The 56,541-nt window shown below is 71.7% G+C and carries 51 protein-coding genes, 1 tRNA gene and 1 pseudogene (2 of these 53 running past the window's edge); 19 read left to right on the forward strand and 34 right to left on the reverse strand.

The window, feature by feature from the left end:
• The 6 genes and pseudogenes from IEX31_RS02555 to IEX31_RS02580 all read right to left on the reverse strand — a co-directional run.
• Positions 1-281, reverse strand: the start of a protein-coding gene (locus tag IEX31_RS02555; protein WP_188741878.1) for an AAA family ATPase. It extends 691 nt beyond the left edge of the window; the window shows 281 of its 972 coding nt (coding positions 1-281); the start codon lies at positions 279-281; its stop codon lies off the left edge, out of view.
• A 13-nt stretch (positions 282-294) separates the two neighbouring features.
• The gene (locus IEX31_RS02560) at positions 295-6,159 is read right to left on the reverse strand and encodes an Ig-like domain-containing protein (protein WP_188741879.1); all 5,865 of its coding nucleotides are present in this window, start codon (positions 6,157-6,159) and stop codon (positions 295-297) included.
• Between the two features lie 5 nt (positions 6,160-6,164).
• On the reverse strand, positions 6,165-7,580 hold the full coding sequence (locus tag IEX31_RS02565) for a serine/threonine-protein kinase (RefSeq protein WP_188741880.1): 1,416 nt from the start codon (positions 7,578-7,580) through the stop codon (positions 6,165-6,167).
• 133 nt (positions 7,581-7,713) lie between these two features.
• Complete coding sequence (locus tag IEX31_RS02570) at positions 7,714-8,538, reverse strand: PP2C family protein-serine/threonine phosphatase (protein WP_188741881.1); 825 nt, start codon at positions 8,536-8,538, stop codon at positions 7,714-7,716.
• Positions 8,535-9,689, reverse strand: coding sequence for an FHA domain-containing protein (locus tag IEX31_RS02575; protein WP_188741882.1), 1,155 nt, complete (start codon positions 9,687-9,689; stop codon positions 8,535-8,537). The genes IEX31_RS02570 and IEX31_RS02575 overlap by 4 nt, the downstream gene beginning before the upstream one ends.
• 32 nt (positions 9,690-9,721) lie before the next feature.
• Positions 9,722-9,868, reverse strand: a pseudogene (locus IEX31_RS02580) (gamma-aminobutyraldehyde dehydrogenase); the annotation flags it as partial.
• 285 nt (positions 9,869-10,153) lie between these two features.
• Between IEX31_RS02580 and IEX31_RS02585 the strand changes: the two are divergent.
• From IEX31_RS02585 to IEX31_RS02595, 3 genes are read left to right on the forward strand one after another with little or no spacing between them, the layout of a single operon-like run.
• Positions 10,154-10,636, forward strand: a complete 483-nt coding sequence (locus IEX31_RS02585) for an Lrp/AsnC family transcriptional regulator (protein WP_188741883.1) — start codon at positions 10,154-10,156, stop codon at positions 10,634-10,636.
• A gap of 28 nt (positions 10,637-10,664) precedes the next feature.
• Complete coding sequence (locus tag IEX31_RS02590; RefSeq protein ID WP_188741884.1) at positions 10,665-12,137, forward strand: aspartate aminotransferase family protein; 1,473 nt, start codon at positions 10,665-10,667, stop codon at positions 12,135-12,137.
• An 8-nt stretch (positions 12,138-12,145) separates the two neighbouring features.
• Positions 12,146-13,588 carry an NAD(P)/FAD-dependent oxidoreductase gene (locus IEX31_RS02595; RefSeq protein ID WP_229662060.1) on the forward strand — a complete coding sequence of 481 codons (1,443 nt, stop codon included), beginning with the start codon at positions 12,146-12,148 and terminating at the stop codon, positions 13,586-13,588.
• Here IEX31_RS02595 and IEX31_RS02600 read toward each other — a convergent pair.
• Positions 13,575-14,804 (reverse strand): DUF4192 family protein, encoded by a 1,230-nt coding sequence (locus IEX31_RS02600; RefSeq protein ID WP_188741886.1) that lies wholly within the window; start codon positions 14,802-14,804, stop codon positions 13,575-13,577. The genes IEX31_RS02595 and IEX31_RS02600 overlap by 14 nt on opposite strands.
• A 96-nt stretch (positions 14,805-14,900) precedes the next feature.
• On the reverse strand, positions 14,901-15,869 hold the full coding sequence (locus IEX31_RS02605) for an aldo/keto reductase (protein ID WP_188741887.1): 969 nt from the start codon (positions 15,867-15,869) through the stop codon (positions 14,901-14,903).
• 142 nt (positions 15,870-16,011) lie between these two features.
• Between IEX31_RS02605 and IEX31_RS02610 the strand changes: the two genes are divergently transcribed.
• Both IEX31_RS02610 and IEX31_RS02615 read left to right on the forward strand, forming a co-directional pair.
• Complete coding sequence (locus IEX31_RS02610) at positions 16,012-16,503, forward strand: methylated-DNA--[protein]-cysteine S-methyltransferase (protein ID WP_188741888.1); 492 nt, start codon at positions 16,012-16,014, stop codon at positions 16,501-16,503.
• A gap of 5 nt (positions 16,504-16,508) precedes the next feature.
• The gene (locus tag IEX31_RS02615; protein WP_188742110.1) at positions 16,509-17,108 is read left to right on the forward strand and encodes a DNA-3-methyladenine glycosylase I; all 600 of its coding nucleotides are present in this window, start codon (positions 16,509-16,511) and stop codon (positions 17,106-17,108) included.
• 20 nt (positions 17,109-17,128) lie between these two features.
• Here the strand turns inward: IEX31_RS02615 and IEX31_RS02620 are convergent, their stop codons facing one another.
• The 13 genes from IEX31_RS02620 to IEX31_RS02680 all read right to left on the reverse strand — a co-directional run bounded on the left by IEX31_RS02620 (position 17,129) and on the right by IEX31_RS02680 (position 28,122).
• Positions 17,129-17,890, reverse strand: a complete 762-nt coding sequence (locus IEX31_RS02620; protein ID WP_188741889.1) for a YaaA family protein — start codon at positions 17,888-17,890, stop codon at positions 17,129-17,131.
• Positions 17,891-18,463 carry a P-loop nucleotide/nucleoside kinase family protein gene (locus IEX31_RS02625; RefSeq protein WP_188741890.1) on the reverse strand — a complete coding sequence of 191 codons (573 nt, stop codon included), beginning with the start codon at positions 18,461-18,463 and terminating at the stop codon, positions 17,891-17,893.
• 10 nt (positions 18,464-18,473) lie between these two features.
• On the reverse strand, positions 18,474-18,734 hold the full coding sequence (locus tag IEX31_RS02630) for a F0F1 ATP synthase subunit epsilon (protein ID WP_188741891.1): 261 nt from the start codon (positions 18,732-18,734) through the stop codon (positions 18,474-18,476).
• A gap of 2 nt (positions 18,735-18,736) precedes the next feature.
• Positions 18,737-20,197 (reverse strand): F0F1 ATP synthase subunit beta, encoded by a 1,461-nt coding sequence (gene atpD / locus IEX31_RS02635; RefSeq protein ID WP_188741892.1) that lies wholly within the window; start codon positions 20,195-20,197, stop codon positions 18,737-18,739.
• Between the two features lie 20 nt (positions 20,198-20,217).
• Positions 20,218-21,114 carry a F0F1 ATP synthase subunit gamma gene (locus IEX31_RS02640; RefSeq protein ID WP_188741893.1) on the reverse strand — a complete coding sequence of 299 codons (897 nt, stop codon included), beginning with the start codon at positions 21,112-21,114 and terminating at the stop codon, positions 20,218-20,220.
• Between the two features lie 42 nt (positions 21,115-21,156).
• A complete protein-coding gene (gene atpA, locus IEX31_RS02645) occupies positions 21,157-22,797 on the reverse strand; it encodes a F0F1 ATP synthase subunit alpha (protein WP_188741894.1) in 1,641 nt (546 codons plus the stop codon).
• A gap of 96 nt (positions 22,798-22,893) precedes the next feature.
• Positions 22,894-23,688 (reverse strand): F0F1 ATP synthase subunit delta, encoded by a 795-nt coding sequence (locus IEX31_RS02650; protein WP_188741895.1) that lies wholly within the window; start codon positions 23,686-23,688, stop codon positions 22,894-22,896.
• 3 nt (positions 23,689-23,691) lie between these two features.
• Positions 23,692-24,258 (reverse strand): F0F1 ATP synthase subunit B, encoded by a 567-nt coding sequence (locus IEX31_RS02655; protein ID WP_188741896.1) that lies wholly within the window; start codon positions 24,256-24,258, stop codon positions 23,692-23,694.
• A 29-nt stretch (positions 24,259-24,287) separates the two neighbouring features.
• Positions 24,288-24,524, reverse strand: coding sequence for an ATP synthase F0 subunit C (gene atpE, locus IEX31_RS02660; protein ID WP_092670904.1), 237 nt, complete (start codon positions 24,522-24,524; stop codon positions 24,288-24,290).
• A gap of 45 nt (positions 24,525-24,569) precedes the next feature.
• A complete protein-coding gene (gene atpB, locus IEX31_RS02665; RefSeq protein ID WP_229662061.1) occupies positions 24,570-25,349 on the reverse strand; it encodes a F0F1 ATP synthase subunit A in 780 nt (259 codons plus the stop codon).
• Between the two features lie 181 nt (positions 25,350-25,530).
• A complete protein-coding gene (locus IEX31_RS02670; RefSeq protein ID WP_188741898.1) occupies positions 25,531-26,007 on the reverse strand; it encodes a Cg1360 family ATP-synthase-associated protein in 477 nt (158 codons plus the stop codon).
• Positions 25,988-27,316: an MraY family glycosyltransferase gene (locus IEX31_RS02675; protein ID WP_188741899.1), complete on the reverse strand. Its 1,329-nt coding sequence runs from the start codon at positions 27,314-27,316 to the stop codon at positions 25,988-25,990. Before IEX31_RS02675 ends, IEX31_RS02670 begins: the two co-directional genes overlap by 20 nt.
• Positions 27,313-28,122, reverse strand: coding sequence for an L-threonylcarbamoyladenylate synthase (locus tag IEX31_RS02680; RefSeq protein ID WP_188741900.1), 810 nt, complete (start codon positions 28,120-28,122; stop codon positions 27,313-27,315). The genes IEX31_RS02675 and IEX31_RS02680 overlap by 4 nt, the downstream gene beginning before the upstream one ends.
• Before the next feature lie 42 nt (positions 28,123-28,164).
• Here IEX31_RS02680 and IEX31_RS02685 point away from each other — a divergent pair, with 42 nt between their 5' ends.
• Entirely contained in the window at positions 28,165-28,806 is a 642-nt protein-coding gene (locus IEX31_RS02685; protein ID WP_188741901.1) for an HAD-IA family hydrolase, read from the forward strand.
• A gap of 52 nt (positions 28,807-28,858) precedes the next feature.
• Here IEX31_RS02685 and IEX31_RS02690 read toward each other — a convergent pair whose 3' ends face one another.
• The 3 genes from IEX31_RS02690 to prmC are packed head-to-tail and all read right to left on the reverse strand — an operon-like array spanning position 28,859 to position 30,286.
• Positions 28,859-29,251 (reverse strand): ABC transporter permease, encoded by a 393-nt coding sequence (locus IEX31_RS02690; protein ID WP_229662062.1) that lies wholly within the window; start codon positions 29,249-29,251, stop codon positions 28,859-28,861.
• A complete protein-coding gene (locus IEX31_RS19215) occupies positions 29,248-29,379 on the reverse strand; it encodes a hypothetical protein (protein ID WP_268236942.1) in 132 nt (43 codons plus the stop codon). The genes IEX31_RS02690 and IEX31_RS19215 overlap by 4 nt, the downstream gene beginning before the upstream one ends.
• A gap of 34 nt (positions 29,380-29,413) precedes the next feature.
• Positions 29,414-30,286 (reverse strand): peptide chain release factor N(5)-glutamine methyltransferase, encoded by an 873-nt coding sequence (gene prmC, locus IEX31_RS02695; RefSeq protein ID WP_188742111.1) that lies wholly within the window; start codon positions 30,284-30,286, stop codon positions 29,414-29,416.
• Positions 30,287-30,390: 104 nt separating this feature from the next.
• Here prmC and cysK point away from each other — a divergent pair, with 104 nt between their 5' ends.
• Positions 30,391-31,326: a cysteine synthase A gene (gene cysK / locus IEX31_RS02700; RefSeq protein ID WP_188741902.1), complete on the forward strand. Its 936-nt coding sequence runs from the start codon at positions 30,391-30,393 to the stop codon at positions 31,324-31,326.
• A gap of 4 nt (positions 31,327-31,330) precedes the next feature.
• Positions 31,331-31,909, forward strand: a complete 579-nt coding sequence (gene epsC, locus IEX31_RS02705) for a serine O-acetyltransferase EpsC (protein WP_229662063.1) — start codon at positions 31,331-31,333, stop codon at positions 31,907-31,909.
• Positions 31,910-32,076: 167 nt separating this feature from the next.
• Here the strand turns inward: epsC and IEX31_RS02710 are convergent, their stop codons facing one another.
• The 9 genes from IEX31_RS02710 to IEX31_RS02750 all read right to left on the reverse strand — a co-directional run bounded on the left by IEX31_RS02710 (position 32,077) and on the right by IEX31_RS02750 (position 44,466).
• Positions 32,077-33,036 carry a hypothetical protein gene (locus tag IEX31_RS02710; protein ID WP_188741904.1) on the reverse strand — a complete coding sequence of 320 codons (960 nt, stop codon included), beginning with the start codon at positions 33,034-33,036 and terminating at the stop codon, positions 32,077-32,079.
• 190 nt (positions 33,037-33,226) lie between these two features.
• The gene (gene prfA / locus IEX31_RS02715; protein ID WP_188741905.1) at positions 33,227-34,303 is read right to left on the reverse strand and encodes a peptide chain release factor 1; all 1,077 of its coding nucleotides are present in this window, start codon (positions 34,301-34,303) and stop codon (positions 33,227-33,229) included.
• Positions 34,304-34,310: 7 nt separating this feature from the next.
• Entirely contained in the window at positions 34,311-36,548 is a 2,238-nt protein-coding gene (rho, locus tag IEX31_RS02720) for a transcription termination factor Rho (RefSeq protein ID WP_229662064.1), read from the reverse strand.
• Positions 36,549-36,814: 266 nt separating this feature from the next.
• Positions 36,815-37,774: a homoserine kinase gene (gene thrB / locus IEX31_RS02725; RefSeq protein WP_188741907.1), complete on the reverse strand. Its 960-nt coding sequence runs from the start codon at positions 37,772-37,774 to the stop codon at positions 36,815-36,817.
• Complete coding sequence (thrC, locus tag IEX31_RS02730; protein WP_188741908.1) at positions 37,771-38,868, reverse strand: threonine synthase; 1,098 nt, start codon at positions 38,866-38,868, stop codon at positions 37,771-37,773. Before thrC ends, thrB begins: the two co-directional genes overlap by 4 nt.
• Entirely contained in the window at positions 38,865-40,175 is a 1,311-nt protein-coding gene (locus IEX31_RS02735) for a homoserine dehydrogenase (RefSeq protein WP_188741909.1), read from the reverse strand. The genes thrC and IEX31_RS02735 overlap by 4 nt, the downstream gene beginning before the upstream one ends.
• Positions 40,172-41,635 carry a diaminopimelate decarboxylase gene (gene lysA / locus IEX31_RS02740; protein WP_188741910.1) on the reverse strand — a complete coding sequence of 488 codons (1,464 nt, stop codon included), beginning with the start codon at positions 41,633-41,635 and terminating at the stop codon, positions 40,172-40,174. Before lysA ends, IEX31_RS02735 begins: the two co-directional genes overlap by 4 nt.
• Positions 41,636-42,028: 393 nt before the next feature.
• Complete coding sequence (locus IEX31_RS02745) at positions 42,029-42,793, reverse strand: LmeA family phospholipid-binding protein (RefSeq protein WP_188741911.1); 765 nt, start codon at positions 42,791-42,793, stop codon at positions 42,029-42,031.
• On the reverse strand, positions 42,793-44,466 hold the full coding sequence (locus IEX31_RS02750; protein ID WP_188741912.1) for an arginine--tRNA ligase: 1,674 nt from the start codon (positions 44,464-44,466) through the stop codon (positions 42,793-42,795). The genes IEX31_RS02745 and IEX31_RS02750 overlap by 1 nt, the downstream gene beginning before the upstream one ends.
• Positions 44,467-44,505: 39 nt before the next feature.
• On the opposite strand from IEX31_RS02750, the gene IEX31_RS02755 reads away from it, so the two are divergent.
• The 10 genes from IEX31_RS02755 (at position 44,506) to IEX31_RS02800 (ending at position 54,176) form a co-directional block, all read left to right on the forward strand.
• Positions 44,506-45,123 carry an iron ABC transporter ATP-binding protein gene (locus tag IEX31_RS02755; protein ID WP_188741913.1) on the forward strand — a complete coding sequence of 206 codons (618 nt, stop codon included), beginning with the start codon at positions 44,506-44,508 and terminating at the stop codon, positions 45,121-45,123.
• 13 nt (positions 45,124-45,136) lie between these two features.
• A complete protein-coding gene (locus IEX31_RS02760) occupies positions 45,137-46,333 on the forward strand; it encodes an ROK family transcriptional regulator (RefSeq protein ID WP_188741914.1) in 1,197 nt (398 codons plus the stop codon).
• A 72-nt stretch (positions 46,334-46,405) separates the two neighbouring features.
• Positions 46,406-46,478, forward strand: a tRNA-Arg gene (locus tag IEX31_RS02765).
• Between the two features lie 257 nt (positions 46,479-46,735).
• Positions 46,736-47,269, forward strand: a complete 534-nt coding sequence (locus IEX31_RS02770; RefSeq protein WP_229662065.1) for a sigma-70 family RNA polymerase sigma factor — start codon at positions 46,736-46,738, stop codon at positions 47,267-47,269.
• Positions 47,256-48,059: a hypothetical protein gene (locus IEX31_RS02775; RefSeq protein ID WP_188741916.1), complete on the forward strand. Its 804-nt coding sequence runs from the start codon at positions 47,256-47,258 to the stop codon at positions 48,057-48,059. Before IEX31_RS02770 ends, IEX31_RS02775 begins: the two co-directional genes overlap by 14 nt.
• Positions 48,060-48,156: 97 nt before the next feature.
• A complete protein-coding gene (locus IEX31_RS19220) occupies positions 48,157-50,178 on the forward strand; it encodes a TPM domain-containing protein (RefSeq protein WP_188741917.1) in 2,022 nt (673 codons plus the stop codon).
• A gap of 58 nt (positions 50,179-50,236) precedes the next feature.
• Complete coding sequence (locus tag IEX31_RS02785; RefSeq protein WP_188741918.1) at positions 50,237-50,974, forward strand: PspA/IM30 family protein; 738 nt, start codon at positions 50,237-50,239, stop codon at positions 50,972-50,974.
• Positions 50,975-51,417: 443 nt separating this feature from the next.
• Entirely contained in the window at positions 51,418-52,299 is an 882-nt protein-coding gene (locus tag IEX31_RS02790) for an arginase family protein (RefSeq protein WP_188741919.1), read from the forward strand.
• A gap of 27 nt (positions 52,300-52,326) precedes the next feature.
• On the forward strand, positions 52,327-53,769 hold the full coding sequence (locus IEX31_RS02795) for a dihydrolipoyl dehydrogenase family protein (RefSeq protein WP_188741920.1): 1,443 nt from the start codon (positions 52,327-52,329) through the stop codon (positions 53,767-53,769).
• 8 nt (positions 53,770-53,777) lie between these two features.
• Positions 53,778-54,176 carry a Fe-S oxidoreductase gene (locus IEX31_RS02800; protein WP_188742112.1) on the forward strand — a complete coding sequence of 133 codons (399 nt, stop codon included), beginning with the start codon at positions 53,778-53,780 and terminating at the stop codon, positions 54,174-54,176.
• A 283-nt stretch (positions 54,177-54,459) separates the two neighbouring features.
• Here the strand turns inward: IEX31_RS02800 and IEX31_RS02805 are convergent, their stop codons facing one another.
• On the reverse strand, positions 54,460-55,884 hold the full coding sequence (locus tag IEX31_RS02805; RefSeq protein ID WP_188741921.1) for an amidase: 1,425 nt from the start codon (positions 55,882-55,884) through the stop codon (positions 54,460-54,462).
• Between the two features lie 117 nt (positions 55,885-56,001).
• On the opposite strand from IEX31_RS02805, the gene IEX31_RS02810 reads away from it, so the two are divergent.
• On the forward strand, positions 56,002-56,541 hold the 5' portion of the coding sequence (locus tag IEX31_RS02810; protein WP_188741922.1) for a hypothetical protein. The gene runs 66 nt beyond the window's last position; 540 of the gene's 606 nt are visible here — the first part of the coding sequence; its start codon is at positions 56,002-56,004; its stop codon lies off the right edge, out of view.

Here is a 56,541-nt window from a genome sequence, read left to right on the forward strand (position 1 = left end):
CGCTGGTCGTAGACGGTCACGCCCGTGATGTCGCCGGGCAGGAGATCGGGTGTGAACTGCACCCGGTTGCTCGTACCGTGCACCGATTGCGCCATCGCCCGCGCGAGCGACGTCTTGCCCGTGCCGGGGACGTCGTCGAGGAGCAGGTGGCCCTCGCTGAGGAACGCGGTGAACGCGAGCCGGACGACGCGGTTCTTGCCGAGCAGCACCTCCTCGACCGCGCCGACGAGCCGGTCCAGGTTCGCCGCGAAGCGCGTCGCCTCCTCGGGGGACATCGTCATGTCTGCTCCTCGCTCATCGGTTCCAGTACCTGGCTGTCACGCCGGCGATCTCAACATCCAACCAGACCCGATCGCCGGGCTTCGCCGCGGGAATCTGGCACGTCGTCGCGGACTGCGCGGCACGCCCGTTCTCGTCTCCGTCGACGCCGCACGTGAAGGCGACCGGCAGGCCGGAGTTCTCGGGTGCCGCCGTCCACGACCAGGTCTTACCGGCGTCGTTCCACACGCGGCTCGGCAGGGCGAAGGTCAGCGTCGGCTGCGGATCCGCGGGCAGCACCTGCGACCATGGCCCGCAGCTCCCCCACGCCGAGCACTCCCGCACCTGGAACCGCGTCGCCTCGCCGAACGGCCGGCCGAGCAGCGACCGCAGCCAGCCCGAACCCCTGAACTCGACGGGCGTGCCGAGCTGGACCCCGTTCGCGTCGACCGCGACGATCTGGAGACGCGGCCCGGCGTTCACGTCGGAGATGTAGCGATCCCACGTCTCCACGTTCATCCAGTCCATGGCGCTCGCGACGTCGGTGACGGTCCTCGGCGCCGGCCGCACGACGATGCCCGCGACCTCGGTGCTGACGCAGCCCGCGCGGTTGAAGCCCCAGACGACGAACGAGTAGCGGGTGGACTCGGTGGCCGTGCCCGTGAACTGCACGCTCGCGGCATCCGGCCCGACCTGCACGACCTCGGCGACCGTGCCGCCGCTCGCGGGCGCAACCACCTCGCCGGGTGCCGGGCGCGTGACCGAGCATGCCTGAGGGCCGGAAGGCACCGACGCCTGGCCGTCGGCGAGGCGCTGCACGAAGTATCCGCCGATCGCGTCGCCGTTGCCGGAGAACGGCGACCAGGACACCGTGACCGTGCCGGCGGCGGAGTCGCCCGCGACATCGATGCCGCCCGCGATCGGCGCGCCGAAGGGCACTCCGGTGCCGCCGGCCGACGTCCACACGGCGAGCGCGGGGTACGCCTCGTTGCGGCCGCTGACCGAGAACGGCACCTGGCTGCCGTTCGAAAGGCCGCCCACCTCGGTGGCGCATGTCGTCGCAGTGCACGCCGTCGCGGCATCCACCTCGCTCGAGACACCCTCGACCGTGACGACGTACGAGCTGACGGCGCTGCCGGAACCCGTGCCCACCGGCGCCCACTCGATGCGCAGGCCCCCGTCGAGCGGCAGCGCGCGGAGCCCGGTGGGCGGCGGCGGAATGACGTCCGACCAGACCGGCCCCGGTGCGTCGACGGGATCCGAGAGGCCGATGGCGTTGCGCGCCTGCACCCGCACGATGACCGCGTTCGCCTGTCCATTGCCCGGCGTCGGGACGGTGCAGGTCGTCGCGACGCACGTCGACGTGCCGACGACCTCGCCGCCGGGTGCGACCAGCGAGATGTCGTACCCGGTGATCGGCGAGTTGTTGAAGCCCCCGGCCCCGAATACGACGTCGAGCGTTCCGTCGCCGAACCCGGTCACCTGCGCGCCAGTCACCGGGTCGGGGCGATCCTGCACCGAGATGGTCACGGTGCCCCACGCGTACCGGCTCGGGTCGTCGGTGGCGTCGGCGACCTGGTACTGCAGCGTCGTGTTGACCGGCGCAGCTCCACTGGAGACGTCGACCGTGAGGGTCGAACGGTCCTCGCTCGGTTCGATGGAGACGCCCGCTGGCAGCCGGTCGCCGAGGCCGCGCACACCCACGACGCGCAGCGGCGTTCCGGGGAACGGGTTGGTCGAGCGGTCGTTCGCGAGCACGTCGATCGTGGTCGTGCGACCCCTGGCGGCGACCGCGAGGTCGGCGACGGGCTGCGCGAGCGGACGAGTCGACGGCACGACGCGCAGCTCGATGCGGCCGGGCTTGCCGTCGCCCCGATCGTCCGCGACGGCGATCGACACCGACTGCCGCGCGCCGGTGGGCGTCGACTCGGCCGTCGTGATCGTGAGCTCCTGGCCGTCGAGCGACATCCCGAAGCCTGCGGGTTCGGGCGGCAGTACCCGGAAGGCGAGCTCGTCGAGCGCATCGGGGTACGGGTAGTTGGTGAGCTTCACGAGGTCGATGGTCTTCGACCGGCCGGGCTCGAAGTCGATGATCCCGCCCGTGAAGGCCGGCGGCTGGTCCTCGGTCGGCTCGACCACGATCGGGATGACGATGGTGCCCGTGCGTGCGGTGGGATCGCCGGGCGATTCGCCGTCGGTGACTGTGAACGAGAGCGAGGCCGGGCCGAAGTAGCCGGGCTCGCTGCGGAATCGAATGGTGTCCTCGTCGACCACGAGGTCGGTGCCGTCGCTGTGCGAGGCCCGCACGGTCGCGGCGTCGGTGATCCGCACCGGCCGGCCCGACGCGGCGATGACGTACTCCTCGAGCTCGAGCACGACCTCCTCGCCGCTCTGCACGCGCACCTCGGGCGCGTCCCGTCGCAGCTGCGGGAGCGCGTCATCGCGGCCGGGCACCCAGATGAACGCGTACGCGGTGACCGCGGGGTCCTCGGGATGGCTGACCGAGAACGGGACGATGCGCCGCTCGTCCTCGACCTCGACGCGGATGGAGCCGTCGCGGCGCACCTGTGCGCCGTCGTCGTAGCCGTCGACGAGCCCGACGTCGAGGTCGGCCGCATCGCCATCGGCGAGGAAGACGTTGCGCAGCACCGCCACGTCCACGGACTCCTCGCCGAGGATGTCGCTGAGGGTGAGCACGGTGTCGCCCGCCTCCGGTCGGGCGAGGGGCGCATCGGTGCGCGCCTCCACCCGGAGGAAGTTCGATGCGGCGCCGAGGCGCTCGTTCTCGATCGTGTAGATGAAGGCGTAGTCGCCCTCGCCCTCCGGCACCTCGACCCGGATCGTCTCGCCGTCGATGCGCGCGGTCGCCCCCGGCGTGTTGGGTTCGACGGATCGGAGCACGAGCGCTCCCCCATCGGGATCGGAGTCGTTCTCGAGCACGCGCACGGCGATGGTGCGACCGGGACGCACCGTGATGACGTCCTCGACCGCGATCGGGGCACGGGCGCCGTCGAGGCGCGGGGCGACGCCCACCCGGATCGAGCCGGTCGCGCGCGCGCCCAGCGCATCGACCACGGCGTACTGGAACGTGTCGGTGCCCGCCGAGTACTCGCCCGCCTCGTACTCGAGCCAGTCGCCGCCGCGCGCGACGACCGCGCCGCGATCGGGGTTGGACTCCTGCCCGAGCAGCTGCACCGAGTCGCCGTCGGGATCTGCGCCGCCGAGGGGGATCCGGATGCGCACGGTGTCACCCGCGAGCACGCGTGCGGTCACCGTTCGCGGCACCGGTGGCGTGTTCGTCTCGGGGTCGGCCTCTCGCACCGAGATGTGCACGGTCGCCGTCGCGAACTGGCCGTCGGGCCCGTCGACGCGGTACGTCGCCTCGAACTCGCCGGGCTCGTCGGGCGCGAAGTAGCGCAGTCGATCGCCCGCCGTGAACAGCAACCCGGCCTCGGGCAGCTCGATGAGATCGGATGCGAGCGAGATGGGCAGCGAATCGGGGTGCTCGTCGTTGTCCAGCACGGCGATGTCGACGACGTCGCCCGTGCGCGCCGAGATCGTGTCGGGCGCCGCGACCGGCGGCTGGGTACGGCTCGGGTCGGGCACCTCGACGAGCGTGACCTCGCCCTCAGCCTCGGCCAGGCCGTTGCTCACTCGGTAGCCGAACGTCGTCGACCCCGTGGCGAGCGGTTGCGTGAGCGTGACACGGAGGATGCGGTGGTCGATGACCTCCACGCGGACGCCCTCGGCCTCCGCCTCGCTGTCGGCGGTGAGGCCGGTGACGATGAGCACGCCGCCCGTGGGGTCGATGTCGGTCGCGAGCACGTCGACGTCGACGGGCTGGTCGAGCCTGAGGAACGCGGAGTGCGGCACGGTGATAGGTGTCGTGTCGCGGTCGGGCGGCGCCGAGACGTCCACGCGGACGAGGCCCGTCGCCGTGGCAGCGCCGTCGCTCACCGTGTACTCGAGGTAGTGCGTGCGCACGGCGACGCTCGTGAACCAGAAGCTGCCGCCGTCGAAGTCGGGCGCGATCTCCACGTCGGGCTTGGCAGGCACCGCGCTCAGGCGTGCGTGACCTGAACCGCCGCGCACGTGTCGCAGCGGGTCGACGCGGATCTCCTCGCCCGCCGTCGCGAGCGCCACGAACGGCTCGGCGACGAGCGGGACGTCGCCGGGGGCGCGCACCGAAACGGTGAGCACGCCCGCACCGTCGTCACGCCCGTCCGAGACCACGAGGGAGACGCCGCGGGCGGCGCCCGCTCCGCCCTTCTCGTCGAAGACGACGACGCCGTCCGCGGTCGATGAGACGGCGTCGGGCTCCCCGACGGCCGCCTCGCGGAGGAAGAACGGGTCGCCGTCGGGGTCGACCCAGTCGCCGAGAACCGCCGTGGTGAGTCGCCCGCCGCTCTCGACCGATGCCTTCGTCTCGCGCTGCTGCACCGGCGGCGCGTTCTCGTCGGGGTCGCGCACAGCCACGGTCACGGTGGCCTGGGCCGTGCCGCCGCGTCCGTCTCCGACGGTGTAGGCGAACGACACGGTTCCGGATGCCTCGTCGCCGAGCGTGAGCTGCAGCTGCTGGTTGTCCGACACGGTGTCGAGCCGCGCACCCTCCGGCAGGTCGCCGTCGACGCCGTCGACGACGAGCACGTCGCCGTTCGCGTCGTAGTCGTTGAGGAGCACCGGCAGCAGCGTTGACCGTCCGGGCCGCGCCCCGAACTCGTCGGGCATCGCGACCGGCGGCACCTGGCTCTTCTCGATCGTGGGCTTCTGGTCGGGGTCGTTCTGCTCGATCGTCTCCTCGTTGCGATCGTCCTGCATGAGGGCGTCCCAGTTGTCGATGAGCCCGTAGTCGCCCGAGGCCGCCCACGACCTCCCGCTCGCGCGGTCGTTGAGCACGAGCGCCTCGCCGTTCGAGAGGAACACGAATGTCCCGGCGCCCGACGCCCGATCGAGATCGACCTCTCGCGGCCGCGACCCGGGGCAGAAGCGCCGCGCCTCGCCTCGGGCCCACGCCGCGTGCAGGCATCCGCCGTGGATGACCGGCGCGGCCGGCGAGCCCACGACATCGTCGACGAGCACCTGAGGCTCACCGCCGTCGAGGCGCACCGTCACGAGCCCCCTGCGATGCGCGATCGCGACCGACTCGCCGTCGACCGCCGGCGCCTGCAGCACCGGATCGGACGACGACTCCAGGACACCGGTCAGGTCGACCTCCCGGCCGTCGAGCCAGAGCGTGCGGGCCGTCACGTCGAGCACGGCCCAGCGGCCGTCGACCGACGTGATCTGCACCTCGGGATCGCCGCCGGCGGGCGGCACCTGCCACCTGGCCGCGACGGTCTCGGCCTCGGCGGCGTCGACCCGCGCGATCGCCCCCGTCGACGGCGTGTACGCGAACATGACGCCCGCCGGATCGACGCTCGTCACGGCGCCAGCGCCGAAGGTGAGGACCGGGTCGGCCTCGCTGTCGAAGTCGGCGAACTCCGCGACCGGCACCGACCAGACGCCGCCGTCCGCCGAGACGACCACGCGCGAGCCTGCGAGCGCGACGGCGGTGGTCTCGGGCGGCACCGCGATCGTGTCGATGACCGACGAGGTCGTCGCGTCGACGACGCCGACGCTCGCCCGGTCGGGATCGAAGAGGAGCACGGTGGACCCGCGCTGCACGACCTCCGTCGCCGATCCCCCCGTCTCGACGACCGAGTTCAACTCGTGGATCGCGGTGTTCGCGCGGCCCACGGCCTGCAACCCGTCGTTCACGACCCAGACGGCGGCGTCGCCGAGGTCGATCCGCTGTGCCGCGTAGCCGCCGGATGCCACGGCGACGCCCGCCACGATGCCGACGATCGCGGTGACGGCGCCCGCCGTCGCAAGCGCCGACCGGTGGGCCGTGAGCCGCCGCATCCGCATCAGCCGACCTCCGCCTCGACGTCGACGCAGCGCTCGGCGCTCGGGCTGCCCGATTTGCCGTCCCGCGTGACGGTGACGCTCGCGCACACGCGGTCGCCGCCGTCGACCGCGACGTCGACCCGTGCCGCACGCTGCATGGGCCAGGGCTCGCCGTCGACCGTGACGACGTACGCGTCGCCGCCTTCGATGCCCGGATCGTCCCACGTGAACACCACGGCGGCGCCGTCGACCTCGCCCCGCACGTCCGTGACGACGGGAATCGTCCTCGACCCCTGCACGACCGTGAGGATGCCTGCGCCGACGACCGCGACGAGCAACGCCGCGGCCAGCGAGATGCCCCACGCGAGGCGCCTCGTGGTCGGCGGCGCGGTGCGTCCGCGACCGGTCGACCCCTCGCGCAGGTGCGAGTCGGCACCCAGCCCCGAGCCGGACCGGTGCAACGTGGACCGCCGGGTGCGCCGACGCGGGCCGCGACTGTCGAGTGCGTGCTGCCCGTTGATGTGGGTCCGCTCGTCGAGGTCGACCGCGGTGGCCAGAGCCCAGTCGTCCATCGCCACCTCGAGCGGCGTCTGCGGAAGGCCGAGCTCCTCCTCGACCGCCTGCAGGTCGCGGATGAACTCGAGCGCGGTCGCCTGGCGGCACTTCGGCCGGCGCGACATCGCGCGCGCCAGCACGCGCTCGAGGCTCGCGGGCACATCGACGCGCCCGGTCGGCGCGGGCCTGGCCTTCTCGATTCGAGACATCAGCGTGATCGAGGAGTTGTCGCCCCCTGGCACCTCGAACGGGCTGCGCCCCGCGACGAGCGAGTACACGGTCGCGCCGAGCGACCACACCTCGCTGGCGACGGTGCCCGACACGTCGTCGTGCAGCACCTCGGGCGCCGACCAGGGGATGGACAGGCCGACGGTATCGCTCTTCTCCGCCTCGCCGAGCGTGGCGGCGATGCCGAAGTCGCTGAGCACGGGGTGCCCGTAGGCCGTCGTCAGGATGTTCGACGGCTTGATGTCGCGGTGCAGCACGCCCTGTCGGTGCGCGGTCTCGACCGCGCTCGCGATGCGCACCCCGATCGAGAGCGCCTCGGCGAGCGGCAGCTGCACGGCACGATAGCGCTGCCCCAGCGCGGCGGAGCAGTACTCCATGACGAGGTACGGGCGACCGTCGGCCGCGACGGATGCCTGGTAGACGGTGAGGATCGACGGGTGCGAGGAGAGCTGGGCCATGATGTTCGCCTCGGCCTGGAACATCTGGCGCATCTCGTCGTTCACGACCTCTGCGAGGAGCACCTTCACGGCGACGAGCCGCCGCGGCATGTTCTGCTCGTAGAGGAACACGTCGGCGAACCCGCCGGAACCGAGCACGCGGATGAACGCGAACCCGGGCAGGTTCGGCGGGGTGGACGGCAGACGCCTCGACACGTTCCTCCCTGCACTCCGGTGCCTCGACGCCACCCGTGAACCCGGCGGCGACCGGTGCCCCCCATTGTAGGTTGGCGAGGGATGCCGCGACGAGGCGATGCTCACCGGGCTCGGGCCGGGCCCGCGGCATCCGTCAGTGCAGGTCGCCGCCGCCGGCGCTGTGCCGTGCCCCGGACGGGCGCGCGACCTTCAGCACGTCGACCACGATCACCGTCACGTTGTCGCGTCCGCCGTTGCCGAGCGCGGCCTCGACGAGTTGGCGCGCCGCGGCGTCCGCCTTGCGGTTGGCCATGAGGAAGTGGCGGATCCCGTACGCCGTGAGCTCCTTGGTGAGCCCGTCGGAGCAGATGAGCAGGCGCATCCCCTCCTCGATCGCGATGGCGCGGTAGTCGGGGATCGGCGCCTCGTGGAAGCCGACGGCGCGCGTGATCACGTTCGAGTGCGGGTGCGTATCGGCCTCTTCGCGCGTGATCTGGCCGGCGTCGACGAGCTCCTGCACGATCGAGTGGTCCACCGTGAGCTGCTCGAGCACGCCGCCGACGAGGCGGTACACGCGCGAGTCGCCGATGTTGAAGACGATCCAGGCTGGCTCGTCGGAGATCGCGCCGAGCGCGGCGCCCGTGACGGTCGTGCCGCTGCCCTCGTCGGTGACCCCCGCGCCGCGGCCCATGTCCTGGACGGCGAGTCGCAGCGACTGGTCGATCTCCGGCGTGCCCATGAGCGGCTTCCCGCCGTGCTCGGCCAGTCGCGTCACGACCGCGGCACTCGCGAAATCGCCGGCCGCGTGCCCGCCCATGCCGTCGGCCACGGCGAAGATGGGCGCCTGGGCCACGTAGCTGTCTTCATTGACCTCGCGGCGCAGGCCCGCGTCGGTCGTCGCGGCCCACGAGATCTCGAGCTCGGTGCCGTCGGGCAGGTCGACGCGATGCCGGGCGTTGCCGTTGCCAATCTGCGTCACGGGTGCGGCCTGCTGTCTGTCGGGTATGGCGCTGCGGGGGCTCCGGGGGCGGGAGCAAGGAAGATCTCGATGATCGTACCGTCTCCGAGGTCGAGGCTGGTGCCCGGCGGGACCACGATCGACTCACCCGACCGCATCCGACGCGTACCGGACGCGCCATGCACGACGGTGCCGTTCGTGGAGCGCAGGTCGGTCGCCACGAGGCGCGTGCCCTCCACGCGCAGTTCGAGGTGCGTGCCCGAGACCACGGCCTGCGGCGAGTCGACCGTGACGAGCTCGTGCGCGGCGCCCGCGCCGCCCGGGATGCGCGGCGAGAGCGGACGGCGTCCGATGAGCACGGGCGCGATGACCGGATGCGGCGGGCCGCCGCCGATGGCGAAGGCGGGCACGAGGGTCGCCGGGAGCGCCGACGGGGGCGCCGGGGCCTCCGTCGCTTCGTCCGCCGCGGGGCCCGGCGGCGCGGCCGGGCCGGCATGCCCGGGGAGTTCGCCGTCGAACGTGGGGATCGTCACGGGCATGGTCGCCGCCGGTTGCGACGGCGACGACCGGTGGACCGTGTCGTCCTCCTCGCCGTACGGCACTCCCCCGCGACGTGGCATGAGGATCGTGTCGGCGCCGGCGGCCGCGGCCGTGGCGTCTCGGAGCGCCGCCGCCGCGTCGCGCGCCGCGTCGGGGGCCGACTCCCATTCGATCGACGTCGCGCAGAGGCTCGCGTGCGCGTGCGGCACGGGATCGGTGGCGTGGCCGAGTCGGTCGAGGGGGGACTCGGCGGAGGTGATGCGCAGGGCCACCACGTCGGCGAACTCGGCGAGATGCCAGGGCCGGATGCCGCGGGCGTCGAACCGTCGCGTGCCGCCCGGCGAGGTGAGGTCGACGACGGCGTTCCCGCGCACGACCGCGGTGACCTCGGTGGGGTCTGCGCTGGGCCACCAGACGATCGCGAACGCGTCGACCTGCCCGGCGGAGCCGACGGGGATCGACCCGACGAGGGCCTCGATCTGCACGCGTTCGTCGCCGGCCGCCTCGGCGAGCGCCGATGAGCCGGCTTCGGGCGCGGGCGCGGCGAGCGCGGCGATGAATCGACCGCCCACGACGATGTCCCACGCGACCGCGCCGGGTACCGCGGCGCTCATGAGGGATCCCGCGACCATGGCGACCAGTCTGGCACCGTCGTGCCCGGTCGTCAGCCGATGCGGCTCATGACGTGCATGATCCGCGTGTCGTCCTCGAAGCGGTGGTTCGAGAGGTCCTTGCCGTAGCCCGAGTGCTTGAACCCGTCGTGCGGCATGTCCGACACGAACGGGATGTGGGTGTCGATCCGGACGCAGCCGGGTCGATGAGGTCGATGACGGCGTCGCCGCGCGCCTCGACGTACTCGCCGCCGACGAAGCTCCGGAGTGGTGCGGTGCCCATGCAGATACGTCCTCTGGTCGTCGAGACTCGGACGCGCCGGACGCGCCGGACGCGCCGGTCGCGGCACGGCCCGCGGCGCCGTGGGCCCATGGTAGCCCGTATTCGTGGTATGGCGAGGACTGAGATGTGGAATCAGTTGTCAGGGAGGCAGGATTCGACTGATTCACTTGCATGCGGCATCCGCCACTGTCACAATCGACGAATGACGAACACAGCCCGCTCGGCTTCGCCGCGCCCGGTGACCCTCGACGACGTGTCGAAGGCGATCATCGAGCAGTTGCAGGCCGACGGGCGCCGGTCGTACGCCGACATCGGCAAGGCGGTCGGGCTGAGCGAGGCGGCCGTGCGGCAGCGCGTCCAGCGGCTCACCGAGTCGGGCGTGATGCAGATCGTCGCCGTGACCGACCCGATGCAGCTCGGGTTCACCCGGCAGGCGATGATCGGCATCCGCGCGGGCGGCGACACGCGAGAGCTCGCCGAGCGTCTCTCCGAGATCGCCGAGATCGACTACGTCGTGCTCACGGCCGGCAGTTTCGACCTGCTCGCCGAGGTCGTATGCGAGAACGACGAGGAGCTCATCGACCTCCTCAACTCGCGCATCCGGGGCCTGCCCGGCGTGCTGAGCACCGAGACGTTCGTCTACCTGAAGCTGCAGAAGCAGTTCTACAACTGGGGCACCCGCTGAGCGGGCACCCCGCCAAAGGAGGACAGCAATGACCACCCTCGACTCGGCGACGAATGCCGGGACCACCGGCTACGATGACGCCGCGCTGCAGCAGAAGGCGAAGGACCACCTCTGGATGCACTTCGCACGCCAGTCGACGATGGAGACGTCCGGGGTTCCCATCATCACGCGCGGCGTCGGCCATCACATCTACGACATCCACGGCCGGGAGTACATCGACGGGCTCTCGGGCCTCTTCGTGGTGAACGCGGGACACGGACGCCGCCGACTCGCCGAGGCGGCGGCGAAGCAGGCCGAGCAGCTCGCCTTCTTCCCGATCTGGTCGTACGCCCACCCGTCGGCCATCGAACTCGCCGACCGTCTCGCCGGCTACGCCCCCGGCGACCTGAACCACGTCTTCTTCTCGACCGGCGGGGGCGAGGCCGTCGAGACGGCGTTCAAGCTCGCCAAGTACTACTGGAAGCTCAAGGGCCGGCCGACGAAGCACAAGGTCATCTCGAGGGCGGTCGCCTATCACGGCACACCGCAGGGCGCCCTCGCCATCACGGGCATCCCGGCGATGAAGGAGATGTTCGAACCGGTCACCCCCGGCGGCTTCCGCGTGCCAAACACGAACTTCTACCGTGCGGCCGACGTCGGCGCGCCGTCCGACGACGTGGAGGCGTTCGGCATCTGGGCCGCGAATCGCATCGAGGAGATGATCCTCTTCGAAGGCCCCGAGACGATCGCGGCGGTCTTCCTGGAGCCCGTGCAGAACTCGGGCGGATGCTTCCCGCCGCCCCCCGGCTACTTCCGGCGCGTGCGCGAGATCTGCGACCAGTACGACGTGCTGCTCGTCGCCGACGAGGTGATCACGGGCTTCGGCCGCATCGGGAACATGTTCGCCTCGACCACCTACGGGTTCCAGCCCGACATGATCACGTGCGCCAAGGGGATGACCTCGGGGTACTCCCCGATCGGCGCGACGATCATCTCGGAGCGGATCTACGAGCCGTTCAAGACCGGCACGACGTCGTTCTACCACGGCTACACCTTCGGTGGGCACCCGGTGTCGGCTGCGGTGGCGCTCGAGAATCTCGACATCTTCGAGGAGGAGGGCCTCAACGAGCGCGTCCGTGAGAACTCGCCGCTGTTCCGTGCCGAGCTCCAGAAGCTGCTCGACATCCCGATCGTCGGCGACGTGCGCGGCGACGGCTACTTCTTCGGCATCGAGCTCGTGAAGGACAAGGCGACCCGGGAGACCTTCAACGACGAGGAGTCGGAGCACCTGCTCCGGGGCTTCCTGTCGAAGGCGCTGTACGACGCCGGCCTCTACTGCCGCGCGGACGACCGCGGAGACCCCGTGATCCAGCTCGCCCCGCCGCTCACGATCGGCGAGCCCGAGTTCCAGGAGATCGAGCAGATCCTGCGCGGCGTGCTCACCGAGGCCACGAACCGTGCGGCCGACTTCCGAGGCCACGAGCACGGCGGAGAGCACCTCCTCGTTCCCGCACGCGTCTGATGGCGGGAGTGCGGCAGCCTGCGCCCACGGATGCGTCGCAGGCGTCGTACCGGCGGGCGAGCTTCTGGTTCGACGACCTCGTGGTCTCGGGGCGCGACCACCTCGCGCCCCGGGCCCCGTTGACGGCCGACGCGCGGTTCGACGTCTGCGTCGTCGGCGGCGGGCTGACCGGGCTCTGGACGGCGTACGAACTCGCGAAGGCCGACCCGTCGCTCCGGATCGCCGTGCTCGAGCGCGAGATCGCCGGGTTCGGCGCCTCCGGCCGGAACGGCGGGTGGTGCTCGGCGCTCTTCCCGCGATCGGCGGCCTCCCTCGAGCGCGAACATGGATTCGACGAGGCCGTCGCGATGCGCCGCGCCATGATCGACACGGTCGACGAGGTCGGCCGCGTCGCCGAGGCCGAGGGCATCGACTGCGACTACGAGCGGGGCGGCACGGTGGTGTTCGCCCGCACCGGGGTGCAGCGCCGCTCCGCACAGGCCGACGTCGACGAGGCGCGCCGGTTCGAGGTCGACCGAACCGAGTACTGGGACGGGCGCACGGTCGCGGCGAGGTTCACCGTGACCGGGGCGGACGACGGCGATCCGGGCGCGACGTTCGACCCGGCGTGCGCGCGCGTGCACCCGGCGAAGCTGGTGCGCGGCCTCGCGAATGTCGTCGAGTCGCTCGGCGTCGCGATCTTCGAGCGCACCGAGGTCGTCGACTGGGCGGCCGGTCGGGTTCGGTTCCGCGGCGTCGACGGCGGCGAAGAGCGCACGGCGTGGGCCCGTCACGTCATCGTCGCGCTCGAGGGATACGGCTCACGGCTGCCGCGGGTGCGCCGACACGTCCTCCCGCTCTACTCCCTCATGATCGCCACCGGGCCGCTCCCCGACGAGGTCTGGGAGGAGATCGGCATCGAGCACGGCCACACCTTCAGCGACTACCGCCACCTGCTCGTCTACGGGCAGCGCACCGCCGACAACCGCTTCGCGTTCGGCGGGCGCGGGGCCCGGTACCACTGGGGCAGCGCGGTCGATCCCGCATTCGAACGCGTCGAGCGGGTGTTCGAGCACCTGCACCACGCCCTGCGCGAGCTCTTCCCCGCCGCCCGCGACACCCGCATCACGCACCGCTGGGGCGGACCGCTCGGCGTCGCGCGCGACTGGCACGCCACTGCGAGCTACAATCCGAGCACGGGCGTGGGCTCCGCGGGCGGCTACGTGGGCGACGGGTTGTCGACGACGAACCTCGCCGGCCGCACGCTCGCCGACCTCGTGCTCGGCCGGGACACCCCGCTCACCCGGTTGCCGTGGGCGAACCATCGCTCGCCCCTCTGGGAACCGGAGCCGCTGCGCTTCGCAGGCGCGAACCTCGGGATCCTCGGCATGCGGGCGGCCGATCTCGAGGAGCAGATCACGCGCCGGCCGTCGGTCGCGGCGCGACTGATCGCACCGCTCACGGGTCACTGACCTCCTCCGTGGGCGCGGCGTCGCCGGCCCGCGCGCCGTCGGCGAACGCCCACTCGGGGATGGCGCCGGTGCCGAGATACGCGGCGAGGAGTCCAGCCATCGTGTGGGATGGATCGATCTCGAGGGCGCGATCGACGAGGGCTCCGGCGGCCGATCCCCGTCCGAGCGTCCAGGCGAGCCATCCCGCCATGCACAGCGGCCCTGGCCGACGATGCTCGGGCGCGTGGGCGAGGGCGTGCCGGAGCACCGCGATCGCACGCTCCACCCGCTCGGGGGCGGGTCGTGACGTGCTCTGCCCGAGCAGGAGCCGGGCGAGGAGGCTGCCGACGGTCTCGGGGCCCCGCTCGGAGTGCTCCCTCGCGACGAGCTCGCTCACGCGCTCACCGTTCTCCGCCGCCCTGACGTTCGTATCCACCGCGTCGTCGAGCGCCAGCTCGCCGATTGCCCGCCCGAACGCGAACTGCAGCATCATGGCGTCCCGGAAGGCCGGCTGGCCCGCGAGGTGGACCAACCACGCCATCGCGTCGGCATCACTCGTGCCGGGCTCGGCCCCCAGGAGCGCCTCCACGAGTTCGACCGGATCGACGACAGCTCCGAGAGCCTCCAGCAGCCGCTCGAGCTCGCGCGACCGTCGCCGCCCGCCGAAGGCGTCGATCCGGTCGTCGGCGTCGCAGACGTCGAGCAGGTGCGCCACCCGGGCGGCGAGGTCGGGGTCCGGCTGGGGCAGCGTCGCGAGGCCCGCGGCGCCGGCGGGATCGGGCACGGGGCATCCGGGGTCCGAGGCGGCATGGCTGGACGCGATCAGGTCGAGCGGATGCCCCTGCGCCGGCGTCTCGGGATCGAGCGCGGAGCCCCAGCCGTCGGTCGCCACGCAGAGCGCGTCGCGGACGAGGAACCCGGCCTCCTCGGCTCGCGCCACGACGAGCTCGAGGAGCGCGCGCTCAGGCATGGCACCGCGACGGGCGAAGGTCGCCTCCGTGTAGACGATCGGGACGATCGCGTCCACGCCCGCCATCCGGCAGACGGTGCCGACCGCGGCGGAGGCCACGGCGTCGCGATCGCGGGCGCGCCTGGGCAGGTCGTATCGGAGCACCCCCAGGCTGCGAGTGCCGCGGAAGGCGACGCAGACGAGGGATCGCGTCGGCGTGTAGCCCGTGAGGGCCGGAACGATGGCCAGGAAGTCGTGCGCCGCCTCGGCGCGGATGATGGTCGTCATGCCGACAGCGTGCGGCTGCGGCATCCATTCGTCCCTGACCGCGACGTCGGGGTACGACGTTCCGGCCGCCTCCCTCGCTGTCGAGGACGAGTCGGGTCAGCGCCCGCCGAAGATCTCGGAGATCTCCGCCACCTGGGCGGCGGTCGGCTGCCAGGCCGCGCCCGCGGCGGCGTTCTGGCGGATCTGCGCGGACGTCGTGGCGCCCGCGATGACGCTCGTGAGCGCGGGCTGGGCGAGCATCCAGCCGAAGGTCGCCTCGAGCATCGTGAGGCCGCGGTCCGACGCCCACGCGCGGTAGCGGTCGAGTTCGTCCCACGGCGCATGCTCCACCAAGTGGGGCCGCTGCCGCATGATCCGCGTGTCGGCCGGGCGCTCGTCGCGGCGGAACTTGCCGGTCAGCAGGCCGTTCTGCAACGGGAAGTACGGCAGGAACCCGACGCCGAAGCGCCGCGCGGCGGGCAGGACCTCGGCCTCGGCGCCGCGGGCGAGCAGGCTGTACTCGTTCTGCGCCGAGATGAATCGCGCGGTCCCGAGCTCGCGTGCGACGAGATCGGCCTCGGCCAGCTGCCAGCCGACCAGGTTGGAGTGGCCGAGGTAGCGGACCTTGCCCTCGCGCACGAGGTCGTCGAGCGCGGCGAGCGTCTCGTCGATGGGGGTGCCGGGATCGGGCGTGTGGAGCTGGTAGAGGTCGATCCAGTCGGTCTGCAGCCGGCGCAGCGACCCCTCGACCGCCAGCCGGATGTATCGCCTCGAGCCGCCCGCACCCCACGACGGCAGTGGCGACGGAATCGTCGAGTGCCCGAACTTCGTCGCGATGACGACCTCGGCGCGGCGGCCGCGCAGCGCGCTGCCGAGCAGTGCCTCGCTCAGCCCGTACTCGCGACCGTACACGTCAGCGGTGTCGATGAGCGTGACGCCCGACTCGAGTGCCGCGGTGACGACCGCGTCGGTGCCCGCCCGGGTCTCGGTGGCCGTGCCCGCGCGGCCGAAGTTGTTGCCGCCGAGCCCGACCGCCGAGACTCGGAGGCCGGAGCGGCCGAGGGGACGGTATTCCAGTCCGGTCATTTCCCCAGCCTATGCGGCGGCGGGGCCGGCCGCGCGACGTCTCCGCGAGCCCACTCGTCCTCCGCAGCAGCCGATCCCGCGCGCGTTCCGCGATGTCCGATTCCCGCGAGTCGATGTCGGATGCCGCGGCTACCCTCGAAGTATGACCACCGTGTTCCTCACCCGCCTCGACAGCCCCATCGGGCGCCTCGAGCTCGTCGGCGACGAGGTCGCCGTCACCGCCCTCACGATCGAGCGCGACGGCGTGCTCCCCCACGACGGGGAGCCCGAGCGCTCGAACGACGTCCTCGACGCCGCGTGCGAGCAGCTCGTCGAGTACTTCGCCGGCACCCGCACCGAGTTCGATGTGCCGGTGCGACTCGTCGGCACACCGTTCCAACGGGCGGTCTGGGGCGAGCTCGAGCGGCTCGGCTGGGGCGAGGCCACCTCCTACGGAGCGCTCGCCGCGGCGGTCGGCAGGCCCGGCTCGGCCCGCGCGATCGGCGGCGCCGTCGGCGCGAACCCGGTGCCGATCATCGTCGGGTGCCATCGGGTGCTCGCATCCGACGGGCGAATCACCGGCTACTCGGGCGGCGAGGGCATCCCCACGAAGCTCTGGCTCCTCGGCCACGAGCGCATCGGCTTCGCCGCGTGAGCGTGGTGCCGCGCGCCGAGCTCGTCGAGGGCGAAGACGGACTGCTCCGCTGCGCCTGGGGAGCGAGCGATCCAGAGTACCGTCGCTACCACGACGAGGAGTGGGGCACACCGCAGCACGACCCGGTGCGGCTGTTCGAGAAGGTCTGCCTCGAGGGGTTCCAGGCCGGCCTGTCATGGATCACGATCCTGCGGCGGCGCCCCGCCTTCCGCGAGCTCTTCCACGGGTTCGATGTCGAACGCGTCGCGGCCATGACCGAGGCCGACGTCGAGCGCCTGCTCGGCGACCCGCGCATCATCCGGCACCGCGGTAAGATCGAGGCGACCATCCAGAACGCGCGCGCGACGCTCGCCCTCAACGAGCCGCTCACCGGGTTCCTGTGGAGCTTCGCGCCTGCGCCCCGAGCGTCATCGCCGGGGTCCTTCGCGGAGGTGCCCGCGGTGACACCCGAGTCGACGGCGATGAGCACGGCGCTCCGCAAGCGGGGCTTCCGCTTCGTCGGACCGACCACCATGTACGCGCTCATGCAGGCCGCGGGCATGGTCGACGATCACCTCGCCGGCTGTCACCGGGCGCGGAGCGCGACGATCACCGGCGTGGACTGAGGCAACGGCGCGGCGCGCGCTCAGGCGACGAGCTCGAGCTCGTGGGGTGCGCCGCCCGACGACTCCGACAGGAGTTCGAACGTGAACCCCGCGGTCGTGGCCCAGTCGACGAGCTCGTCGAGCGATGCGACGTCGGGCCGCGATTCGAGGAGGGCGCGCGTGAAGCGGCCCTTTGCCTGCTTGTTGAAGTGGTTCGGAGCACGCCGTCGACCGTCGGCGCCCTCCGCCACGACGCGCACGAACGCACTGTTCGCGCGGGCGGGCGCGGGTCCGAGCTCGGCGTATCCTTCCGAGCGCAGATCGACGATCACGCCCCGGTGCGCGGCGAGTCGCGATGCGATCGCGTCCCGCCAGTGGCTACGGAGCGACAGTCCCGGCAGGTGCGAGTCGTGCGACAACCGGTATGCCGGAATCGCATCGAGCGCACCGACGGGGCCGAACAGCGCCGAGTGCACCATCACCGTGTCGGCTGCGAACGACCGCGACGGTTCGTCGAGCGAGCCTGCGTCGAGCGCGTCGAACAGCACGCCCGTGTACCGGTCGATCGCCGCCATCGTGGGCGCCTCGCGCAGTGCTCGGTTTCGCTCCACCTCGAACGTGAGGCGCGGCCCGAGCCGCAGTGCGTGCATCATCGCGTCGGCGTCCGCGGCCAAGGCCGCGAGACGTTCGACGAGCTCCACGCGCAGGGCGGAGAATCCGGGAAACGCGAGCGTCGCGATGTCGAGCGGCGCACCCTCACCGCCGTCGCGCTTGGTCTCCGACGGTGGCAGCAGCAGGAGCATCTACGCCGCGATGAACGCGAGCGCGGCGTCGACGTTCGATCCGAGCGAACCGACACTGTCGATCGTCACGCGCGGCAGTGCCGAACTCGGCCCCGACCACGCCGCGTAGCCCTCGAGGCTCTGTTCCACGGCACGCCACGTCGTCTCGTCGAGATGCGGCAGACCGCGCTCGCGCTTCTCCAGGCGGTCCCGATGCAGTCGCTCGTCGGAGCAGACCACCTCGATGACGCGCAGTCGCACATCGGTGCGGTCGGCCAGATCGCGCCACTGCAGGCGCGCCGCCTCCGCGGCGTTCACGGCGTCGACGATCACGGTGCGACCGGATTCCAGCTCCTTCTCCGCGATCTGTTCGGCGACGAGGTAGGCCGCGAGGCCCGTCGGCTGGTCGGCGTCGATCCCGGCGCGCAGGATCGCCGACTCGATGGGATCGACCGACACGACGGTCGCACCGAGGCGGGCACCGACGATCTCCGCGATCGTCGACTTTCCCGCGCCCGGCAGACCCGCCATGACGACGAGCTGGGTGACGCTCAGGTCACCGAATTGGCGGTCGATCGGCTGCTCCCCCGGCATCCGAACCTCCTCAGGCGAGTTCCGCGCGTGAGGCGACCACTTGGACCGCGTCGGCATGCACGGAGAGGAACCCGTCCTCCGCGCTGGCCGTGATCTTCTCACCGCCGGGCAGCGTGACGCGCACCTCGCCGCCGGCGAGGATTGCAAGCATCGGCTCGTGACCCGGCAGGATGCCTATCTCGCCTTCGACGGTGCGTGCCACGACCATGGCCGCCTCGCCCGACCAGACTTCCCGGTCGGCCGAGACGACACTCACGTTGAGGGCGGCCATGCTCAGCCGTTCTCCTTCTGGATCTGAGCCCACTTCTCCTCGACGTCGGAGATCGGTCCGACGTTGAAGAAGGCCTGCTCGGCCACGTGGTCGAAGTCGCCGCGGGCGATCGCGTCGAACGACTCGATGGTGTCCTTCAGCGGCACCGTGGACCCCTCGACACCCGTGAACTTCTTGGCCATGTACGTGTTCTGTGAGAGGAACTGCTGGATGCGGCGCGCACGCGACACCGTGATCTTGTCCTCCTCGGAGAGCTCGTCGACACCGAGGATCGCGATGATCTCCTGCAGCTCCTTGTTCTTCTGGAGGATCTGCTTGACCGTGGTCGCGACGCGGTAGTGGTCCTCGCCCAGGTACCGGGGGTCGAGGATCCGCGACGTCGAGGTCAGCGGGTCCACGGCCGGGTAGAGACCCTTCGACGCGATCTCACGCGAGAGCTCGGTTGTCGCGTCGAGGTGCGCGAAGGTCGTCGCCGGCGCCGGGTCGGTGTAGTCGTCGGCCGGCACGTAGATCGCCTGCAGCGAGGTGATCGAGTGACCGCGCGTCGACGTGATGCGCTCCTGCAGGATGCCCATCTCGTCGGCGAGGTTCGGCTGGTACCCCACGGCGGAGGGCATGCGGCCGAGGAGCGTCGACACCTCGGAGCCGGCCTGCGTGAAGCGGAAGATGTTGTCGATGAAGAGCAGCACGTCCTGCCCCTGCACGTCGCGGAAGTACTCCGCCATCGTCAGGGCCGACAACGCGACGCGAAGACGCGTGCCCGGCGGCTCGTCCATCTGGCCGAAGACGAGGGCCGTCTTGTCGAAGACGCCCGCCTCCTCCATCTCGTGGATGAGGTCGTTGCCCTCACGCGTGCGCTCGCCGACTCCGGCGAACACCGACACGCCACCGTGATCCTGCGCCACGCGCTGGATCATCTCCTGGATGAGAACGGTCTTGCCGACGCCCGCACCGCCGAACAGGCCGATCTTGCCGCCCTGCACGTAGGGGGTGAGGAGGTCGATGACCTTGATCCCGGTCTCGAAGAGCTGCGTCTTCGACTCGAGCTGGTCGAAGGCCGGCGGCCTGCGGTGGATCGGCCAGCGCTCGGTGATCTCGAACTGCTCGCCCGGCTCGGCGTTCAGCACCTCGCCGATGACGTTGAAGACCTTGCCCTTGGTGACGTCGCCGACCGGAACCGAGATCGCGGCACCGGTGTCGCGGACCTCCTGGCCGCGCACGAGGCCGTCGGTCGGCTTCAGGGCGATCGCACGAACGAGGTCGTCGCCCAGGTGCTGCGCGACCTCGAGCGTGATCTCGTTGGACTCGTCACCGATCGTGATCGTGGTCTTCAGGGCGTTGTAGATCTCGGGAATCGAGTCGTGCGGGAACTCGATGTCGACGACGGGGCCGGTGACGCGGGCGATGCGGCCGACGGCGCCCGCGGTCGACTCAGCGACCGGCGCGGTTGCGGTGTCAGTCATTCTGCTCTCTCTTTTCTGGATTACTCTGCGGCGGCGAGCGCGTCGGCGCCGCCCACGATCTCGGAGATCTGCTGCGTGATCTCGGCCTGCCGCGCGTTGTTGGCGAGGCGGGTGTAGTCGATGATGAGCTTGTCGGCGTTGTCGCTCGCCGACTTCATCGCCTTCTGCGTCGCCGCATGCTTGGCGGCCGCCGACTGCAGGAGGGCGTTGAAGATGCGGCTCTCGATGTACACCGGAAGCAGCGAGTCGAGCACGGTCTCGACGTCGGGCTCGAACTCGTAGAGCGGCTGCACCGTGGCATCCGGCTCCTCGACGCCCTCGACGACCTCGAGGGGCAGCAGGCGAACGACCTCTGGGGTCTGCGTCATCATGCTCACGAACCGGTTGTAGACGATGTGGATCTCGTCCACGCCGCCGTCGCTCGCGTCACGCAGGAACGCCTCGAGCACGACGTCGGAGATCTCCTTCGCGAGCTCGAACTCGGGGTTCTCGGAGCTGCCGGTCCACTGCTGCTCGGAGGCCCGCCGGCGGAACTGGAAGTACCCCACTGCCTTGCGCCCGACGAGGAAGTACACGACCTCCTTGCCCTGCGAGCGGAGCAGCTCGCTGAGCTCCTCCGCCTCGCGCAGCACCTGCGAGTTGAACGCACCGGCGAGGCCCCGGTCGGACGTGAGGATCACCACGGCGGCGCGCTCGATCGTCTCGGGCTCGGTGGTGAGCACGTGGTCGACGTTCGAGTAGGTCGCGACCGCAGAGACGGCGCGCGTGATGGCACGCGAGTACGGCGTCGAAGCCTTCACCCGCGCCTGCGCCTTCTGGATGCGCGACGCGGCGATGAGCTCCATCGCCTTGGTGATCTTCTTCGTCGTCTGGGCAGACTTGATCTTCTGCCGGTAGACCCGAAGTTGCGCTCCCATTTCTCTCCTGTATCCCTAGAGTCCGATCGACGGCCGAATCGCCTAGCGGCGAGACTTGACGATCTTCTCCTGGTTGACGTCCTCGACGGCGATCGCCTCGAACTGCTCCGACCCGACCGACGCGAGGGGCTTGCCCTCACCCGTCTGGAACTCGAGCTTGAACTTGTCCACCTCTGCCTCGAGCGTGGCGACGTTCTCGTCCGAGAGGACGTTGGTATCACGCAGCTCGGTCAGCAGCGTGGTGTTGCGGCCCAGGTAGTCGAGGAACTCGCGCTCAAAGCGGAGGATGTCCTCGACCGGGACCTCGTCGAGCTTGCCGTTGGTGCCGGCCCAGATCGAGACGACCTGCTCCTCGACGGGGTACGGCGAGTACTGCGGCTGCTTGAGCAGCTCGGTCAGGCGCGCACCGCGGGCGAGCTGGCGACGGCTCGCCGCGTCGAGGTCGGAGGCGAACATCGCGAAGGCCTCGAGCGAGCGATACTGTGCGAGCTCGAGCTTGAGCGTGCCCGAGACCTTCTTGATGGACTTGACCTGCGCGTCACCGCCGACTCGGGAGACCGAGATGCCGACATCGACCGCGGGACGCTGGTTGGCATTGAAGAGGTCGGACTGCAGGAAGATCTGGCCGTCGGTGATCGAGATGACGTTGGTCGGGATGTACGCCGAGACGTCGTTGGCCTTGGTCTCGATGATCGGAAGGCCGGTCATCGAGCCCGCGCCGAGCTCGTCGGAGAGCTTCGCGCAACGCTCGAGCAGGCGCGAGTGCAGGTAGAACACGTCACCGGGGTACGCCTCGCGGCCCGGCGGGCGACGGAGCAGCAGCGACACGGCGCGGTACGCCTCAGCCTGCTTCGACAGGTCGTCGAAGATGATGAGGACGTGCTTGCCGGCGTACATCCAGTGCTGGCCGATGGCCGAGCCCGTGTACGGGGCGATGTACTTCAAGCCGGCCGGGTCGGACGCGGGGGCCGCGACGATGGTCGTGTACTCCATGGCGCCGGCGTCCTCGAGGGCGCCCTTCACGCCGGCGATCGTCGAGCCCTTCTGGCCGATCGCGACGTAGATGCAGCGCACCTGCTTCTCGGGGTCACCCGACTCCCAGTTGGCCTTCTGGTTGATGATCGTGTCGATCGCGATGGCCGTCTTGCCCGTCTGGCGGTCGCCGATGATCAGCTGGCGCTGGCCGCGGCCGATCGGGATCATCGCGTCGATGGCCTTGATGCCGGTCTGCAGCGGCTGGTGCACCGACTTGCGCTGCATGACGCCGGGCGCCTGCAGCTCGAGGGCGCGGCGGCCCTCGATGCCGGTGATCTCGCCGAGGCCGTCGATGGGGGTGCCGAGCGGGTCGACGACGCGACCGAGGTAGCCCTCGCCGACGGGTGCCGAGAGGACCTCGCCCGTGCGGGTCACCTCCATGCCCTCCTCGATGCCGGTGAACTCACCGAGCACGACGACGCCGATCTCGTCCTCCTCGAGGTTCAGCGCGAGGCCGAGCGTGCCGTCGGCGAAGCGCACGAGCTCGTTCGCCATCACGGAGGGCAGGCCCTCGACGTGGGCGATGCCGTCCGCGGCGTCGGTGACGTATCCGACCTCGGTCTTCTGGGCCGCGCCAGGCTCGTAGTCCCGGGCGAACGCCGAGAGAGCCGAACGGATCTCGTCGGGGCTGATGGAGAGTTCTGCCATTGCCATTTCCTTCTCTGCGGGCCAGGCCCTTTTCTGTACTGGTTGTACAGCTACTGGTGTGTCGCGGCGCGGGACGCCGGTCGTGTTCCTCCGGCGTCAGCCGGCAAGCTTCTGCCTCAGCGAGCCGAGGCGGCTGGCGACGGAGCCGTCGATGACGTCGTCGCCGATCTGCACGCGAACCCCGCCGAGCACGCCGGGATCGACGATGGCGTCGAATCGGATGCGTCGGCCGGCCTGCGCCGAGAGGGTCTGCTCGAGACGCGAGAGCTGGGCGTCGGTGAGCGGTGCGGCGGTCGTGACCGTGGCGACGTCGAAGCCGCGCTGGTCGGCGACGATGGATGCCGCGCTCCGCAGCATCTCGCCGATCCGACGCCCTCGGGGATCCTGCACGAGGTGCCGCACGATCACGACCGTGGCCGGCGACGCCTTCCCACCGAGCAGACGATCGACCACCGCGGCCTTGGCCGCGGGCGAGCCGAGCTTCGAACCGATCGCGAGCTCGAGCTCGGAGTCGGCGGCCACGGTGCGCTCGAAGGAGAAGAGCTCGGCGTCGATGTCGACACCCTCCCCTGCGGCGTCCGCGGCCAGCCGGAACCCGAGTTCCTCGAGCCCGGCGAGGAAATCGGACGCGCTCGACCAGCGGCCCGAGGCGACGCTGACCAGCAGCGACGCCGCATCGGCCGAGATCCTGGCGCCGAAGACCGCCTCGACGAGCGCGCGCTTCCGCGCGACATCCGCCTCGTTGTCGGTGAGCGCGGTGCGCAACTGCGACGTCGCCCCGATGACGCGGCCCGCGGCGAGGAGGTCCTCGGCGACCGGCAGTGCGGCACTGCCGAGCGACGCGAGCGCCGCCCGTGCGTGGGCCAGGGCCTCTCTCGTAGCGCTACCCATGGATTACTTCTTCCCTCCGGCGGTGGCCTCGGATGCCTCGAGGTCGGCGAGGAAGCGATCGACCACGGCCTTCGCCTTCTGGTCGTCGGAGAGCGACTCCCCGATCACGCCCGACGCGAGGTCGATCGCGATCGTGCCGACCTCGGAACGCAGTGACACGAGGGCCGACTGGCGCTCGGCCTCGATCTGCGCCTGCGCGCTCGCGGCGACACGGGCGGCCTCGCTCACGGCCTGATCCTTGGCTTCCGCGACGATCTTCCTGCCGTCCTCGCGGGCGCTCTCGCGGATACGACCGGCCTCGGTGCGCGCGTCGGCGAGCTGGGCGGTGTACTCCTCGAGTGCCGCCTCCGCCTTGCGCTGCGCCTCGTCGGCCTTCGCGATGTTGCCCTCGATCGCCTCGGCACGCTCGTCGAGCAGCTTCTGGACGCGCGGGAGCACGTATCTCCAGAAGAAGACGAGGATGATGACGAAGCAGACCGCCGACCAGACGATGTCGTACAGTTCCGGAAGGATCGGGTTCGGGGTCGCCTCCTGGCCCTCCTCAGCAGCCCTGAGTACTGCGTGAAGCACGGTGGCCTCCTAACTCGCTGCGATGGGGACTAGGACGTGAAGATGAAGTACGTGGCGATGCCGATGAAGGCGAGCGCCTCGGTGAAGGCGATGCCGATCCACATCAGGACCTGGAGGCGGCCGGCGAGCTCGGGCTGGCGGGCGACACCCTCGATCGTCTTGCCGACGACGATGCCCACGCCGATGGCCGGGCCGATCGCCGCGAGGCCGTAACCGACGGTCGCGATGTTGCCGTTGATCTCAGCGAGAACGGTAGTTGCGTCCACGTTGGGTTTTCCTTTCCTCGGGATGTTCTGGGCGGGTGCCCGGGCTCAGTGCTCTTCTGCGACCGCGAGCTGGATGTAGACCGCGGTGAGGAGTGCGAAGACGTATGCCTGCAGGACGGCGACGAGGATCTCGAAGAGCGTGAAGATGAGGCCGAAGGCCAGGCTCCCGACGCCGAGGAGAGTCCACCATCCGCCGAGCTGGACGACGAAGAACTGCGTCGCGGCGAAGAAGAGCACGAGCAGGAGGTGCCCGACGATCATGTTCATCATGAGTCGCAGGGTGAGCGTGATGGGACGGATGATGAAGGTCGAGATGAACTCGATCGGCGTGACGATGATGTACACGGGCCACGGCACGCCCGCCGGGAAGAGGGAGTTCTTGAAGAAGTTCTTCGGACTCTTCTTGACGCCCGCGTAGATGAACGCGACGTAGGCGACGATCGCGAGCACGAGCGGCACGCCGATCACCGAGGTGCCCGCGACGTTCAGGAGCGGGATCACGCCCGTGAGGTTCATGAACAGCACCATGAAGAAGATGGTGGTGAGCAGGGGCAGGAACCGCTTGCCGTCCGTCTTGCCGAGCAGGTCGTCGGCGATGTTCACGCGCACCAGGTCGAGGCCCATCTCGACGAGGCTCTGGAATCGACCGGGCACGACGCGCATGTGACGCGTGCCGAGCCAGAACACGAGGATGAGGGCGGCGACCGCGACGAAGCGGACGAGCTGGATGCGGTTGATCTCGAATGCCGTGCCCTCGAAGAGCAGGGGGCCCGGGAAGAACTCGAGGATCGACGGCCCGTGGAACTCACCATCGTCGGTGGACATCGGTACCAGCAGGTTCAGGGCGTTAGCTAGCAGCGCTATCTCCTGTTTCGGGGCGTGGAGCTCGGCTCTCGCGTCGACGAACATCGGAAACGGAATCCGCACATGCCGGAGCAGGGCGGAAACCGTGGGGGATCTCCATCACTCTAGCAAGACTTCTACAAGCAGACGAATTCGTCCGGCCCTAATCGTCGCGCGGAGCCTTGGGCAGTTCCACGTCGCTCGCGTACGACAGTCGCGACCTCGCGACGACCAGCACGTCGACGACGAGCGACGCGATGACGCCCGCCACGAGGCTCAGGAACAGCACGGTCGGATTCAGCCAGTCGGCGTCGCGAAGCAGCACGACGAGCGCGATGAAGACGATGAACTTGAGGAGCCACCCGCCGAGCACGATGCCGAAGAATGCGCCCACGAAGAGGTCGCTCGAGGCGAACCGGTTGGCGAACAGGATGCTCGCCGCCGTGATGCCCATGAACACGACCGCCATGAGCGTTCCGACGAGTGCGCTCACGAGGCCCTCGGTGCCCGCGAACACCAGCCCGAGGATGCCGCTCACGACGAGCACGACGCCCGCGAGCACGACGCCCCACGCGAGCGCACGGCGCAGCACGGGATTGGACGTGGGCGTGCGGTCGGATTCAGGACGAGGGTCGGTCATGGTGCTCCAGTTCGAGGTCGCCCGATTCTAGCCGCCCCTGCACCTCCGCAGCGGGGTGCCCCGTGCGTGCGGGGTCGTCGAGGACGTCGACGTGGTGCACGGGGATGGGGCCGGTCTCGAGCTCGTCGTACACCGAGGGCTCCGCGGCGACGGGCTCGGCCTCGGCGGCCACGGTCAGGCGCTTGCGGCGTCCGAGCGGGGCGAGGGTGAACGCGGCGCTCGCCACGAAGCCGACGCCGAGGAAGACGAAGCCCCAGATGGCGTCGATGCCGAAGTACAGCGGGAAGACGTAGGTGAGGAGGCATCCGATCGACGCGACCGCGGTCCACGCGTAGAAGATGAGCACCGCGTTCAGGTGCGAGTGGCCCATGTCGAGCAGACGGTGGTGCAGGTGCTTGCGGTCGGCGGCGAACGGCGACTTGCCCGCCCGCAGGCGGCGGATCACGGCGAGGCCGAAGTCGAGTAGCGGGATGATGAGCACCGCGAACGGCAGGATGATCGGGATGAAGGCGGCGAACAGCTCCTCGAGGCCGACCGAGCCCGGGTTGATCTGGCCCGTCACCGAGATCGCCGACGTGGCCATGAGCAGGCCGACGAGCAGCGCGCCCGCGTCGCCCATGAACAGCTTGGCCGGATGCCAGTTGAGCGGCAGGAAACCGGCGAGCGCACCGACCAGCACGACCGCGATGAGCGACGCGAGGTTGAAGTAGTTGAGCGGCGAGGTCTGCTGCACGAGCAGGTACGTGTAGAGGAAGAAGACGCCGTTCGCGATGAGGGCGACCCCGGCGACCAGCCCGTCGAGCCCGTCGATGAAGTTGATGGCGTTCATCACGAGCACGATCGTGAAGACCGTGATGGTGGCGCTCATCCACGACGAGCCGACCGTGATGCCCCCGATCGGCAGCGAGACGATCGACACGCCCTGCCAGGCGATGAGGCCCGCGGCGATGAACTGGCCGGCGAGCTTCGTGGTCCAGTCGAGATCCCAGATGTCGTCGGCGACGCCGATGAGCACGATGAGGAGCGCAGCCCCGAGGATCGAGACCACCTGGGCCGGGTTCTGGAAGATGATCGAGATGTTCGAGAACCGCGTGGAGCCCAGCGACGAGACGAACGCGGCCGCCGCGAACGCCGCGAGGATGCCGATGAACATCGCGATGCCGCCCAGCCGGGGCGTCGGCCGGGTGTGCACGTCGCGCTCGCGGATCTTCGGGTACAACCGGTACTTGAGGCTGAGCTTCCACACCAGCACCGAGCCGCCGAAGCTCACGAGCGCGGCCACGAGGGCGAGCGCGAGGAAGAGGGTCATGAGGCGGCGGCATCCGCTTCGTCGGAGGCTGCGGGTGCGGGCTCGTCGGCCGTATCGGTCGTCGCGGCATCGGATGTCGCCGGCTCGGGCTCCTCGGCGTCGGGTGCCGTCCCCGCCTGCGCCAGGAGCTCGTCGCCCACGACCGCCGCGATGCGCTCACGGGAGATGACACCCGCCCGCACGATGCGCAGCACTCCCCCGTCGGCGGCGAGGCCCGTGGCGTCCACGATCGTGGAGGACGTGTCGCCCGCCCGCTCGCCGATCGGGTCGTAGCCGATGCCCGCCGGGCCGCCGTCGAGGTACACGGTCACGGCGTCGCCGAGCATGGCCTCCGCTTCGGCCGCCGTGCCGGCCGAGGGCTCCCCCGATCGGTTGGCGCTCGACACGGCGAGCGGGCCGGTCTCGGAGAGCAGTTCGAGGGCTATGGGGTTGGCCGGCATGCGGAGCGCGACGGTGCCCCGCGTCTCGCCGAGGTCCCAGCGGAGCGACGGCTGCGCGTGCAGGATGACCGTGAGGCCGCCGGGCCAGAACTCCGCGACGAGCCGGCGCACGGGCTCGGGCACGTCGCTCGCCAGCGCGTCGAGCGTGGGGATGCCCGGGATGAGCACGGGAGGCGGCGAGGTGCGCTCGCGGCCCTTCGCCTCGAGCAGGCGCGCCACGGCCGCGGGCGCGAACGCGTCGGCGGCGACACCGTAGACCGTGTCGGTCGGGATCACCACGAGTTCGCCGCGCCCGATGGCCCCGCGGGCGAGCCGCATTCCGGCGAGCAGCTGTGAGTCGACCGAACAGTCGTAGATGGCAGTCATGACCGCTCGATTCTAGACCCCCGGCCTTGGCATACTCGGGTCATGGCCGCGCTCCTGTTCCTGTTCGATTTCGACAAGACGCTGTACGCGTACGACTTCCGCAGGCGACTGCCGCGGCTCGCCGAACTCACGGGCATCAGCCAGTACGCACTCGCCAAGCGCTGGTGGGAGGAGGGCTTCGAGGCCGCCGCGGAGGCGGGCGAGTATCCCTCGACCGAGGAGTACCTCGCGGCCTTCAACGAGGCGACCGACGGGCGGCTCACGGCCGACGGATGGCGCGAGGCCCGGCGGGCGGCGATGACGCCGATCTCCGAGTCGATCGCGGCGCTGCGACGCGCCGCCGAGCTCGGCACCGTGTCGCTCCTCTCGAACAACCCCATCATCTTCCGCGACTCGCTGCCCGAGCTCGCGCCCGAGGTCGCAGGCCTCCTCGGCGAGAACGACCTCGTCTCGGCGGTGCTGGGCGCGCGAAAGCCCGAGGCGCGCATCTACACGCGCGCCCTGAGCCGGTACGGCATCCCTGCCGAGGACGCCATGTTCGTCGACGACTCGGGGGCGAACGTGCGGGGCGCCGAGGCGGTCGGCATCACGGCGTTCCAGCTCCTCGAGGTCGACGACGGCTACAACACGGGCGCCCTCGTCGAGGCGATCGAGGCGTTCGCCGGCGACCGCGGCGTCGGGTGAACCACGGATGCCGGGAGCCCGTGCGGCCCGCGGCATCCGACCCGACTCCGGTTCAGCGACGGCCCGCCTTTCGACGGAACAGCCACGCCCCCCAGACGACGGAGACCGCGATGATGGCGACGCACCACCCGATCGCCCACCAGGCGGAGTCGCCGAGCGGGGCGTCCATGAGGAGGGCCCGGATCGTCTCGATGACCGGAGTGATGGGCTGGCACTCGGCGATCGGCTGCAGCCATTCGGGCATCGTCTCGACGGGGACGACGCCGCGCACCGCGACCCACTCGAGCGGCGTCGCGACCGGCCGGAAGCCCACGAGGAGCGCGACCGCGATCACCACGGCGGTCGCGACGAGGTTGCGTGCGAGGCTCGCCACGACGTGTCCGGTGAGCACCGCGCCGCTGCGGATCGGCATGGTGCGGAACCGGTCGATGATGCCCGTGGTCATGTCGCGGGAGACCGAGACGGCCGTGGAGAGGCGCCGAAGCCCGCGCAGAGCAGGACGATGCCCGGCACCACGTAGTCGACGTAGCCGCCCGAGGGGTCGATCGCGTTGCCGAAGATCCACGTGAACATGAGGCGGAACGTCAGAAGTAGCGGATGCCGCGCGTCAGCGCACCGCGGTCGTCGCCCGGTCGCGGCCGGTGAGGTCGCGGTGGTGCGCGACGGCACGCCAGCCGTCGGCGGTCAGGATCGCGGCGATCGGCGCCGGCTGGGTCTCCGCGTGCTCGATCACGAGCACGCCGCCGGGATGCAGCAGCTCGAGCGCGCGCTTCGAGAGCACGCGCACGACGTCGAGCCCGTCGGCGCCGCCATAGAGTGCCGTCTCGGGGTCGTGCAGGCGCACCTCGGCGTCGCGCGGGATCTCCGCGGCGGGCACGTACGGCGGGTTCGAGATCACCACGGCGGCGCGGCCGTCGAGTTCGGGCAGCGCGGTCGCGAGATCGCCGAATACGAGCTCGAGGTTCGGCGCCCCGACCTCGTCCACGTTCCGGCGGGTCCACGGGAACGCCTCGGGCGAGTTCTCCACCGCCCAGACCCGTGCGTGCGGTACCTCCGTGGCCATCGCGAGCGCGATGGCGCCGCTGCCGCTGCCGAGGTCGATCGCGATGGGCTCGGGCTCCGTCGCGACACGCAACGCATCGATCGCGAGCTGGGTGACCTGCTCGGTCTCCGGCCGAGGCACGAACACGCCGGGGCCGACCGCGAGCTCCAGGGAGCGGAACGGCGCTCGCCCCGTGAGGTGCTGGAGCGGCTCGCGCCGCACGCGGCGCTCGACGAGGGGCTCGAGCGTCGCGGCATCCGCCTCGGAGAACCGCCCGCCCATCACGAGCCTCGCCTGCACGCCGCCGCGGGAGAGGCCGAGCACGTGCCCGATCAGCAGCTCGGTGTCCACCACGGGATCCGGCACGCCGGCCGCCGCCAATCGTGCCACCGTCTCGTCGCGCACCAGGCGCAGGTCGAGTGCGCCCGGCTGCGGCATCCGTTCATCCACGCAATGGAATGTAACGCACCGTGCCCTCCAGCACCCGCCCCGTAGGCTGGAGCCCGGCGACCCGCCGTCGCCCGCACCCGAGAGGAAGCACCATGGCCAAGGTCTTCGACAACATCACGCAGATCTTCGGAGGCACGCCGCTCGTCCGGCTGAACCGGGTGACCGACGGGGCCGCGGGCGAGGTGCTCGCGAAGCTCGAGTTCTACAACCCGTCGGCGAGCGTGAAGGACCGCCTCGGCGTCGCCATCGTCGACGCCGCCGAGGCCTCGGGCGAGCTGCAGCCCGGCGGCACGATCGTCGAGGCGACGAGCGGGAACACCGGCATCGCGCTCGCCATGATCGGCGCGGCACGCGGCTACCGCGTGATCATCGCGATGCCCGAGACCATGAGCCGCGAGCGCCGGGGCCTCCTCCGCGCGTACGGCGCCGAGCTCGTGCTCACGCCCGGCGGCGAGGGCATGAAGGGCGCCGTCGCCCGTGCCGAGCAGATCGTCGCCGACACGCCCGGCGCGGTGCTCGCGAAGCAGTTCGACAACCCGGCCAACGTCGAGATCCACCGGCGCACCACGGCCGAGGAGGTCTGGAACGACACCGACGGCGGCGTCGACGTGTTCGTCGCCGGCATCGGCACCGGCGGCACCGTCTCTGGCGTCGGCCAGGTGCTCAAGGAGCGCAAGCCCGAGGTGCGGATCGTGGGCGTCGAGCCCGCAGAATCGCCGATCCTCAACGGCGGGCAGCCGGGGCCGCACAAGATCCAGGGCATCGGCGCGAACTTCGTGCCGTCGATCCTCGACCGCGGGGTCTACGACGGGATCGTCGACGTGAACATCGACCAGGCCGTCGCGATGGCGCGCCGGCTCGGGGTCGAGGAGGGCATCCTTGGCGGCATCTCGTCGGGTGCGACGGTGCACGCCGCCGTCGAGCTCGCCAAGCGCCCCGAGAACGCCGGCAAGACCATCGTCGTGATCATCGCGAGCTACGGCGAGCGCTACCTGTCGACGGTGCTGTACGAGGGTCTGCTTGACTGATCGGGTGCCGATTCTCAGAACGCTCAGGGAAGACCTCGCGACCGCCCGCTCCCACGACCCGGCCGCGCGCAGCGATCTCGAGGTCTTCCTCGCGTATTCGGGCCTGCACGCCATCTGGTCGTACCGCCTCGCGCACCGCATGTGGCGCGCCGACTTCCGGCTGCCCGCCCGGCTGCTCTCGCAGTTCGTCCGCTTCCTCACGGGAATCGAGATCCACCCCGGCGCGACCATCGGCCGGCGCTTCTTCATCGACCACGGCATGGGCGTCGTCGTCGGCGAGACCTCCGTCGTGGGCGACGACGTGATGCTGTATCACGGCGTCACCCTCGGCGGGAAGGCGCCGCGGAACACGCCGCCCGGTACGAAGCGGCATCCCACCCTCGAGGACGGCGTCACCGTCGGCGCCGGCGCAAAGATCCTCGGCGACATCGTCATCGGTGCGTGGAGCGCGGTCGGCGCGAACGCCGTCGTGACGCGCCACGCGCCCCCGCACTCGCTCCTCGTGGGCGTGCCCGCGAGCGTCCGACCGCTCTCCCACGCCACGGTGGACGCGGCCCGCGGCGTGCACGACTGGCACATCTGAGCCGCGCTCGCGCTCGCGCGGGCTCCGACTCCGCGCTCCGCCGGCGTTCCGGCCGGCGGGCCACTTCAGCCTCCGCGCCACTTCCGCGTGCTCTGCGCCACGTCAACTGGCGCGATCGGTGCGCAAATGGCGCAGCGACGCGGGCGGGCGGGCGCCGCGAGCACGTGTCAGCGCACACGCGGGAGGCCTGCTTGGAGCAGGATGTCGCGGAGCGGGCCGGACTTCCACGCCTCCGCCCAGTCCCATCGCGCGCAGGCCCAGCTCGTCGCCGCTCGCACCTCGTTCTCGCGCGCCTTCTCGTCGCGAACGATCTCGGCGGCGAATCTGGTATCGCCGCTCCGGCGCGCGTTGCCCAGGTACTTGCCGTCGCCGTCCGCCTCGCCCCAGACTCCGTACTCGGGCCAGGCGAAGTCGAGGAACGCGAGCGATCGACTGCGGGGACGCCACACGGACCGCTGCAACTCGGGCTGGGGGAAGCCCAGCTCGTCGATACGGACTCGGCTGAGCGTCTCGAGCGGCGTCTCGGCGAGATGGGTCGCCCGATCGAGGACGACCCCGACCCTGCGACTGCCCGGAAACGGAAGCATCGCCACGAAGGCCTGCCGGAGTTCCTCGATCCTGCACTCCGCGCCGGCGTCGCCGAATCGCGGGCGGTACAACGCGGCATCCACCATCGCGAGCGCCGTGAGCAGCGGTCGCGTTCGCGCCACTTCGAGCAGGGTGTCGACCCGCGAAGTCGTCATGACGCCGTCAGCCATGCCGACATGGCCGCCACGCGGTCGAACGATCTCGAGCACGCCGTTCCGACGCCGACCGGAAGTGCGCCGTGCGAGCACGACGATCTCGTCGGGCACCCCGCCGACGACGGGCATCCCCAGGAGTACCGCCGCCGTGAAGCCGGCGAAGACCACGCCCGGCCGTTGGTGCGCGACCGCGAAAGCGCGGGCGCGATGCCGCTCGAGCGCCGGCAGCTCATCGAAGCCGGTCGGCACGTAGACACCGCGCCGCACCGCGACGAGCTCACCGGCGTCGCGCGCGGTCAGGAGCGACGCCGACATGCCGATCGACCGTGCGCGAGCCGACGGGATCAGGCCGCCTGCGCCGCGCGGGAGAGCGTCGAGGTCCATACACCCGAGCGTCGCAGGCCGGAGGCGTCGCCCCGAGGCATCCGCCCGCCACCACGACCTTCTCGGCGCGCTCGGCGGCTGTGGAGGACGAGTCGACTGATCGCAATTTGCGCCACTTCCGCGCCCTCTGCACCACCTCTAATGGCGCAGAGGGCGCCGAGGTGGCGCGGCGCACAGCGGACGACGGCGCTCACTCGTCGCCGAGCGCGGCGAGCCGGGCCTCCTCGTCGGCGTGGACGGCCGACTCGATGATCGGCTCGAGTGCGCCGTTCATGACCTGGTCGAGGTTGTACGCCTTGTAGCCCGTGCGGTGGTCGGCGATGCGGTTCTCGGGGAAGTTGTACGTGCGGATTCGCTCGGAGCGGTCCATCGAGCGGATCTGCGACTTGCGGGCATCGGATGCCGCGGCCGCCTGCTCCTCCTGCTGGCGCGCCAGCAGGCGTGCCCGGAGCACGCGCATGGCCGCCTCGCGGTTCTGCAGCTGCGACTTCTCGTTCTGCATCGACACCACGATGCCCGTGGGCAGGTGGGTGATGCGCACCGCCGAGTCGGTCGTGTTCACCGACTGGCCGCCGGGGCCGGAGGAGCGATACACGTCGATCTTGAGATCGTTCTGGTTGATGTCGACCTCTTCGGGCTCGTCGACCTCGGGGAAGACGAGCACGCCCGTCGTCGACGTGTGGATGCGACCCTGGGTCTCGGTGGCGGGCACGCGCTGCACTCGGTGCACGCCGCCCTCGTACTTCAGGTGCGCCCATACGCCCTGCGCCGGATCGGTGGAGTTGGCCTTGATGGCGACCTGGACGTCTTTGTACCCGCCGAGGTCGGACTCGTTCTGGTCGAGGAGCTCGACCTTCCAGCCCCTCGACTGCGCGTACTGCATGTACATGCGCAGCAGGTCGCCCGCGAAGAGAGCGCTCTCGGCGCCGCCCTCACCGCCCTTGATCTCCATGATGACGTCGCGGCCGTCGTCGGGGTCGCGCGGGATCAGGAGCCGTCGGAGCCGCTCCTGCGCCTGCCCGAGTCCCTCCTCGAGCGCGGGGATCTCCTCGGCGAACGCGTCGTCCTCCTTGGCGAGCTCCTTCGCGGCCGCGAGGTCGTCCTGCGCCTCGAGCCATGCCGTGTGGGCGTGCACGATCCGGCTGAGCTCGGCGTAGCGCCGGTTCACCTTCCTCGCGCGCGCGGCGTCGGCGTGCAGCGCCGGGTCGGCGAGCTGCTCCTGCAGCTGCGCGTGCTCGGCGACGAGCGCCTGGACCGAATCGAACACGGATGCCTCAGCGGTGGTCGGACTCGTGCCCGTGCGCGTGGGCCGTGCCGTGGCCGTTCGCGGCCACCGGCACCGACTTCTGCATGAGCAGGAGGAACTCGGCGTTCGACTGGGTCTCCTTGAGGCGCCCGAGCACGGCCTCGAGGGCCTGCTGCGGCTCGAGGCCCGCGAGGGCGCGGCGGAGCTTCCACGTGATCTTCACCTCGTCGGGCGACAGGAGCATCTCCTCGCGACGCGTCGACGACGCGTTCACGTCGACGGCGGGGAAGATGCGCTTGTCGGCAAGCTGGCGCGACAGGCGCAGCTCGGAGTTGCCGGTGCCCTTGAACTCCTCGAAGATCACCTCGTCCATCTTCGATCCGGTCTCCACGAGCGCCGTGGCGAGGATCGTGAGCGACCCGCCGTTCTCGATGTTGCGCGCGGCGCCGAAGAAGCGCTTGGGCGGGTACAGCGCCGACGCATCGACGCCGCCCGAGAGGATACGACCGGAGGCCGGCGCGGCCAGGTTGTAGGCACGGCCGAGTCGGGTGATCGAGTCGAGCAGCACGACGACGTCGTGGCCGAGCTCCACCAGGCGCTTGGCGCGCTCGATCGCGAGCTCCGCGACCGTGGTGTGGTCCTCCGCCGGACGATCGAAGGTCGAGGCGATGACCTCGCCCTTCACCGTGCGCTGCATGTCGGTGACCTCCTCGGGGCGCTCGTCGACGAGCACGACCATGAGGTGCACCTCGGGGTTGTTGGTCGCGATGGCGTTCGCGATCTGCTGCAGCACGATCGTCTTGCCGGCCTTCGGCGGCGCGACGATCAGGCCGCGCTGACCCTTGCCGATGGGCGCGACGAGGTCGATGATGCGCTGCGTGAGCTTGGTCGGCTCGGTCTCGAGCCGGAGGCGCTCCTGCGGGTAGAGCGGCGTGAGCTTCTGGAACTCTACCCTGGCGGCGGCCTCGTCGGCCGACTGGCCGTTGATGGAGTCGACCTTGACGAGCGCGTTGTACTTCTGGCGGCTGTTGGACTCGCCCTCGCGCGGCTGCTTGATGGCGCCCACGACCGCGTCGCCCTTGCGCAGGTTGTACTTCTTCACCTGGCCGAGCGAGACGTAGACGTCGCTCGGACCGGGGAGGTAACCGGTCGTGCGCACGAAGGCGTAGTTGTCGAGCACGTCGAGGATGCCGGCGATCGGGATCAGCACGTCGTCATCGAGGATCTCGGGCTCGATCTCGTCGGTGCCGGCGCCCTGGCCGCGACGCTTGCGGTCGCGGTACCGGCTGCGCCGGCCGCCCTCGCCCTCGCCCTGCGGCGCCTCGCGGCTCTCACGGCCCTGGCTGCGCCCCTCGGCGGGCTGCTTGCCGGGCTCGGCCTCGGGCTGGCGCTCGCGCGCGGGCTTCCCACCCTGTTCCTCGCCCCTGCGGCCGCCGTCGCCGTTCTGGCGCTCGCCCCCCTGGCCGTTGCGGCCCTGGCCCTGGCGCTCCTCGCCGGCCTTCTGCTGCTCGTCGCCGCCGCGCTCGACACGGTCGCCGCCCCGGCGGCCCCGGCTGCGGCTGCGGCCCTGGCGCGGCTGCTCGGCGGTCGCCTCGCCCTCGCCCTCGGCGGGCTGGACGCCGCGGGCGCCCTCGCCCGTCGCTGCCGCGAGCTGCTCGCGGACCGCCGCGCGCGCGGCCTCACGGGCCTCCGCATCGACGTCTGCCGGCACGAGCGAGACGCCCCCGCCGCCGTTGTTCACGTGCTGGAGGGCCGACGTCGACGCGGTGGTCACGCGTCGCGGCAGGCGAGCCTGCCGCACCGGCGGCGTCACGACCGGGGCGTCAGCCGTCGCGTCCGGCTGCGAAGCGCCTGCGGGCGCGGCTTCGGGGGCCGCCGTCTCTGCGGGCGCGGCTTCGGGGGCCGCCGTCTCGGGCGCCGGCTCGGCCAGCGCCTCGACGGCGGATTCGGCGGGCGCTTCGGCGGTGGCGGACTGCTCGGTCGGAACCTCGATCGCTGGCGACGCGGGAGCCTCCGACGCGGGAGCCTCCGACGCGGGAGCCTCCGACGCGGGAGCTTCGGTCACGGCCTGCTCGCCGGGTGCGTCGGCGGCGACGCCCGCGTCCTGGTGAGCGGAGATCAGGTCCACGAGTTCTCCCTTTCGGCGCTTTGAGGCACCCGCGATGCCGAGGGAGGCGGCGAGCTCCTGGAGCTCGGCGACCTTCAGGGCGCTCAGGCGGGTGCGGTTCGCCACGCTCACGTCGGCGTGGTCGGTTGCGTTCGTCACTGGGTATGTTCCTTTCCCCTGGTCGCGAGAGATGCGACCCAGGAGAGCTGATCGCTGGCACGAGCGATGTCCGTGCGCGGTGGCGCAGACATGCGCGAGAGCGTAGGCAATGAATTGCGGGAAGTGCACGATGCGGCCGGATGATGCGGTACTGATGCGTCGCCCGCCGGGTGCGTTTGCAATTCTAACACCGAACCGAAGGGGGTCCATGCGCGCGACGCGCCCGGAGCGGCGTATGACGCTATGGCCCGGCCGAGGATGGCCGGTCAGCGCGAGGCGTCGGTCACCGTCGACCCCAGGAAGTCCACGGCGAGCGGCAGCGCCTGCCACGCCGTGTCGGCGGACTCCTCGACGAGGCGGATCGCATCGGCCCGCTCGCTCGGGTCGCTCGCGAGCACGAGGATCGACGGACCCGCCCCGGACACGACCGCCGGATGCCCCGCCGCCCGCAGCACCCGGATGAGGCGATCGGTCTCGGGCATCGCCTTGGCGCGGTAGTGCTGGTGGAGCTTGTCCTCCGTGGCCGCGAGCAGCAGCTCGGGGCTCTGGATGAGCGCCGCGATGAGCAGCGCCGAGCGGGACACATTGAACACGGCGTCCTCGTGCGGCACCGATTCGGGCTGCAGCGAACGCGCGAGCGCCGTCGACATCTCATGCTCGGGCACGAGCACGAGCGGGGAGACGCCGCGATGCACGATGAGCTTCTTGTGCCTCGGGCCTTCGGGCGTCACCCACGCGATGGTGAGTCCGCCGAAGAGCGCGGGTGCGACGTTGTCGGGATGTCCCTCCAGCTCGGTCGCGAGCTCGAGCAGCTCGTCGGGGGTGAATTCCACGATGCCCGCGAGCAGGCCCTTCGCGGCCATGACGCCCGCCACGATCGCGGCGCCCGAGGATCCGAGGCCGCGGCCGTGCGGGATCGAGTTGTGTGCGACGAGACGGAGCTTCGGCAGGGGAACGCCGGCGCGCGCGAAGGTGTGCGCTATGGCGCGCACGACGAGGTGCGACTCGTCGAGCGGCACCTCGCCCTCGCCGACGCCGTGCACCTCGATGTGGTGGTCGGCGGCGTCGGTGGCCTCGACGTCGAGGTCGTCGTATTGGGCGAGCGCGAGACCGAGCGTGTCGAACCCCGGGCCGAGGTTCGCGCTCGTCGCGGGCACCTTGACGTGCACCGCCCGACCCACGAGCGACTCGGCCAGCGAACCCGCAGCGGCGGTCGCGGCGGTCATGCCGAGAGCCCCAGCACCTGGGCGATGGCGACCACGTCGACCGGCACGACGGTCGGCTTCACCTCGCTGCCGTCCGGGAGGCGGAGCGCCCACTGGGGGTCCTTCAGCCCGTGACCCGTGACCGTCAGCACGACGCGCGCGCCGGACGGCACGGCTCCCGCGGCCGAGCGCTCGAGCAGGCCCGCGACCGAGATGGCCGACGCGGGCTCGACGAAGATGCCGACCTCGGTCGAGAGGATGCGCTGCGCCTCGAGGATCTTGTCATCGTCGATCGCGCCGAAGTAGCCGTCGGTCTCGTCGCGCGCCTGCAGCGCGAGCTCCCACGAGGCGGGGTTGCCGATGCGGATGGCGCTCGCGATGGTCTCGGGGTTCTTGACGGGCTCGCCGCGCACGATGGGCGCGGAGCCGGACGCCTGGAAGCCGAACATCCGCGGCATCCGCGTGGCATTGCCCGCTGCGACGTCCTCGCGGTAGCCGCGCGTGTAGGCCGTGTAGTTGCCGGCGTTGCCGACGGGGATGAAGTGGAGGTCGGGCGCGTCGCCGAGCACCTCGACGACCTCGAACGCCGCAGTCTTCTGGCCCTCGATGCGGTCGTTGTTCACCGAGTTCACGAGGTGCACCGGGTAGGTGGCCGCGAGCTCGCGCGCGAGGTCGAGGCAGTCATCGAAGTTGCCCTGCACCTGGAGGAGCTTCGCGTTGTGCGCAATGGCCTGGCTGAGCTTGCCCATGGCGATCCTGCCCTCGGGTACGAGCACCGCGGCCGTGATGCCCGCGTGGGCGGCGTAGGCCGCGGCCGACGCCGACGTGTTGCCGGTGGAGGCGGCGATCACGACCTTCGCGCCGTGCTCGACGGCCTTCGTGACGGCCAGCGTCATGCCGCGATCCTTGAACGAGCCGGTGGGATTCATGCCCTCGAACTTCACCCACACGTCGGCGCCGGTGCGGCGCGACAGCGCCGGCGCGGGCAGGAGCGGGGTGCCGCCCTCGCCGAGGGTGACGATGGGCGTGGCATCCGTCACGTCCAGCCGGTCGGCGTATTCGCGGATGACGCCGCGCCACTGGCGTGAGGAGGCCTTGTGGGTGGGCTGGTTCACACTGCTCCTTCGACTCGGAGGACGGATGCGACGGATGCGACGACTGGACTCTCGGCGAGGGCGGCGACGGTCTCGGCGAGCGCGGACTCCTTCGCCTCATGCGTCCCGATCACCAGCGTAGCCCGCTCGGCCGCGCCGCTCACGGTCTGCTGGAGCTGCTCGACCGAGACGCCGTGCTGGGCGAAGACGCGGGCGATCTGCTCGAGCACGCCCGGCTCGTCGGCCACCTCGAGCGTGATGGCATAGCGCGTCGTGATGCGGCCGATGTCGAGCACAGGCAGCTCGGCGTGCGTCGACTCCGCCGTGCCGGGGCCGCCGATGACGTGGCGGCGGGCGATCGCGACGAGGTCGCCGAGCACGGCCGACGCGGTCTGCACTCCCCCGGCGCCGGCGCCGTAGAACATGAGCGGCCCGGCCGCCGCAGCCTCGACGAAGACGGCGTTGTTGGCGCCGTGCACGGCGGCGAGCGGATGACTCCGCGGCACGAGTGCGGGGTAGACGCGCGCCGAGACGCCCTCCTCGCCGGTCTCGTCGTCGACGAGCCGCTCGCTGATCGCGAGGAGCTTCACGACGAAGCCGGCGCGCTTGGCGGACTCGACCTGGTCGGCACTCACGCCGGTGATGCCCTCGCGATGCACGGCCTCGACGGGCACGCTCGTGTGGAACGCGAGACTGGCGAGGATCGCCGCCTTCTGCGCGGCGTCGTAGCCGCCGATGTCGGCGGTCGGGTCGGCCTCGGCGTAGCCGAGCTCGGTCGCGGTCGCGAGGGCGTCCTCGAGCGACGCCCCCGTCTCGTCCATGCGGTCGAGGATGAAGTTCGTGGTCCCGTTCACGATGCCGAGGATGCGGTTGATGCGGTCACCCGCGAGGCTCTCCCGGAGCGGCCGGATGATCGGGATCGCGCCGCCGACGGCCGCCTCGTACGACAGCTGCGCGCCGACCTGCTCGGCCGCCGCGAAGAGCTCGGGGCCATGGATGGCGAGGAGGGCCTTGTTGCCCGTGACGACGTCGGCGCCCGACGCGATCGCCTTGAGCACGAGCGTGCGCGCCGGCTCGATGCCGCCCATCAGCTCGATCACGATGTCGCTGCCGAGGATGAGCCCCTCGGCGTCGGTCGTGAGGAGCTCGGCGGGCAGGTCGACCTCGCGTCGTGCCGAGGGGTCCCGCACGGCGATGCCGACGAGCTCGATGCGCGCACCGACCCGCTGCGCGAGCTCCTCGGAGTGCTCGAGCAGCAGCCTCGCCACCTGCGAGCCCACCGACCCGGCGCCGAGGAGGCCCACGCGGATGGTGCGGTACTCGATCATGCGGTGGGCCCTCCTGCGGACTCGGATGCGTCGGTATGACCGGATGCCGCGGATGCCCCTCCGGCGTCGCGCGGGGCCGCGTCGAGTCCGGCGTCGCGCGCGAGCAGGTCGGACTCGGTCTCGCCGCGCACGATCACGCGTGCGACGCCGTCGCGCACGGCGACGACGGGCGGCCGCGGCACGTGGTTGTAGTTGTTCGCGAGCGACCAGCAGTAGGCGCCGGTCGCCGCCACGGCGACGACGTCGCCAGGCTCGATGTCGTGCGGCAGGTAGTCGGCGTCCACCACGATGTCGCCCGACTCGCAGTGCTTGCCGACGATGCGCATGAGCGCCGGCGGCGCATCCGACACCCGAGACGCGATGCGGGCCGTGTAGTCGGCGCCGTACAGCGCGGTGCGGAGGTTGTCGCTCATGCCGCCGTCGACCGAGACGTAGTGGCGCCACCCGCCCTCGATGGGCACGGGCTTCACCGTTCCGACCGTGTAGAGCGTGACCCCGGCCGGGCCGATGATCGAGCGCCCGGGCTCGAAGGCGAGCCTCGGCACGGGCACGCCGTGCGAACGGCAGGCCGCGGCGACGGCCTCGGCGATGCCGCGGGCGATCTCCTCGATGGGCGTGGGCTCGTCGGCCGACGTGTACGCGATCCCGAATCCGCCGCCGAGGTTGAGTTCGGGCACGGGCGCGAGCCGGGCGAGTTCGGCGTGCGCCGCGAGCAGCCGCTCGGCGGACTCGGCGAACCCGGCGGAGTCGAAGATCTGCGAGCCGATGTGGCAGTGCAGTCCGAGGAAGTCGAGCGACGCGTGCGCGCGGATGCGGATGCCGAGCTCCACGGCGCGCTCGAGGGAGACGCCGAACTTCTGGTCCTCGTGGGCGGTGGCGAGGAACTCGTGCGTCGAGGCGTGCACGCCGCTGTTCACGCGGAGCCGCACGGGCTGGATGCGGCCGGCGCAGGCCGCGGCATCCGCCACCCGTTCGATCTCTGCCTCGCTGTCGATGATGATCGACCCGACGCCCGCGGCGACGCCGCGCTCGATCTCGGCGATCGACTTGTTGTTGCCGTGGAAGCCGATGCGGGCGGGGTCGGCGCCCCCGGCGAGCGCGACCGCGAGTTCGCCACCTGTGGCGACGTCGACGCCGAGGCCTGCCTCGCTGACCCAGCGCACGATCGCGCCGGAGAGGAACGCCTTGCCGGCGTAGTAGACGGTCACGGTCGTGCCGACGGATGCCGCGGCCCGCTCGAATGCGGTGCGGATCCGTGCCGCGCGGGCTCGCGCATCGGCCTCGTCCACGACGTAGAGCGGCGTGCCGTACCGCTCGGCGAGCGAGGTCGCCGTCGCGCCACCGACGACCAGCCGACCGGCGGCGTCGCGGTGCGCGCCCGCGGGCCAGACCTCCGGGGCGAGCGCGTTGGCGTCATCGGGAACGCGGAGCCATCCGGGTACTGCTTCGGTGGATGCCACGGGGAAACCTCACGGGACGTAGCGGGTCGACGGGTCGCTCGCGGCGAGCGAACCCGGATCGGTTCCTGAAGCCTGCTGCGTGCCGCCCTTGTGGGGCGGCCTCCCCGAGTCTACCGAGGCGTCGCGGGCGGGCCGAATCGGTGACGTCTCGCGGCACGCCACCGCGAGGGCCCGCTTCCGCCACCGGTGCGGCTGCCGAGTTGAGGTCATCCGCACCGCGCGTTCCTCCCATCGGTGCGGATGACCTCAACTCGTGCCGATCTTCGCGACGACTTCGGGTCGATATCCCTCCCTGCCTCGGGAACCCGCGAACGTCGGTGGGTGGCAGCCATCCGTGCGCGCCTGGTCGCCGCCGCCCCCCGTCCCCCGCGGCACGCGCGCGCGGAGCGCCGATCAGTCGCAGCTGCCGGCGCGGGCGAGGCTCGCCTCGTCGAACATGAGCCCCTGCGCACGCAGCTCGACGGTCGCCGTGCCGGGCGAGATCGCGAGGTCGTGCACCTCGACTCCCTCGGGCAGGTACTGGGCGACGCAGATCGAGAGCGGGTCGTCGCCGAGCAGCCGGCCGACGACGACCGACACGTCGACCATGCCGGCCCCTGACGTGAGCTCGACGCCCTCGGGCAGGAGCAGCACGCTCTCGCCGGCCGCCGTCGGGCGGGCGGTCGCCGTGTAGTCGAGGCTGAACCCGAGCACCTCGATGGTGCCCGCGTACCCGACGAGGCCGTCGCCGAGCGTGAAGGCTCCGGTGACGCCCGGCACCGACACCAGCCGGTTGAGCGACTCCTCGTCGACGGTGACCGTGCCGACCACGGACCGCACCGGCGACGCGAGATCGACGGGCACCCCCTCGCCGATCACGTCGACCGCGACCGGGGTGCCGTTCACCGAGAGCTCGGGCGCGGTGAGCTCGACGCGGTCCATGGTGCCGGAGAGGTACTGTGCGATGACCGAGAACCCGCCGATCTCGACGTCGACCTCGCCGTCGATGCCGTCTGGGAGGCTGGCGCGCACCTGCTCGCCGAAGCGGTCTTCGGCGATGCCGCGCACCACGACGTCGGCCACGACGAGCAGTGCCGCGAGTGCGACGACGATCGCCGCGAGCGTGCCCCACACGCGACCGGTGCGGCGGCGCGGCGGCACAGCCGACGGCGTGGACATCACATGCGCTCGGGCGCCGAGACGCCGAGCAGGTCGAGGCCGTTGCGGATCACGTGGCCGGTCGCGTCGTTCAGCCACAGGCGGGTGCGGTGCAGGTCGCCGACGGGCTCGTCGCCGAGCGGCAGCACGCGGCAGTTGTCGTACCACCGGTGGTAGAGGCCGGCGAGCTCCTCGATGTAGCGCGCGACGCGGTGCGGCTCGAGCAGCTCGGCGGCATGGGCGACGATGCGCGGGAACTCCTGCAGCCCCCCCAGGAGCGCCGACTCCGTCTCGTGCGTGAGCAACTCGGGCGCGAACGTCGAGCGGTCGACCCCGACGGATGCCGCGTTGCGGTCGACCGCGGCCGTGCGTGCGTGCGCGTACTGCACGTAGAAGACCGGGTTGTCGTTGGTGCGGCGCGTGAGGATCTCGGGGTCGATGGTGAGCGGCGAATCGGCCGGATAGCGCGCGAGGGTGTAGCGGAGCGCGTCGGTGCCGAGCCAGGCCTGCAGGTCGTCGAGCTCGATGATGTTGCCCGCGCGCTTCGAGAGCTTCGCCCCGTTGATGCTCACGAGCTGGCCGATGTACACCTGGATGTCCCGTTCGGGGTCGTCGCCGGCTGCTCCGGCGAGGGCCTTGAGCCGGTGGATGTACCCGTGGTGGTCGGCGCCCAGCAGGTAGATCTTCTTCGTGAACCCGCGGTCGCTCTTGTCGAGGTAGTAGGCGGCATCGGCGGCGAAGTAGGTGTACTCGCCGTTGCTGCGCCGGATCACGCGGTCCTTGTCGTCGCCGAAGTCGGTCGTGCGCACCCAGACCGCGCCATCCTCATCGAAGACGTGACCCTGCGCGCGCAGCCGCTCGACGGCGGTGTCGACGTCGGAGAGCCCGTCGTCGCCGCGGTCCTGCAGGCGGCGCTCGCTCGTCCACACGTCGAAGTGCACGTTGAACCGCTCGAGCGACGCGCGGATCTCGGCGAGCTGCAGCTCGTAGGCGATCTCCTTGGCCGTGTGCAGCGCGACGTCGTTGGGCAGCTCGAGCAGGTGCGGCTCGCGCTCGAGCACGCGCGCCGCGAGGTCGGCGATGTACCGGCCCGGGTAGCCGTTCTCGGGCGTGGGCTCGCCCTTGGCGGCGGCGAGCACCGATGCCCCGAAGTTGTCCATCTGGGTGCCGGCGTCGTTGATGTAGTACTCGTTCGCGACCTCGGCGCCCGCCGCCCGCAGCACGCGGCTCATCGCGTCGCCGAGCGCGGCCCACCGGGTGTGGCCGATGTGGAGGGGCCCGGTGGGGTTCGCCGAGACGAACTCGAGGTTGATGACGTCGCCGGCGCGGGCGTCGCTGTGCCCGTACCCGGCGCCCGCCTCGACGATGGTCTTCGCGAGCGCGCCCGCCGCCGCGGCGTCCAGCCGGATGTTGATGAAGCCGGGGCCGGCGACCTCGGCGCTCGCGACGCCGTCGACCTCGCCGAGGGCGGTGGCCAGCTCTGCGGCGAGCTCGCGCGGGTTGGTGCCGAGCGGCTTCGCCACGCGCATGGCGATGCTCGAGGCCCAGTCGCCGTGCTCGCGGAGTTTCGGTCGCTCGAGCGTCACCTGGTCGGCCGTGAGCGCGAGGGAGACCTCATCTCCGGCCGCCCGACGCCGCTCGGCGATGCCGTTCACGAGGTCGGACAGGATACGCGAGAGGTCGTCGGGAGTCACCCGCGAATCCTATCCGCCGCGATTGGTAAGGTTCGTCACATGCCGCGCCCGATCCGCCCCGCCACGACCCGTTCCGCGGTCCTCGTTGCCGCAGCATCCATCGCCCTCCTCTCCGGATGCACCGGCACAACGCCCGAACCCACCGCGTCGGCCGCCGCGACCACGGCACCGGCGACACCCGGTTCGACGGCCGTGCCCGAGCCGACCGAGACGGCGGAGCCGCCGGTTCCGTTCGAGGTCGCGTGCGACGCGCTCATCACGGCCGACCAGCTCTACGCGTTCAACCCGAACTTCGGCGCCGACCCCGGCTACGAGCCGCAGGCCGACGCGGTCGTCATCGCGGTCGAAGAGGACGCGGGCACCGCGTGCGGCTACCTCAACCAGACGAGCGGCGAGGTCATCGAGATCGCCGTCGCCACGCCGAACGAGCAGGCCGGCGAGGCGCGGCGGAACGACGCGGCGCTGACGAGCACGCCCGTGCCGACCTATGGCACGCCCCCGGAGGTCGAGGGCTACTTCGACCAGGCGGGCGGTTCGGGCGAGGCGCAGGTGTTCAGTGGCCCGTACTGGATCGTGGTGCACTCCCCCGCGCTCTTCGAGCCCGGCGACGCGCAGCAGCTCGTGGAGTCCGTGCTCCAGAACCTGCCGGCCGCCTGATCGGACGACGACGGTGACGGCCAACTCCGCGACGGGCACGCCCTCCTGGCTCGGTGCCGTGAACGACCGCGCCGGACTCGCGGTGCTGCTCGAGCACGGGCCCCTGACCCGCAACCGCATCTGCGAGCTGGTCGGGGTCTCCAAGCCCACGGCCTCGCAGATGATGTCCCGGCTCCTCGCGGCCGGGGTGATCGAGGAGCGCGGCCGCACGTCGGGCGCGGCCGGCCGTAGCGCCGTCGTGTACGCCGCCCGCACCGACCGCCCGCTCGGCGTCGCCCTCGACCTCGACGCCTTCGAGCTGCGCGCGACCGTCGTCGACGCGACCGGCGGCGAGCGGCCGATCGTGCGCTTCGACCTGCCGCGCGACCCGACCGAGCGCTCGGCGGTCGACGAGGTGACGCGGGCGATCGCCGGGGCGAGCGCCGCGGCCGGCACCGATCCCGCCGAGGTGCACTCGGTGTGCATCGGCATCCCCGGGTACGTCGACCCCGGCGAGACCGGCGAGCTGTTCAGCGAGACGCTGCCCGGCTGGCCCGTGCGAGGGCCGCGCCGCATCCTCGAGACCGAGCTCGGCCGCACCGTGCACATCGAGAACGACGTGAACCTCGCCGCACTGGCCGAGCGCGAGCACGGAGCGGGAGCCGACAGCGACGTCTTCGTGCTGCTGTGGCTCGGCAACGGCGTGGGTGCGTCCTTCGACGTGACCGGCGACCTGCACCGCGGCAGCTTCGGCGGCGCCGGGGAGATCGGCTTCCTGCCGCTGTCGGTCGAGGCGAACGCGATCGATCCCGGAGCGCGGACCGTGCAGGACCTCGTCGGCGGCCGCGCGGTGGCGCTGCTCGCGAAGCAGTACGGCATCGAGGCGAGCGGGTATCACGCGACGCGCGCGGCACTCGAGGGCCATGACGCCCACGCGGCGCGCGAACAGGTGTTCCATGCCCTCGCCGAACGCGCGGCTCACGTCGCGCTCCCGCTCCTGGCGATCCTCGACCCGGGCCGCCTCGTGCTGGCGGGCCCATCGGCGAGCCTCGGTGGCCCCGCATTCGCGGCCGAGGTGGGCCGGGTCATCCGCCGCATCAGCCGTTGGAGCCCCGAGGTGGTGGCCACCGGCGTCGACCGCGATCCGGTGCTGCGCGGGGCCCGCCTGCTGCTCGCCGGGAAGGTCCGCGACGAGCTCCTCGACACCGTCGCGAGCGTGACGTGGGCGTGACCGGCCTCGCCGGTTGCGCACCGGCCGGTGTGCGGAGCGGAGGGTGCGCAGTGGTAGTCTTTCCAACTGTGCGCCTCCGTAGCTCAGGGGATAGAGCGCCGGTTTCCGGTACCGTAGGTCGGGGGTTCGAATCCCTCCGGGGGCACGTTGTGATGAGCCGGATCCGGTCAGCTCGCTGAGGATCCGGCTCGTTCCGTTTCCGGGTCGCGCCGCGTCCGCCGTCCGCGGGTCGGGGAGCGCCGGCGGAGCCGACGCGTCTCGGATCCGGGCTTCCGCAAGGCGGGTTTCGAGACGGCTGCGAGCGGCCTCCTGAACCCGCGGGCTTGGCTCTCCCCAACGAAACGGCCGTGCCGCTCGTCTGAAAGGATGACGGCGGAATCGCCGCCGTCGGGAGGAGCACGGGTGGCCCGGTCGTGGGACGAGGTGGCGACACGGCTCGTCGTCGAGCGCGGCGACGCGTTGAGCCGCTACGCGTACCTGCTCACGGGCAGCGTCGACGACGCCGCCGACCTCGTGCAGGACGCGCTCGTGCGCACGTTCGGCACGCCGAGGCTCGGCATGACGCTGCCCAGGGCGGAGGCCTACGTGCGGCGCGCCATCCTGAACGCGGTCATCGACCGGTCGCGACGCGACGGCACCTGGCGCAACGTGCGCCACCTCGCCGTGGAGCCGGCCGCGGTCGACTCCCCCGCGTCGGCCACCGACGAGCGGCTCGACCTCATCGAGCGGATCCGCCGACTGGCGCCGCGCCAGGCCGCGTGCATCGTGCTGCGGTACTACGAGGACCTCACGGTCGACGACGTGGCACAGGTGCTCGGCATCAGCTCCGGCGCCGTCAAGCGGTACCTCAGCGATGGGCTACGGGCCCTCTCCTCCTCGATCGATCCTGCGGGCGCGCGCGCCGCGCGGAGCGGAGGCAGCCATGTCGGCTCCTGACCCGAACGGCCCCCGCGGGCTCGGGGAGCAGTTGAAGCGGGCGGCGGATGCCGCAGCGCCGAACGCGATCGACGTCGACGAGGTGCTGCGGCGCAGCCGGGCCGCGAGGCGCAGCCGTCGCACGGCGCTCGTGAGCGGTGTCGGCGCCGTCGCGGGCGTGCTCGCCGTCACGGGGCTCGTGTTCGGGCTCCAGGGGATCTCCGGTCCCACCGCGACCGACGGCCAGGTCGCCCTCGAGTCGGCGGACTCCGGCGCCGCCTCCCCCGAGTCGGCAGGGAACGGCACGCTCGACGACGCGGCGGGCTCGCGGCTCGTCGCGCCGCACCTCGTGAACCGCTGCGGTGCACCGGTCGTTGCGCCGACGGATGCCACGTCGAGCCCGCTCGCCGTCACGGTCGCCCCGCCCGCGGGCCGTGTTGCCCGAGGCTCCGCGGCGACCGTCGTGATCACGGTGACGAACACGGGCGACGACGTCGTTTCGGGCAAGATCGCGGCGAGTATTCCCGTCACGATCGCGGACGACGGCGTCACCGTCTGGCACTCGGGTCCCGGCGACGACACCCCGGCCATCCAGGTCAGCATCGCGCCCGGCACGTCCATGTCGCTCGAGGCGGAGTTCGAGACGAAGGACTGCACCGAAGCCGACGAACCGGGCGAACCGCTGCCACCCGACGTGCCCGCGCTCGAGCCCGGCGAATACGGGCTGGGCGCCGTCGTCCCCTTCACCGACGCAGACGGTGCGAGCACCGTGTACCTCGTCTCCCCGCTCGCCCCGTTCACGGTCGGCTGACTCCGAGACCGCCCCGCGCCCCGGCCACGTGGACGCGGCATCCGCCCGCCGCATAGACTCGGAGGCGTTCGCTCGGCCGGGGGAAAGGCACTGGTGCATGGCATCCGTTCGTGGCAGCTCGGTGATTCTGGCGATCGCACTGGGGGCGGTGCTCGGCGTCGCGGCACCGACCGTCGCGTGGGCCGAGGACCCCGTCGAGTTCGGATCGTCGCCCGTCGTCGACACGGTCGGCGCACTCGGAGGCCGCACCGACGAGGTCATCGAGGCCATCGACCGGGCCGCCGACCAGAGCGGGAGGCAGCTGTTCGTCGCCTATGTCGACGAGTTCACGAACCCCGAGGCCGCCGACAGCTGGGCGAACGACACCGCGATCGCCAACAACATGGGCGCGGAGGACTACCTGCTCGCCGTGGCCGTCGACGGTCGCGCCTTCTACCTCTCGGCGGACGGCGAGGCCTCACTGTCGGACGAGGAGCTCGATCGCCTTCAGCTGGAGGTCATCGAGCCGCGCCTCCGCGACGAGGACTGGGCCGGCGCCGCCATCGCGGCCGCCGAGTTCCTGGGCGGCGGATCGGGCGGCGCCGGAGGGGGCGGCGGCTGGGGCTGGGTGTGGTTCGTCGTCATCGCGGCCGTCGTTGTCGCGATCGTCGCCATCGTGCTTGCCCGCCGGCGGAAGAAGCGACCCGAGGCCGAGCAGGGTCCGCCGCCGCCCTCGGTCGAGGAGCTCCGTCGCGAGGCCGGGAGCGCACTCGTCGCGGCCGATGACGCCGTGAAGACGAGCGAGGAGGAGCTCGCCTTCGCGGTCGCCTCCTACGGCGACGAGGCGACCGCCGACTTCCGCACGGCGCTCGACGGCGCGAAGGCGAAGCTCGCCGAGGCCTTCACCCTGCAGCAGCAGCTCGACGACGCCGAGCCCGACAGCGAGGAGGAGCGGCGCGCCTGGTACGGCGGCATCATCCGGCTCGCCGGCGAGGCCGACACGCTCCTCGACGAGCAGGCCGAGCGCTTCGACGAGCTCCGCTCCCTCGAACGCAACGCGCCGGCCGAGCTCGAGCGCGTGCGCGCCGAGGTCGAGGCGGCACAGGCCACCGTCGCGCCTGCGGCCGAGCGCCTCGCCGCCCTCACGTCGCAGTACGCGGCATCCGCCATCGCATCCGTCGCCGACAACCCGGCGCAGGCCGAGGCGCGCCTGACGTTCGCGCGCGGTGCCCTCGATGAGGCTGCCGCCGCGCTGGCCGCAGGGCGTGCCGGCGACTCCGCCGTCGAGATCCGCGCGGCCGAGGAGGCCGGCGACCAGGCTCGGCTCCTCGGCGACGCCATCGACCGGCTCGCCGCCGACCTCGCCGCCGCCGACCGGGCGGTCGCCGCCGGGGTCGCCGACCTCGAACGCGACGTGCAGACGGCACGCGGGTTCGGAGCCGCCGCCGTGGCCCAGCTCGCCGAGCGCGTGGCCGCCGAGGCCGCGCAGTTGCGTGCCGCGATCGCAGCGCCCGCGCGCGACCCGCTCGCGGCGCAGGCCCGCCTCGAGCAGGTGAACGCCGAGATCGACGCGGCCATCGCCGGCGCGCGCGACGCCGCCGAGCAGCGCGCCCGCGCCGAGGCCCAGCTCGGACGCTCGCTCACCGCAGCCCGCGCCCAGGTGCAGGCTGCTGAGGACTACCTCGTCGCGCGGCGCGGGGGCGTGGGCGCCGAGGCGCGCACGCGGCTGGCCGAGGCCGGACGCCTGCTCGTCGAGGCCGAGGGGGCCGCGCCGACCGACCCGGCCGGCGCGCTCGCGACCGCCCAACGCGCCGAATCGCTCGCCCGCACCGCGCTCTCGCTCGCCCAGCAGGACGTAGGCGGGTTCAATGCCGGCATGGGCGGCGGCTTCGGCACGCCCACGGTCGGCGGAAGCGGAGGCGGAGGCGGCGACCTGTTCGGCGCGGTGCTCGGCGGCATCCTCATCAACTCCGTGCTCGGCGGCGGAGGAGGCGGCTTCGGCGGAGGAGGCGGCTTCGGCGGAGGCGGCCGCCGGACCGGCGGCTTCGGCGGCGGTTTCGGCGGCGGTGGCCGGCGCTCCCCGGGCAGCTTCGGCGGCTCGGGCACGCGCTCCCGCCGCGGGGGCGGAGGGCGATTCTGAGCGCTGAGAAGGACCCACCACGACCTGACGATCACCGATCACCACGAAAGGAACCACCATGACGAAGCAGTCCATCTTCGGCCGCATCTCGCAACTCCTGAGGGCGAACATCAACGCCCTCATCGACCAGGCCGAGGATCCGCAGCTGATGCTCGACCAGATGGTGCGCGACTTCACCAACTCGATCGCCGACGCGGAGGCCGCGATCGCCGAGACGATCGGCAACCTGCGCCTCCTCGAGGACGACCACCGCGAAGACGTCGAGGCGGCACGCGAGTGGGGCGAGAAGGCCCTGGCCGCGAGCCGCAAGGGCGACGAGCTGCGCGCGGCCGGCGACACCGCCGACGCCGACAAGTTCGACAGCCTCGCGAAAGTCGCCCTGAGCCGCCAGATCTCATCCGAGAACGAGGCTCGGTCGGCCGAACCGCAGATCGCCGCGCAGACCGAGGTGGTCGAGAAGCTCAAGGCCGGGCTGAACGGCATGAAGGAGAAGCTCGTCCAGCTGCAGAACAAGCGGTCCGAGCTCATCGCGCGTTCCAAGACGGCCCAGGCTCAGAAGCAGGTGCACGATGCGATCAAGTCCGTCGACGTGCTCGACCCGACGAGCGAGATCGGGCGCTTCGAGGACAAGATCCGCCGTGAGGAGGCCGTCGTCCGCGGGCAGGCCGAGCTCGCGGCATCCAGTCTCGACGCGCAGTTCAACGAGCTCGACGACCTCGGTGAGCTGACCGAGGTCGACGCCCGCCTGGCCGCGCTCAAGGCCGGCGGCTCCTCGCAGAGCGCCATCTCGGGCTGACCCTCGGTCGGTGACGGATGCCGCGACCCACGTCATTGGTCGCGGCATCCGTCGTCTGATCGCGAGGTTCCTGACGGCTCGACCGGCGAGTCGGGCCGGCAGGAGCGTGCGCACGGCGCCGGAACGGCCGAGCCGTGCGTCCGTGGTCACCGATAGGCAGTCGAGCGCGTTCGCCGCAGCCACGTAGACGGCGTCGGCGATGCGCTCGACGCTGGCCGGGATTCGGAGCTCTCGCTCGATCATGCCCGTGACGAGTTGGCTGAGCGACACGCGCTCGGCCGGTGCCCGCCGGCGCAGGGCCTCGTGCAGTGGGTCGGGCAGGTCCTTCACGTGCAGATTCGCCATGGCATGAGAATCGCATGCCGCGTGCATGCGTGATCGGACACCTGCGCAAGTCCCCGGCGCGCTCGACCGCAGCGGCATCGGGCGCGATACTGAGAGCCATGCCCGCAACCTTCGTCGTCGTCCCCCTCTGGCAGGGTTCCGTGTCCGCTCGCGCGATGAGCCATGCCGACGGGGCGATTGCCATCCAGGGCGATCTCCCATCCGCTTCCACCCTCATCGTGGAGGTGCCGGTCGAGGCCGGGGACTCCCTCGGTACCGGCGTTCGCCGGTACAGCGCGCTGCGGCGCGTGCGCGAGCGCACCGAGGAGGCCCTCGCGGGCGTGCCCGACTGGGCGCTCACGATCGGCGGCGACTGCAGCGCATCGCTCGCCGCGGTCGCGCACGCATCACGGCGCACGGGCGGCGACCTGGCCGTACTGTGGCTCGATGCGCATCCTGACCTGAACACCCCGGAGTCGTCGCCGTCGGGCGGGTTCGGCGGCATGACGCTCCGTGCGATCGCGGGCGAGGGCGCCGAGGGGCTCGCGCTCGACGAGACGACGCGCGTGGACCCGGCTCGCCTCGTGCTCGGGGGCATCCGCGCCGTCGACGACGGGGAGCAGCGCTTCATCGACGAGCACGGCATCACGGTGCTCACGGTGGACGATCTCTCGGATCCGACGGTCGTCATCGGCGCACTCGAGCGGACCGGGGCCGCGAACGTGTTCGTGCACGTCGACCTCGACGTGCTCGACCCGTCGGCGCTCGCGGGCCTCTCGTACCCGATGCCGTTCGGGGTCGATGCCGCCGCCCTCGCGGCGCTGCTCCGCGCGGTGGCCGCGCACTTCCCGCTCGCCGGCGCCGCGATCGCGGGTTTCGCACCGGGCTCCGGCGACGCCGCGAGCAATGACCTTCCCACGATCCTCCGGCTCGTCGGCGCGCTCACTGCCGGCGAGCGGGCGGCGCGCGAGAACGCAGCGCGCCAGGCCGATGCGATCTGACGCAGGCACCCGACCGAGAGGAGACACATGGAACGCGAGGTGGACGTCATCGTCCTGGGCGGCGGCCCCGTCGGCGAGAACGTGGCCGACCGCACCCGCGCGGGGGGCCTTGAGACCGTGATCGTCGAGCGCGAGCTCGTCGGCGGCGAGTGCTCGTACTGGGCGTGCATCCCGTCGAAGACCCTGCTCCGCAGCGCGGCCGCATTGCGGGCGGCTCGGCGCGTGTCCGGCGCGGCCGAGGCGATCACGGGATCGCTCGACGTGGCGGCGGTGCTTCGCCGACGCGACTACTGGGTGTCGGACTGGACCGACACGGGCGCGGTCGGCTGGCTCGACAGCGTGGGCATCGAGCTCGAGCGCGGCTCCGGCCGCCTCGACGGGCCCCGACGCGTCGTGGTGGAACGATCCGACGGCACGGAGGTGACGCTCGTCGCCCGTCATGCGGTCGTGGTCTCCACGGGCTCCGATCCGGTCGTGCCGCCCATTCCCGGACTCGTCGAGGCCCGCCCATGGACGAGCCGCGACGCGACGAGCGCGAAGGATCCGCCCGCCCGCCTCGCGATCATCGGCGGCGGCGTCGTGGCGACCGAGATGGCGACCGCGTACGCGGGCTTCGGCACCGAGGTCACCCTGCTCGTGCGCAGCCGCCTGCTCGGCGGCTTCGAGCCCTTCGCCGGCGAGGCCGTCGCGGCCGGGCTGCGCGGGCTCGGGGCATCCGTGCGGCTCGGTGTCGAGCCGACGAAGGTCGAGCGCACCGAGCAGGGCGAGGTGGTCATCACGCTCGACGACGAATCGAGCGTGACGGCCGACGAGGTACTCGTCGCGACCGGACGCACGCCCCGCACCCGAAGGATCGGGCTCGACACCGTGGACCTCGAGCCCGGCGCCTGGCTCGACGTCGACGAGACCATGCTCGTGCACGGGGCCACGGGCGACGGCGACTGGCTGTACGCCACCGGCGACGTCAACCATCGGGCACTCCTCACCCATCAGGGCAAGTACCAGGGCCGCGCGGCGGGCGACGTGATCGCCGCCCGGGCGAAGGGCACTCGCGTCGACGCGTCGCCGTGGGGCGTGCACGCCGCGACGGCCGACCACGCCGCCGTGCCGCAGGTCGTGTTCGCCGAGCCAGAGTGCGTCGCGGTCGGACTCACCGAGGCCGCGGCCCGCCGAGCGGGCATCGAGGTGCGCATCGGCGACGTCGCCATGGAGTCGGCGAGCGGCGCCGGCATCCTCGCCGACGGCTACGAGGGACGTGCGCGTCTCGTGGTCGACGCCGGGCGAGGGGTCGTCGTCGGCGCGACCTTCGTCGGCCAGGACGTCGCCGAGCTGCTGCACGCCGCGACGACCGCGATCGTCGGCGAGGTCCCCGTCGACCGGCTCTGGCACGCGGTGCCCGCCTTCCCGACCATGAGCGAGGTCTGGCTGCGGCTGCTCGAGGACCTCGGGCGGCCCGAGGCCGCCGCGTGAGCGACCGGATGCTCCGGATCCGCCTCACCGACTCGCCCATCAGCCGCGCGGGGTACTGGTGGGCGACCCTCGTGGGCTTCACCTGGGGCTTCCTGTGGAGCACCGGGCCGATCGCGGTGCGCCAGGGGCTCATCGTGTTCACGGGCATGCCGAAGTGGACGTTCGGGCGGGGCGGCTCGTGCGTGGGCGGCTGCTACCTCACCGAGCGCAACGCCGGCGACGTCGTGCTCGGCCACGAGGCGGTGCACCGGGCGCAATGGCGCAAGTACGGGATGCTCTTCCCGTTGCTCTACTTCGCGTCGGGGTTCGATCCCCTGCGGAACCGCTTCGAGATCGAGGCGGGACTGGAGGCCGGCGGCTACGTCGGCCGCGGGCGGCCGGTGCGGAAGCCCGGCACGCCTCGCTGAGACGCCGAACGGCCCGAACGCGCGCGGCTGCGGCATCCCGGCCCTTCGATGCCCCTCGGCGCGCCAGTTCCGCGCCCGGTGCGCCAGTTGAACTGGCGCACCGGGCGCGGACGTGGCGCGGGAGCGTGGAGAGCCCCGGGTCAGCCGGTCGAGCTGCCCGGAGCTCAGCGAATACGGCGGTGCCATCGCTGACGTCGGTGCCGCCCGTGCGCCACTTCCGGCGGTTCTGCGCCATCCGTCGTGGCGCGTTGGCTGCGGAAGTGGCGCAGCCCGGACCCCGGAGTCACCAGTTCGGCGGATGCCGGTGCCCTCGTCGCACGCGACGCTCCAGCTGTGCCGCGAGCGCGAAGAGCGTCGCCTCGCCGCCCGGCCGGCCGATGAGCTGCACGCCCATCGGCACGCCGCCCGCAGTCTCGTCGACGGGCACCGTGATGGCCGGAAGCCCCGCGACGTTGACGAACGACGTGAACGGCGTCACCTGCACCTGCTGGGCGAAGTTCCGCTCGCCGTCCTCCTGGTCGTACCGGCCCACCGGCGGCGGCGTGAGCGCGAGGGCGGGCGTCAGCACCGCATCGAACGCCGCGAACCGGCGGATGACGCGCTCCTCGAAGCCCGCGAGCCACGCGAGTGCCTCGGCGAGCTGCCGGGCCGGCAACGACCGCCCCCGCAGCATGAGCCACCGCGTGAGCGGCTCGAGCAGCGCCTCCGCCTCGCCGTCGACGTCGATCGTCGCCGCGCCGGCCTGCCAGATGGTGCGGAACGCCGCGGGATACCCCGGCTCGGGCGCCGGCGCGATCGCCTCGACGCCGTGGCCGAGCGCGTCGAACGCCGAGATCGCCCGCTCCAGCGCGGCGTGCGCCTCGGGCGCGATGGTGATCTCGTAGGCGTCGTCCCACGGCGTGTCGGTCACGACGCCGAGCTGGAAACGCCCCTCGCCGCGGATCGCCGCTCCGAGGTACGGGCCGTCGTCGCCCGGCGCGCGCACGGCGAATCGGTGAGCGGCGGGGTATCCGGTCGGCGCGATGATCCCATCGAGGAGGAGCGCGGCGTCGGCGACGTTGCGCGCGATCGGTCCCACGACGCCGAGGCCGGCGAGGCTCGCGAGCCCGGGTCCGGCCGGCACGCGGCCCCGAGACGGCTTGAGGCCGACGAGGCCGCACGCCGCCGCCGGGATGCGGATCGACCCGCCGCCGTCGGATCCCGGCGCGAACGGCAGCATCCCGGATGCCACGGCCGCCGCCGCCCCCCCGCTGGAGCCGCCCGCACCGAGCGACGGGTCCCATGGGTTGCGGGTCGGCGGCCCGGCGAGGCCCTCCGTGTACGACGGCAGCCCGAACTCCGGCGTCGCGCTCTTGCCGAGGCTCACGGCTCCCGCGTCGTCGACCGCACGCACGAGCTCGTCGGACTCGTCGGGCACGAAATCGGCGAACGCACGAGAGCCCAACCGGGTGGGCACCCCTGCGCGCCGGTGCAGGTCCTTGTCGGCGAGCGGCATGCCCCACAGCGGGGCGGCGGTGGCCACGTGCTCCTCCACGAACCGCGCGCGGTTGATCGCTGCGTCGGGCGTCACCGTGGCGAACGCGCCGATCGCGCCGTCGAGCCGCTCGATGCGGTCGAGGTAGTGGCGGGCGACCTCGACCGGCGACACGTCGCGCCGCTGCAACAGCTGGTGGAGCTCGAGGGCCGTGTACTCGTGCAGCTCGGTCATCCTCCGAGCATACGGTCGAAGGCGCGTCCCGATCGCTATGGTGAGGGCATGCGTGCTCGTGGCAGCCGAGGACCGTCGACCCGGGCGTCGATCGGGGCGTCCGCCACGGCGTCGGTCGTGAGGCATCCGCTCGTCTGGGGCGCCGCCTGGGCGACGGTGTTCACGGCGCTCATCGTGGTCGCCGGCATCCTCGACTGGCCGACCCTCGCGTGGTCGATCCTCGTGCTCGTGCTCGTGGCGCCCAGCCTCGCCGCCACGATCATCGTGCTGAGCGTCACTCCGCGCGATCACCTGCACGATCGCACCACGGTGTTCGGGCACTTCTTCGTGCGCTACCTCACGCTCGTGCTCGCGTTCATGGCCTGGTCGGCGTCGGTCGTGCTGGGCGCCGTGATCTCCACGTCGATCCAACTCGCGGCCGAGGGCGACGACGAGGAGGTCGCGAGCATCGGGTTCGACCTGATGGCAGCGCTCACGCCTGCGGTCGTCGCCGTTCTCTGGGGCGCGCTCATCGTGCGCTGCGTGTGGTTCCTCGGCCGGCTGCGCGGCTGGCGGGAGGCGCCCGAGGCGAGCGAGGTGCCGGCGACCCTCTTCGCCGGCGCTCCCGCGCTCCGTCGGGTCGTCATCGGCCTCGCGCATCCGGGACTGCTCCTGGCC

It is taken from the genome of Agromyces bauzanensis (genome assembly GCF_014645655.1).
Taxonomy (GTDB): Bacteria; Actinomycetota; Actinomycetes; order Actinomycetales; family Microbacteriaceae; genus Agromyces; species Agromyces bauzanensis.

Excerpts from the sequence above, each read along its gene's own strand:
- thrB (WP_188741907.1), bottom strand. The coding sequence starts at position 37,774 with ATGACCGCCGCGACCGCCGCTGCGGGTTCGCTGGCCGAGTCGCTCGTG.
- atpB (WP_229662061.1), bottom strand. The coding sequence starts at position 25,349 with ATGTCCACCGACGATGGTGAGTTCCACGGGCCGTCGATCCTCGAGTTC.
- IEX31_RS02625 (WP_188741890.1), bottom strand. The coding sequence starts at position 18,463 with ATGCCGGGGGAGCAGCCGATCGACCGCCAATTCGGTGACCTGAGCGTC.
- IEX31_RS02710 (WP_188741904.1), bottom strand. The coding sequence starts at position 33,036 with ATGGACCTCGACGCTCTCCCGCGCGGCGCAGGCGGCCTGATCCCGTCG.
- IEX31_RS02600 (WP_188741886.1), bottom strand. The coding sequence starts at position 14,804 with ATGACGACCATCATCCGCGCCGAGGCGGCGCACGACTTCCTGGCCATC.
- IEX31_RS02790 (WP_188741919.1), top strand. The coding sequence starts at position 51,418 with ATGCCCGCAACCTTCGTCGTCGTCCCCCTCTGGCAGGGTTCCGTGTCC.
- IEX31_RS02795 (WP_188741920.1), top strand. The coding sequence starts at position 52,327 with ATGGAACGCGAGGTGGACGTCATCGTCCTGGGCGGCGGCCCCGTCGGC.
- IEX31_RS02670 (WP_188741898.1), bottom strand. The coding sequence starts at position 26,007 with ATGACCGACCCTCGTCCTGAATCCGACCGCACGCCCACGTCCAATCCC.
- IEX31_RS02690 (WP_229662062.1), bottom strand. The coding sequence starts at position 29,251 with ATGACCACGGGCATCATCGACCGGTTCCGCACCATGCCGATCCGCAGC.
- IEX31_RS02560 (WP_188741879.1), bottom strand. The coding sequence starts at position 6,159 with ATGCGGCGGCTCACGGCCCACCGGTCGGCGCTTGCGACGGCGGGCGCC.
- IEX31_RS02575 (WP_188741882.1), bottom strand. The coding sequence starts at position 9,689 with ATGGTCGCGGGATCCCTCATGAGCGCCGCGGTACCCGGCGCGGTCGCG.
- IEX31_RS02650 (WP_188741895.1), bottom strand. The coding sequence starts at position 23,688 with ATGGGTAGCGCTACGAGAGAGGCCCTGGCCCACGCACGGGCGGCGCTC.
- IEX31_RS02630 (WP_188741891.1), bottom strand. The coding sequence starts at position 18,734 with ATGGCCGCCCTCAACGTGAGTGTCGTCTCGGCCGACCGGGAAGTCTGG.
- IEX31_RS02800 (WP_188742112.1), top strand. The coding sequence starts at position 53,778 with ATGCTCCGGATCCGCCTCACCGACTCGCCCATCAGCCGCGCGGGGTAC.
- IEX31_RS02585 (WP_188741883.1), top strand. The coding sequence starts at position 10,154 with ATGACGAACACAGCCCGCTCGGCTTCGCCGCGCCCGGTGACCCTCGAC.
- atpD (WP_188741892.1), bottom strand. The coding sequence starts at position 20,197 with ATGACTGACACCGCAACCGCGCCGGTCGCTGAGTCGACCGCGGGCGCC.
- prmC (WP_188742111.1), bottom strand. The coding sequence starts at position 30,286 with ATGCCGCAGCCGGGCGCACTCGACCTGCGCCTGGTGCGCGACGAGACG.
- IEX31_RS02640 (WP_188741893.1), bottom strand. The coding sequence starts at position 21,114 with ATGGGAGCGCAACTTCGGGTCTACCGGCAGAAGATCAAGTCTGCCCAG.
- IEX31_RS19220 (WP_188741917.1), top strand. The coding sequence starts at position 48,157 with ATGGCATCCGTTCGTGGCAGCTCGGTGATTCTGGCGATCGCACTGGGG.
- IEX31_RS02745 (WP_188741911.1), bottom strand. The coding sequence starts at position 42,793 with ATGTCCACGCCGTCGGCTGTGCCGCCGCGCCGCCGCACCGGTCGCGTG.
- IEX31_RS02605 (WP_188741887.1), bottom strand. The coding sequence starts at position 15,869 with ATGACCGGACTGGAATACCGTCCCCTCGGCCGCTCCGGCCTCCGAGTC.
- IEX31_RS02590 (WP_188741884.1), top strand. The coding sequence starts at position 10,665 with ATGACCACCCTCGACTCGGCGACGAATGCCGGGACCACCGGCTACGAT.
- atpA (WP_188741894.1), bottom strand. The coding sequence starts at position 22,797 with ATGGCAGAACTCTCCATCAGCCCCGACGAGATCCGTTCGGCTCTCTCG.
- IEX31_RS19215 (WP_268236942.1), bottom strand. The coding sequence starts at position 29,379 with ATGTTCACGTGGATCTTCGGCAACGCGATCGACCCCTCGGGCGGCTAC.
- IEX31_RS02805 (WP_188741921.1), bottom strand. The coding sequence starts at position 55,884 with ATGACCGAGCTGCACGAGTACACGGCCCTCGAGCTCCACCAGCTGTTG.
- IEX31_RS02735 (WP_188741909.1), bottom strand. The coding sequence starts at position 40,175 with ATGATCGAGTACCGCACCATCCGCGTGGGCCTCCTCGGCGCCGGGTCG.
- IEX31_RS02675 (WP_188741899.1), bottom strand. The coding sequence starts at position 27,316 with ATGACCCTCTTCCTCGCGCTCGCCCTCGTGGCCGCGCTCGTGAGCTTC.
- IEX31_RS02620 (WP_188741889.1), bottom strand. The coding sequence starts at position 17,890 with ATGCTCCTGCTGCTGCCACCGTCGGAGACCAAGCGCGACGGCGGTGAG.
- IEX31_RS02685 (WP_188741901.1), top strand. The coding sequence starts at position 28,165 with ATGGCCGCGCTCCTGTTCCTGTTCGATTTCGACAAGACGCTGTACGCG.
- cysK (WP_188741902.1), top strand. The coding sequence starts at position 30,391 with ATGGCCAAGGTCTTCGACAACATCACGCAGATCTTCGGAGGCACGCCG.
- IEX31_RS02680 (WP_188741900.1), bottom strand. The coding sequence starts at position 28,122 with ATGACTGCCATCTACGACTGTTCGGTCGACTCACAGCTGCTCGCCGGA.
- IEX31_RS02610 (WP_188741888.1), top strand. The coding sequence starts at position 16,012 with ATGACCACCGTGTTCCTCACCCGCCTCGACAGCCCCATCGGGCGCCTC.
- IEX31_RS02785 (WP_188741918.1), top strand. The coding sequence starts at position 50,237 with ATGACGAAGCAGTCCATCTTCGGCCGCATCTCGCAACTCCTGAGGGCG.
- IEX31_RS02755 (WP_188741913.1), top strand. The coding sequence starts at position 44,506 with ATGCCGCGCCCGATCCGCCCCGCCACGACCCGTTCCGCGGTCCTCGTT.
- IEX31_RS02775 (WP_188741916.1), top strand. The coding sequence starts at position 47,256 with ATGTCGGCTCCTGACCCGAACGGCCCCCGCGGGCTCGGGGAGCAGTTG.